The sequence below is a fragment of the Bacillus paranthracis genome, assembly GCF_001883995.1.
GTDB classification, from domain to species: Bacteria; Bacillota; Bacilli; order Bacillales; family Bacillaceae_G; genus Bacillus_A; species Bacillus_A paranthracis.
On sequence record NZ_MACE01000005.1, the window covers coordinates 173,015 to 222,221 of the forward strand.

General features: G+C 35.8%; 58 protein-coding genes, 1 tRNA gene and 4 riboswitches (1 of these 63 only partly in view). Of the genes, 17 read left to right on the forward strand and 42 right to left on the reverse strand.

Going from position 1 to position 49,207, the window contains the following annotated elements:
- Window positions 1–449 carry the end of an MFS transporter gene (locus BAQ46_RS01375; RefSeq protein WP_000503266.1) on the forward strand. It extends 754 nt beyond the left edge of the window, so only the last 449 of its 1,203 coding nucleotides appear in the window; its start codon lies beyond the left edge, outside the window; the stop codon is at window positions 447–449.
- A gap of 330 nt (window positions 450–779) precedes the next feature.
- Window positions 780–2,435: a Na/Pi cotransporter family protein gene (locus BAQ46_RS01380; RefSeq protein WP_000456257.1), complete on the forward strand. Its 1,656-nt coding sequence runs from the start codon at window positions 780–782 to the stop codon at window positions 2,433–2,435.
- Between the two features lie 34 nt (window positions 2,436–2,469).
- Here the strand turns inward: BAQ46_RS01380 and BAQ46_RS01385 are convergent, their stop codons facing one another.
- Window positions 2,470–3,468, reverse strand: a complete 999-nt coding sequence (locus tag BAQ46_RS01385) for a YhdH/YhfP family quinone oxidoreductase (protein ID WP_001016973.1) — start codon at window positions 3,466–3,468, stop codon at window positions 2,470–2,472.
- A gap of 314 nt (window positions 3,469–3,782) precedes the next feature.
- On the opposite strand from BAQ46_RS01385, the gene BAQ46_RS01390 reads away from it, so the two are divergent.
- Together BAQ46_RS01390 and BAQ46_RS01395 are read left to right on the forward strand one after the other, a co-directional pair.
- Window positions 3,783–4,985 carry an LCP family protein gene (locus tag BAQ46_RS01390; RefSeq protein WP_000437431.1) on the forward strand — a complete coding sequence of 401 codons (1,203 nt, stop codon included), beginning with the start codon at window positions 3,783–3,785 and terminating at the stop codon, window positions 4,983–4,985.
- A gap of 148 nt (window positions 4,986–5,133) precedes the next feature.
- Window positions 5,134–5,574, forward strand: coding sequence for a YbjN domain-containing protein (locus tag BAQ46_RS01395; RefSeq protein ID WP_000642365.1), 441 nt, complete (start codon window positions 5,134–5,136; stop codon window positions 5,572–5,574).
- Window positions 5,575–5,607: 33 nt separating this feature from the next.
- On the opposite strand, the gene BAQ46_RS01400 is transcribed toward BAQ46_RS01395, so the two are convergent.
- The 14 genes from BAQ46_RS01400 to BAQ46_RS01465 all read right to left on the reverse strand — a co-directional run bounded on the left by BAQ46_RS01400 (window position 5,608) and on the right by BAQ46_RS01465 (window position 16,117).
- Window positions 5,608–6,372, reverse strand: coding sequence for a sulfite exporter TauE/SafE family protein (locus BAQ46_RS01400; RefSeq protein ID WP_000060727.1), 765 nt, complete (start codon window positions 6,370–6,372; stop codon window positions 5,608–5,610).
- 33 nt (window positions 6,373–6,405) lie between these two features.
- Window positions 6,406–6,885 (reverse strand): DsrE/DsrF/DrsH-like family protein, encoded by a 480-nt coding sequence (locus BAQ46_RS01405; protein ID WP_000437719.1) that lies wholly within the window; start codon window positions 6,883–6,885, stop codon window positions 6,406–6,408.
- Window positions 6,886–6,945: 60 nt separating this feature from the next.
- Window positions 6,946–7,242, reverse strand: coding sequence for a rhodanese-like domain-containing protein (locus BAQ46_RS01410; RefSeq protein WP_000661803.1), 297 nt, complete (start codon window positions 7,240–7,242; stop codon window positions 6,946–6,948).
- 14 nt (window positions 7,243–7,256) lie between these two features.
- A complete protein-coding gene (locus BAQ46_RS01415) occupies window positions 7,257–7,622 on the reverse strand; it encodes a rhodanese-like domain-containing protein (protein ID WP_000382692.1) in 366 nt (121 codons plus the stop codon).
- A gap of 19 nt (window positions 7,623–7,641) precedes the next feature.
- On the reverse strand, window positions 7,642–7,986 hold the full coding sequence (locus BAQ46_RS31510; RefSeq protein WP_071741527.1) for a sulfurtransferase: 345 nt from the start codon (window positions 7,984–7,986) through the stop codon (window positions 7,642–7,644).
- Between the two features lie 66 nt (window positions 7,987–8,052).
- Window positions 8,053–8,280, reverse strand: a complete 228-nt coding sequence (locus tag BAQ46_RS01425; protein WP_071741528.1) for a sulfurtransferase TusA family protein — start codon at window positions 8,278–8,280, stop codon at window positions 8,053–8,055.
- Between the two features lie 24 nt (window positions 8,281–8,304).
- Complete coding sequence (locus BAQ46_RS01430; RefSeq protein WP_071741529.1) at window positions 8,305–8,532, reverse strand: sulfurtransferase TusA family protein; 228 nt, start codon at window positions 8,530–8,532, stop codon at window positions 8,305–8,307.
- A 38-nt stretch (window positions 8,533–8,570) separates the two neighbouring features.
- Window positions 8,571–9,701, reverse strand: a complete 1,131-nt coding sequence (locus tag BAQ46_RS01435) for an MBL fold metallo-hydrolase (protein WP_000114199.1) — start codon at window positions 9,699–9,701, stop codon at window positions 8,571–8,573.
- A gap of 38 nt (window positions 9,702–9,739) precedes the next feature.
- A complete protein-coding gene (locus BAQ46_RS01440) occupies window positions 9,740–10,300 on the reverse strand; it encodes a sulfurtransferase TusA family protein (RefSeq protein WP_000023963.1) in 561 nt (186 codons plus the stop codon).
- An 83-nt stretch (window positions 10,301–10,383) separates the two neighbouring features.
- Window positions 10,384–10,647, reverse strand: coding sequence for a metal-sensitive transcriptional regulator (locus BAQ46_RS01445; RefSeq protein WP_000456206.1), 264 nt, complete (start codon window positions 10,645–10,647; stop codon window positions 10,384–10,386).
- A 185-nt stretch (window positions 10,648–10,832) separates the two neighbouring features.
- Entirely contained in the window at window positions 10,833–12,497 is a 1,665-nt protein-coding gene (gene cdr, locus BAQ46_RS01450; RefSeq protein ID WP_071741530.1) for a CoA-disulfide reductase, read from the reverse strand.
- A gap of 139 nt (window positions 12,498–12,636) precedes the next feature.
- A complete protein-coding gene (locus BAQ46_RS01455) occupies window positions 12,637–13,914 on the reverse strand; it encodes a neutral/alkaline non-lysosomal ceramidase N-terminal domain-containing protein (protein WP_071741531.1) in 1,278 nt (425 codons plus the stop codon).
- Between the two features lie 109 nt (window positions 13,915–14,023).
- Window positions 14,024–15,442: a stage V sporulation protein SpoVR gene (gene spoVR / locus BAQ46_RS01460; RefSeq protein ID WP_001202713.1), complete on the reverse strand. Its 1,419-nt coding sequence runs from the start codon at window positions 15,440–15,442 to the stop codon at window positions 14,024–14,026.
- A 114-nt stretch (window positions 15,443–15,556) separates the two neighbouring features.
- Window positions 15,557–16,117 (reverse strand): nitroreductase family protein, encoded by a 561-nt coding sequence (locus BAQ46_RS01465; protein WP_000214810.1) that lies wholly within the window; start codon window positions 16,115–16,117, stop codon window positions 15,557–15,559.
- Window positions 16,118–16,349: 232 nt separating this feature from the next.
- Here BAQ46_RS01465 and BAQ46_RS01470 point away from each other — a divergent pair, with 232 nt between their 5' ends.
- From BAQ46_RS01470 to BAQ46_RS01510, 9 genes are all read left to right on the forward strand, one after another.
- Window positions 16,350–16,946: a hypothetical protein gene (locus BAQ46_RS01470; RefSeq protein WP_000276992.1), complete on the forward strand. Its 597-nt coding sequence runs from the start codon at window positions 16,350–16,352 to the stop codon at window positions 16,944–16,946.
- Window positions 16,947–17,072: 126 nt separating this feature from the next.
- Window positions 17,073–18,578, forward strand: a complete 1,506-nt coding sequence (gene gerYA / locus BAQ46_RS01475; RefSeq protein WP_000489325.1) for a spore germination protein GerYA — start codon at window positions 17,073–17,075, stop codon at window positions 18,576–18,578.
- Window positions 18,575–19,657, forward strand: coding sequence for a spore germination protein GerYC (gerYC, locus tag BAQ46_RS01480; RefSeq protein WP_071741532.1), 1,083 nt, complete (start codon window positions 18,575–18,577; stop codon window positions 19,655–19,657). Before gerYA ends, gerYC begins: the two co-directional genes overlap by 4 nt.
- Before the next feature lie 12 nt (window positions 19,658–19,669).
- On the forward strand, window positions 19,670–20,779 hold the full coding sequence (locus tag BAQ46_RS01485) for a GerAB/ArcD/ProY family transporter (RefSeq protein ID WP_071741533.1): 1,110 nt from the start codon (window positions 19,670–19,672) through the stop codon (window positions 20,777–20,779).
- A 45-nt stretch (window positions 20,780–20,824) separates the two neighbouring features.
- The gene (locus BAQ46_RS01490; RefSeq protein ID WP_071741534.1) at window positions 20,825–21,337 is read left to right on the forward strand and encodes a PCYCGC domain-containing protein; all 513 of its coding nucleotides are present in this window, start codon (window positions 20,825–20,827) and stop codon (window positions 21,335–21,337) included.
- A gap of 115 nt (window positions 21,338–21,452) precedes the next feature.
- Entirely contained in the window at window positions 21,453–21,701 is a 249-nt protein-coding gene (locus BAQ46_RS01495; protein ID WP_001195458.1) for a YhdB family protein, read from the forward strand.
- Between the two features lie 165 nt (window positions 21,702–21,866).
- Window positions 21,867–22,286, forward strand: coding sequence for a disulfide formation protein C (locus BAQ46_RS01500; RefSeq protein WP_000532258.1), 420 nt, complete (start codon window positions 21,867–21,869; stop codon window positions 22,284–22,286).
- Between the two features lie 12 nt (window positions 22,287–22,298).
- Window positions 22,299–22,718 carry a thioredoxin family protein gene (locus BAQ46_RS01505; RefSeq protein WP_000738457.1) on the forward strand — a complete coding sequence of 140 codons (420 nt, stop codon included), beginning with the start codon at window positions 22,299–22,301 and terminating at the stop codon, window positions 22,716–22,718.
- A 72-nt stretch (window positions 22,719–22,790) separates the two neighbouring features.
- Complete coding sequence (locus BAQ46_RS01510) at window positions 22,791–23,006, forward strand: DUF1540 domain-containing protein (protein ID WP_001115486.1); 216 nt, start codon at window positions 22,791–22,793, stop codon at window positions 23,004–23,006.
- 33 nt (window positions 23,007–23,039) lie between these two features.
- On the opposite strand, the gene BAQ46_RS01515 is transcribed toward BAQ46_RS01510, so the two are convergent.
- From BAQ46_RS01515 to BAQ46_RS01525, 3 genes are all read right to left on the reverse strand, one after another.
- The gene (locus BAQ46_RS01515; protein ID WP_000834195.1) at window positions 23,040–23,291 is read right to left on the reverse strand and encodes a hypothetical protein; all 252 of its coding nucleotides are present in this window, start codon (window positions 23,289–23,291) and stop codon (window positions 23,040–23,042) included.
- A gap of 104 nt (window positions 23,292–23,395) precedes the next feature.
- Window positions 23,396–24,157 carry a L,D-transpeptidase gene (locus BAQ46_RS01520; protein ID WP_000732025.1) on the reverse strand — a complete coding sequence of 254 codons (762 nt, stop codon included), beginning with the start codon at window positions 24,155–24,157 and terminating at the stop codon, window positions 23,396–23,398.
- Window positions 24,158–24,223: 66 nt separating this feature from the next.
- A complete protein-coding gene (locus BAQ46_RS01525; protein WP_001136277.1) occupies window positions 24,224–25,090 on the reverse strand; it encodes an SDR family oxidoreductase in 867 nt (288 codons plus the stop codon).
- A gap of 201 nt (window positions 25,091–25,291) precedes the next feature.
- Between BAQ46_RS01525 and BAQ46_RS01530 the strand changes: the two genes are divergently transcribed.
- Window positions 25,292–26,593: an NCS2 family permease gene (locus tag BAQ46_RS01530; RefSeq protein ID WP_000482726.1), complete on the forward strand. Its 1,302-nt coding sequence runs from the start codon at window positions 25,292–25,294 to the stop codon at window positions 26,591–26,593.
- Between the two features lie 97 nt (window positions 26,594–26,690).
- On the opposite strand, the gene BAQ46_RS01535 is transcribed toward BAQ46_RS01530, so the two are convergent.
- From BAQ46_RS01535 to BAQ46_RS01545, 3 genes are all read right to left on the reverse strand, one after another.
- Window positions 26,691–26,894, reverse strand: coding sequence for a hypothetical protein (locus tag BAQ46_RS01535; RefSeq protein ID WP_000432811.1), 204 nt, complete (start codon window positions 26,892–26,894; stop codon window positions 26,691–26,693).
- 127 nt (window positions 26,895–27,021) lie between these two features.
- Window positions 27,022–27,876 carry a patatin-like phospholipase family protein gene (locus BAQ46_RS01540; protein ID WP_000892678.1) on the reverse strand — a complete coding sequence of 285 codons (855 nt, stop codon included), beginning with the start codon at window positions 27,874–27,876 and terminating at the stop codon, window positions 27,022–27,024.
- Window positions 27,877–28,004: 128 nt separating this feature from the next.
- Complete coding sequence (locus BAQ46_RS01545) at window positions 28,005–28,466, reverse strand: MarR family transcriptional regulator (protein WP_000386827.1); 462 nt, start codon at window positions 28,464–28,466, stop codon at window positions 28,005–28,007.
- A 141-nt stretch (window positions 28,467–28,607) separates the two neighbouring features.
- Between BAQ46_RS01545 and BAQ46_RS01550 the strand changes: the two genes are divergently transcribed.
- A complete protein-coding gene (locus tag BAQ46_RS01550; RefSeq protein WP_000748676.1) occupies window positions 28,608–29,789 on the forward strand; it encodes an MFS transporter in 1,182 nt (393 codons plus the stop codon).
- Between the two features lie 22 nt (window positions 29,790–29,811).
- Here BAQ46_RS01550 and kdpDN read toward each other — a convergent pair whose 3' ends face one another.
- The 18 genes from kdpDN to tenA all read right to left on the reverse strand — a co-directional run bounded on the left by kdpDN (window position 29,812) and on the right by tenA (window position 44,785).
- A complete protein-coding gene (gene kdpDN / locus BAQ46_RS01555; RefSeq protein ID WP_084638292.1) occupies window positions 29,812–30,966 on the reverse strand; it encodes a KdpD-like non-kinase potassium sensor in 1,155 nt (384 codons plus the stop codon).
- A gap of 56 nt (window positions 30,967–31,022) precedes the next feature.
- On the reverse strand, window positions 31,023–31,604 hold the full coding sequence (gene kdpC / locus BAQ46_RS01560; RefSeq protein ID WP_001085545.1) for a K(+)-transporting ATPase subunit C: 582 nt from the start codon (window positions 31,602–31,604) through the stop codon (window positions 31,023–31,025).
- Window positions 31,605–31,620: 16 nt separating this feature from the next.
- Window positions 31,621–33,711, reverse strand: a complete 2,091-nt coding sequence (gene kdpB / locus BAQ46_RS01565; RefSeq protein ID WP_001248035.1) for a potassium-transporting ATPase subunit KdpB — start codon at window positions 33,709–33,711, stop codon at window positions 31,621–31,623.
- A gap of 13 nt (window positions 33,712–33,724) precedes the next feature.
- Window positions 33,725–35,392 (reverse strand): potassium-transporting ATPase subunit KdpA, encoded by a 1,668-nt coding sequence (kdpA, locus tag BAQ46_RS01570; RefSeq protein ID WP_046198885.1) that lies wholly within the window; start codon window positions 35,390–35,392, stop codon window positions 33,725–33,727.
- Between the two features lie 19 nt (window positions 35,393–35,411).
- The gene (gene kdpF / locus BAQ46_RS01575) at window positions 35,412–35,492 is read right to left on the reverse strand and encodes a K(+)-transporting ATPase subunit F (RefSeq protein WP_000972376.1); all 81 of its coding nucleotides are present in this window, start codon (window positions 35,490–35,492) and stop codon (window positions 35,412–35,414) included.
- Window positions 35,489–35,593 (reverse strand): SipW-dependent-type signal peptide-containing protein, encoded by a 105-nt coding sequence (locus BAQ46_RS01580; protein ID WP_000887889.1) that lies wholly within the window; start codon window positions 35,591–35,593, stop codon window positions 35,489–35,491. The genes kdpF and BAQ46_RS01580 overlap by 4 nt, the downstream gene beginning before the upstream one ends.
- A gap of 97 nt (window positions 35,594–35,690) precedes the next feature.
- A riboswitch (cyclic di-AMP (ydaO/yuaA leader) is annotated at window positions 35,691–35,836 on the reverse strand.
- A 260-nt stretch (window positions 35,837–36,096) separates the two neighbouring features.
- The gene (locus BAQ46_RS01585; protein WP_048558010.1) at window positions 36,097–36,327 is read right to left on the reverse strand and encodes a hypothetical protein; all 231 of its coding nucleotides are present in this window, start codon (window positions 36,325–36,327) and stop codon (window positions 36,097–36,099) included.
- A gap of 16 nt (window positions 36,328–36,343) precedes the next feature.
- A complete protein-coding gene (locus BAQ46_RS01590) occupies window positions 36,344–36,730 on the reverse strand; it encodes a hypothetical protein (protein ID WP_000424071.1) in 387 nt (128 codons plus the stop codon).
- 93 nt (window positions 36,731–36,823) lie between these two features.
- Window positions 36,824–36,971, reverse strand: a riboswitch (cyclic di-AMP (ydaO/yuaA leader).
- Window positions 36,972–37,056: 85 nt separating this feature from the next.
- Window positions 37,057–37,869: a bifunctional hydroxymethylpyrimidine kinase/phosphomethylpyrimidine kinase gene (thiD, locus tag BAQ46_RS01595; protein ID WP_000867406.1), complete on the reverse strand. Its 813-nt coding sequence runs from the start codon at window positions 37,867–37,869 to the stop codon at window positions 37,057–37,059.
- 15 nt (window positions 37,870–37,884) lie between these two features.
- Window positions 37,885–38,904, reverse strand: coding sequence for a thiazole biosynthesis adenylyltransferase ThiF (thiF, locus tag BAQ46_RS01600; RefSeq protein ID WP_061536425.1), 1,020 nt, complete (start codon window positions 38,902–38,904; stop codon window positions 37,885–37,887).
- The gene (thiG, locus tag BAQ46_RS01605; protein ID WP_000931995.1) at window positions 38,897–39,667 is read right to left on the reverse strand and encodes a thiazole synthase; all 771 of its coding nucleotides are present in this window, start codon (window positions 39,665–39,667) and stop codon (window positions 38,897–38,899) included. Before thiG ends, thiF begins: the two co-directional genes overlap by 8 nt.
- A gap of 2 nt (window positions 39,668–39,669) precedes the next feature.
- Window positions 39,670–39,873, reverse strand: coding sequence for a sulfur carrier protein ThiS (gene thiS / locus BAQ46_RS01610; protein ID WP_001049505.1), 204 nt, complete (start codon window positions 39,871–39,873; stop codon window positions 39,670–39,672).
- 15 nt (window positions 39,874–39,888) lie between these two features.
- On the reverse strand, window positions 39,889–40,998 hold the full coding sequence (gene thiO / locus BAQ46_RS01615) for a glycine oxidase ThiO (RefSeq protein ID WP_046198889.1): 1,110 nt from the start codon (window positions 40,996–40,998) through the stop codon (window positions 39,889–39,891).
- The gene (gene tenI, locus BAQ46_RS01620) at window positions 40,991–41,611 is read right to left on the reverse strand and encodes a thiazole tautomerase TenI (RefSeq protein ID WP_000787179.1); all 621 of its coding nucleotides are present in this window, start codon (window positions 41,609–41,611) and stop codon (window positions 40,991–40,993) included. Before tenI ends, thiO begins: the two co-directional genes overlap by 8 nt.
- A gap of 10 nt (window positions 41,612–41,621) precedes the next feature.
- On the reverse strand, window positions 41,622–42,623 hold the full coding sequence (locus BAQ46_RS01625) for an ABC transporter substrate-binding protein (protein ID WP_000670443.1): 1,002 nt from the start codon (window positions 42,621–42,623) through the stop codon (window positions 41,622–41,624).
- The gene (locus tag BAQ46_RS01630; RefSeq protein WP_044790963.1) at window positions 42,620–43,372 is read right to left on the reverse strand and encodes an ABC transporter permease; all 753 of its coding nucleotides are present in this window, start codon (window positions 43,370–43,372) and stop codon (window positions 42,620–42,622) included. Before BAQ46_RS01630 ends, BAQ46_RS01625 begins: the two co-directional genes overlap by 4 nt.
- A complete protein-coding gene (locus BAQ46_RS01635; RefSeq protein WP_001256806.1) occupies window positions 43,372–44,121 on the reverse strand; it encodes an ABC transporter ATP-binding protein in 750 nt (249 codons plus the stop codon). The genes BAQ46_RS01630 and BAQ46_RS01635 overlap by 1 nt, the downstream gene beginning before the upstream one ends.
- On the reverse strand, window positions 44,090–44,785 hold the full coding sequence (tenA, locus tag BAQ46_RS01640; RefSeq protein WP_000666826.1) for a thiaminase II: 696 nt from the start codon (window positions 44,783–44,785) through the stop codon (window positions 44,090–44,092). Before tenA ends, BAQ46_RS01635 begins: the two co-directional genes overlap by 32 nt.
- Before the next feature lie 82 nt (window positions 44,786–44,867).
- A riboswitch (TPP riboswitch) is annotated at window positions 44,868–44,970 on the reverse strand.
- Window positions 44,971–45,030: 60 nt separating this feature from the next.
- A riboswitch (TPP riboswitch) is annotated at window positions 45,031–45,143 on the reverse strand.
- 269 nt (window positions 45,144–45,412) lie between these two features.
- Here tenA and BAQ46_RS01645 point away from each other — a divergent pair.
- Together BAQ46_RS01645 and BAQ46_RS01650 are read left to right on the forward strand one after the other, a co-directional pair.
- Window positions 45,413–46,573: an SH3 domain-containing protein gene (locus BAQ46_RS01645; protein ID WP_044790929.1), complete on the forward strand. Its 1,161-nt coding sequence runs from the start codon at window positions 45,413–45,415 to the stop codon at window positions 46,571–46,573.
- Between the two features lie 5 nt (window positions 46,574–46,578).
- A complete protein-coding gene (locus BAQ46_RS01650) occupies window positions 46,579–46,917 on the forward strand; it encodes a hypothetical protein (protein ID WP_001137811.1) in 339 nt (112 codons plus the stop codon).
- Between the two features lie 224 nt (window positions 46,918–47,141).
- Here BAQ46_RS01650 and BAQ46_RS01660 read toward each other — a convergent pair whose 3' ends face one another.
- The 3 genes from BAQ46_RS01660 to BAQ46_RS01670 all read right to left on the reverse strand — a co-directional run bounded on the left by BAQ46_RS01660 (window position 47,142) and on the right by BAQ46_RS01670 (window position 49,207).
- A complete protein-coding gene (locus BAQ46_RS01660; protein ID WP_000648924.1) occupies window positions 47,142–48,293 on the reverse strand; it encodes a DUF3965 domain-containing protein in 1,152 nt (383 codons plus the stop codon).
- Between the two features lie 294 nt (window positions 48,294–48,587).
- Window positions 48,588–49,007, reverse strand: a complete 420-nt coding sequence (locus BAQ46_RS01665; RefSeq protein ID WP_000199015.1) for a CBS domain-containing protein — start codon at window positions 49,005–49,007, stop codon at window positions 48,588–48,590.
- Between the two features lie 130 nt (window positions 49,008–49,137).
- Window positions 49,138–49,207: transfer RNA gene (locus BAQ46_RS01670), tRNA-Glu, on the reverse strand.

Below are 49,207 nucleotides of genomic sequence, written 5' to 3' on the forward strand. Positions count from 1 at the left end.
TATTTAATGCACTTGCAATCGCTGTTACTCGTCCATTTTCCGGAAAGTTATATGATGCAAAAGGTCATTCCTTCGTAATTATTCCAGGAGTTATTATTACGTTTACAGGGATTATTTTATTGTCGTATACAACTACCATTCCAAGCTTAATTATTGCAGCAGCATGCTACGGAAGTGGTTTCGGAGCGATTCAACCTGCACTACAAGCGTGGATGATTGACCGAGTAGCACCGCACCGACGAGGAGTCGCAACAGCTACATTCTTCTCAGCATTTGACCTTGGAATTGGTGCTGGCGCGATTATTTTTGGATTCATTGCACATTTTACAAACTACGCAACTGTATATCGTTATTCCTCTCTATTACTTATTGCTTTCCTATTCATTTACATCACAAGTGTAAGAAGACAAAAGCATGGAAATAAAAACACAGAAAAAGCTGCTGGATAATTCCAGTGGCTTTTTTACGTATTTTTGAGTTTATAAAACTACATGCATTTTCCTACATATTTTTTTACCTTTCATCAAAAAATATACGATGAACTCACAGACGCTTTCCTTCATATACAAATGAAAAACACTATTCTAAAGAGTGTGATTTCTTTACAAAAATACGATTTACAAAAGATAAAAACCAATAAAATACAGCTGTTTCTTTAAAGAATTGTAAACTTTTTATCCCTTTGTAAATTTAGTGTAAATTTTACTGATAAATCGTTTACAGTGGCTCACGGTTCAGTTAATAATTACATCGTACATGAAATTTAAGGAGTGGAATGCGTGGAATACAATGTTCAAGATATGATCTTCCAGTTCATTGGTGGATTAGGTATTTTCTTATTCGGAATTAAATACATGGGCGATGGACTGCAACAAGCTGCTGGAGATCGTCTTCGTGATATTCTAGATCGCTTTACAACAAACCCACTGATGGGTGTACTAGCAGGTATGTTAGTTACCGTATTAATCCAATCAAGTTCAGGAACAACCGCTTTAACAGTCGGACTTGTAAGTGCTGGGTTTATGACATTAAGACAAGCAATCGGTGTTATTATGGGTGCGAACATCGGTACGACAGTTACTGCATTTATTATTGGAATTAAAATCGGAGAATATGCTCTTCCAATTATGGCAGTTGGAGCTATCTTACTATTCTTCTTTAAAAATAAAAAAGTACATTCTTTAGGTCAAGTTATATTCGGTTTTGGTATGTTATTCTTCGGTTTAGAACTAATGAGCACAGGTATGAAGCCTCTTCGCTCTTTAGAATCATTCCAAGAATTAACGGTTAGCATGAGTGATAATCCAATTTTAGGTATTGTTGTTGGTACAGTCTTCACTTTAATTGTACAAAGCTCAAGTGCAACAATCGGTATTTTACAAGAACTATTCGGTCAAGGTGCAATCGATTTACAAGCTGCCCTTCCTGTATTGTTTGGTGATAACATCGGTACAACAATTACAGCTGTATTAGCAGCAATCGGTACTTCAATTGCTGCAAGACGCGCAGCATTAGTTCACGTTATCTTTAATATTGTCGGTACAATCATCTTTACAATTTTATTAATACCTTTTACAAATTTAATTCAATACTTCCAAACGTCATTAAACTTAAATCCAGAGATGACAATTGCATTTGCACACGGAACATTTAACGTAACGAATACAATTATTCAGTTCCCATTCATCGCTGTATTAGCATGGATTGTAACGAAAATTATTCGCGGGGAAGATGCTGCTATTGATTTCAAACCGCAACATTTAAATCCAATCTTTATTGAACAATCTCCAGCTATTGCTTTAACTGAAGCACAAAAAGAGATTATTCGTATGGCTGAGTTTTCATTACATGGATTAAAAGAAGCAAACCAATTTTTAAACACACAAGATAAAAAACACGCTGACATGGCTACTCAATTAGAAGGAGCTATTAACAACTTAGATAAAAAAATTACCGAGTATTTAGTTTTACTATCAGAAAAGCCGCTTTCACCTACAGATTCTGAAAAACATTCCGTTTTAGCAGGTGTCGTTGGCGATATTGAACGTGTCGGTGATCATGTAGAAAACCTTGTAGAACTTGTTGATTTCCAAATTTCAAACCGTGTTTCCCTATCAAACGAAGCACTAGCTGAATTAAATGAAATGCTTGAGTTAACGATTTCAACATTACAAGACGCAGTTGAAGCTTTAACAAACTTCGATACTGAACTAGCTCAAACAGTTATTGCAAAAGAACGTAAAATCGATCAAATGGAACGTGTTCTTCGTAAACGTCACGTATTACGTCTGAATGAACGTAGCTGTTCAGGTGATGCAAGTATCATCTTCGTTGATATGGTAAGTAACTTAGAGCGCATTGGCGATCACGCTGTAAATATCGCTGATGGTGTTTTAGGTGAACAAGGTAAAGTCCATTTAAAACAATCATTATAATAGGAAAGAGACGCTAACATGAGCGTCTCTTTTTTCATTTCATATTTACAACCGTTCTACCTTTTAACTTTCCTTGCAATATAAGTGTAAACTTCTCATCTAATTCTTCTAATGTACATTCTTCTGTATAAGATAGTAACTCTTTGTTTTCCCATTCATTTGCTAGGAGCGTCCATACATCTCTTCTCACATCTACTGGGCACTGTACAGAATCTACTCCTAACAGGCTTATGCCTCGCAAAATAAACGGATATACCGTTGTTTGTAATTCATGGCCTGCCACATTACCGCATGTCGTTACGCACCCGCCATACTTTACCGTTTTTAAAGCTGTTTCTAACATATGTCCACCTACAGTATCGATAACCCCGGCGTATATTCCTTTAAGCATTGGTCTTCCTGATTCATCATTCAATTCTGCGCGATGAATCACCTTTTTCGCTCCTAGACGTAGTAGCATCTGTTCCTCTTCCATTTTTCCTGTCGCTCCTACTACGCTAAACCCTAACTTACTTAAAATACTAACAGCTACACTTCCTACGCCACCTGTAGCACCCGTTACTAGTACATCTCCCATACTTGGCGTTATACCTGCTCTAATAAGCTTATATACTGATAAAGCAGCTGTAAAACCTGCTGTCCCGTACATCATACTTTCCTTTAATGACATTCCCTCTGGTAAAGGGACAATCCAAGATGCTGGCACGCGAATATATTCTCCGAAACCACCAGAAGTATTCATCCCTAAATCATATCCCGTTACAATGACTTGATCTCCCGCCTTAATGGTAGCATCTTTACTACTCACAACCACTCCTGCTGCATCAATTCCTGGCGTATGAGGATATGTTCTCGTAACACCTTTATTACCAGTGGCTGAAAGAGCGTCTTTATAATTTAGTGAAGAATAATGAACCTGTATGAATACGTCCCCTTCAGGTAAACTACTTACTTCTCTCTCGACAACGTTTCTTACAAACTGCTTATTTTCTGTTTCGTTCACAACGATTGCTCGGAATGATGTATGATTCATTATGTTCTCTCCTTTATCCGTCAAATTCTTCTTTATTATATAGAAGAAACAAGTAGACCTATTCATTTCTTCTTGGCTATATTTCAACAAATCTTACTTCTCTATTACTTTCTCACAATACATATTTTCATTTCTACTAAAAAACCTTATACTTATTCTACATCTGAAAAATAAAATATAGAATATCTGACTTTTTATAAATAAATTGAATTTTTACGAAATGTAAATGATTTGTAATGTTTTTTTTCGCTAAATTTCATTATAATAAGTGGATATGAGTGTCGTATTTCAATCCAAATGAAGGAGTACAGGAAATGGAGCAAAACCCATCTTTGCAAGAAAATACACGCAGTAACCCGAAAAAAAATAAGAAAAAAATAAAAGTTATTATAAGCGCTATACTATTCGTTTTATTAATAGGCGGCGGTTATACTTGGTTTTTAGTAAATAAAGCATCTTCTGCTGTTCGAAATGCCGCACATGATTTAGCGCGCGGTGATAAATCTGATTTACGTGATAGAGCTGTAAAACCTATTACAAACAATGTCTCTGTCTTAGTAATGGGTGTTGATGAAAGCGATGTCCGAGGAAAAGAATATGGTGAAGCTATTAGAACAGATGCGCTGTTGCTTGCAACGTTTAATAAAGATAGCAAAACTGTAAAACTATTAAGTATCCCACGTGACACATATACTTATATTCCAATAGAAAAGAAAAAAGATAAAATTACACACGCTCATGCATTCGGTTCTGCTAAAAATGGAAAAAATGGTGGACCACAAGCAAGCATTGATGCAGTTGAAAAATTAATGAATGTTCCTGTCGATTATTTTGTGAAATTTAACTTTAAATCATTTATAAAAATCGTCGATGACTTGGGCGGTATTGAAGTTGATGTACCAGTTGAATTTACTGAGCAAGATAGCAATGATAATGCAGAGGCAATTCACCTAGAAAAAGGTGTTCAAAAGTTAAATGGCGAAGAAGCTCTTGCTCTTGCTAGGACAAGACACATCGATAGTGATGCAATGCGTGGACAACGTCAACAACTCGTTATCGAGGCTATTTTAAAGAAACTAACAAGTGTTGGTTCTGTAACAAAAGTTGGCAACATCATTGATGATATTAACGGACAATTCGTTACAAACTTAACATTTGATGATATGCTTTCATTCTATAAGTACGGATCGGATTCAGAAATCGAGAAATTACAAATTCAAGGTGACGACTGCTATATGGAAAAAGGGGACGATACATGTAGCAAATCCGCTGGTGGCGGCCGAACGTATTACTACAATCCAGATAAAAAAGAATTAGCAAAGGTTACAAACGATCTTCGTACTCATCTTGGATTACCTGCATATACAAAAACAGACTCTGATTCGAAAAAAACAAGTACAGAGAAAACAAAAGAATCTAAGTCTGAAAATACAAGTGAACGCGAATCAAGTAACAATGAAATGAAAAATAAAAATAGCAATGAAGATACAGAAACATCGTCTAACGACAATGAATAATAAAGAAGCAGTTCTCTATGGAGGTAGAGTACTGCTTCTTTTTATTCCGTCACAATTAAAAATCAGAACTTTCTAACTATCTTTTTTAATATTTTTAAATTATAATAAATAGTAGCAATCTATTCCAATTATCAGGGGGCTCATACATATGAAAGCTGCAGTAAAACATAACATCTCAGATTTTAAAGACTACTTAAAGTCAAACGATATATACATGGAAGAAAATATAGATGAAAATGATGGTTCTGTTCATTTTTCAGTAGGATTAGAGACAGAAGCTGGCGCAAAAATTCAACTTATCGCTGCTTTCCAAAACGAACATCCTACTGTAGATATATACTGCTTCAATGTTGCTCACGTACCTAATGAAGCAGCAACAAATGATGTTTTACATACCATTAATGAATTAAATACATCTTATCGATTTGCAAAATTCACATTAAACAAGCAAAATGCAATTGATATTTCAACATCTCTTGCATTCTCAGAGCCAAACTTTAATCCAGCACTTGTCTTTGAACATACGAGAATGCTATATAAATTAGCAAATGACGAATATAAAAACTTAATGAAAGTGATTTGGGCATAAATAAAAGGATGGGCTGCAAGCAGCGCCATCCTTTTATTTCAATATCATATCAATCCACATCTTAATAGCTGTACCTACAATCAAAATCGATAACATATATTGCAGTGCTTTTTGATTGATCTTTTTCCCTACTCGCGCTCCAAGCGGCGCTGCAAAGATACTTGCAATCGCAATAATAAGAGCTGGAATTACAACTACTTGTCCAGTTATTACTTTTCCAGTTGTAATCCCTACTGAAGAAATAAACGTAATAGCGATAGATGTTGCTATCGTTGTACGTATCGGCAATTTTAAAATAACTAGCATAATCGGAACTAAAAGGAACGAGCCTCCAGCACCTATAATGCCTGATGCTCCGCCTACAATAAAGGCCAACAAGCTTGCTAACCATTTATTATATTTCACTTCATCACCATTATTTCGTTTCGGTACGAACATCATAATAGCAGCAATTGTTGCTAACGCTGCATAAACAACATTGACCGTATGTTCCTCCAATGCATTAGCACCAAAACTACCTATGAAACTTCCTATTAATATACTAGCTCCCATATACACAACGAGCGTTTTATCCATATCATTACTTTTCCGATAAGCCCATGCCCCTGCAAAAGTTGCAAAGAATACTTGCACCGCTGTAATACCACTCACTTCATGTGCAGTATAGCCAGTAAATCCTAGCAATACCGGAATGTATAAGATCATCGGATAATTAATAATCGCACCGCCAATTCCAACCATTCCTGATATAAACGATCCTATAAACCCAATTATAAAAAGTAATACGACTAAACTCACCTTATATCCCCCGCCTTCTAAAAAGAAGGTGATTTAAATGAATAAGTTTACATTCCCATCCGAAGCATCTGCTAAATAAGCTCCTACTCCTGCAAACTCTACCCCTTCCATAATCTCTTCCTCTTTTAACCCTAATAAATCTACTGTCATTTGACAAGCTACAAGTTTAATCCCCTGTTCTTTCGCCAAATCAATTAAATCTGGTAACGGCATCGCATTATGTTTTTTCATAATACCTTTAATCATCTTTGGTCCCATACCAGCAAAATTCATTTTAGATAATCCCATCTTATCAGCGCCGCGTGGCATCATCTTTCCAAACATTTTTTCTATGAAAGTTTTCTTTACCTCTACATGTTCATCTTTCCTTAAAGCATTTAATCCCCAGAAAGTATGAAAAATAGTTACCTCTTGATCATACGCCGCTGCACCATTTGCAATAATATAAGCAGCCATCGCTTTATCATAATCTCCGCTAAATAAAACGATTGTTGTTTTCTTCTGTTGTTCCATGTTGTTTTCCCTCCAATTACCTATAGGGGTATTTTTATTTTTATAAAAAATTGTTTCGCCCTATTCTACTTTACCTTCCCACGCTAACATACCACCTACCATATTGATTGCTTGAAAACCGTAGCTCTCTAAAAATTGAACAGCTCGTGCACTTCTTCCGCCAGAACGACAAACGATAATATACTCTTTCTTTTTATCCAACTCATGCATACGAAACTCCAATAATCCTAGTGGAATGTTACACGCTTCTGGAATTTTCCCTTCAGCTACTTCTTCTACTTCACGTACATCTACGATATTTACTGCTTCTTTACGTACCAATTTTTCTTCTAATTCTTTTGCTGTCATTTCTTTCATTTTACATTTCCTCCTCACAAACCATTCATACCGCCTGAAACATTGATAACGTGCTGAAATCCTAATTTTTTTAATACTTTTGCAGCCTGCTTACTTCTCATTCCACTTTGACAAAGAACAATAACTTCTTTCTGTTTATCTAATTGTTGCGCCTTATTAGCTAGTTCATTTAATGGGATATTCCGAAACCCTTTAATATTGTTCCCTCTATACTCACCAGCTGTTCGCACATCAATAAATTGTTTATTATTTTGTCCCATCATACGTTTTAATTCTTTTCCTGAAATGTTTTTTACTCCTCTAGCTGGTAAGAATCGAGAAATAATAAACCACGATACAAGTACAATTAAGATTATATTCAATATTGTCTTCACATCCATAAAGCTATTCAAACTCCTTCTATACTTTTTTCCTATCCAAATACATACTATAACTTTGAATATGGAACCCCTTCTTTCTTAAAAAGCGTATACTTAAATTCCGATCCACTTTATTATGAACAATAAGATGCAAAGGCTTATTTGGTATTTCATGATAATACCGTTTTAAATACGCATATGGTATACACATAATTCTAGAATTGTTATCACTGTTGCTCTCTGTATAATTTCGTACATCTACAATAACACTTTCAGTTTTCCTTACTTGTTCTAACGAAATATATGCAACATTTAAAACGGGAATGTAACGTTTTACTAAACTTCCCAGCACCAATACTATTAGGGGTATAACTATATAGAACATATATGATTATCCTCTTTACTTTCAATAATAAGCAGATGATTTGCTCCTCCGCCTATTATTGAAATGCTATGCTTTCTTGATCCAGAACTTTAATTCACCATCTTCTTCCGTGTGTTTTAACACTTCATGACCGCCTGTTTGTGACCATGCTGGAATATCTTTAATCGCACCTTTATCTGTTGTGTGTACTTCTAATACTTCTCCTGATTGTAATGCTTCCATTGCCTTCTTTGTTTTTACAATTGGCATTGGACACGCTAATCCTTTTACATCTAATACTTGCTTGGCATTCATTTCATATACCTCCTGTTTTTATCATTAAGCCTTCTTAATCCAGAACTTTAATTCGCCGTCTTCTTCTGTATGCTTTAACACTTCATGACCACTTGTTTGTGACCATGCTGGAATATCTTTAATCGCACCTTTATCTGTTACGTGTACTTCTAACACTTCTCCTGATTGTAATGCTTCCATTGCCTTCTTTGTTTTTACAATTGGCATTGGACACGCTAATCCTTTTACATCTAATACTTGCTTGGCATTCATTTCATATACCTCCTGTGTTTATTTCATTTGAAACCGAATTAATTATGAACAGCACAACGGTTTGGACCAATCTCCATTTCACGCTCTTCGTCTTCATTTGGATTTAATTGTCCCATATTTGTTTGACGAATTTCTTGATATGCATTCGGTTGAGGTGGTAAATTCTCTGTTACAACTTTACGGAACTCTCCCTCATCCTCAATATTTAAACCTGCATTATGCTCAAATAAATCTTTTAATTTTGCACTAACAATACCACTTTCGTCCATTTCACTTATTTTTGAATAATGAGCCGGTAACACAATTAAACTTTGAGATAGTTCTTTATATCGGCTATACAAAGTATTACGTAAATCACTTACCCAATCTTCAGCTTTCCCAGCAAGATCTGGACGCCCGATTGAATCTACAAATAAAATATCGCCTGATAATAAATAGGAATCATCTACAATAAATGACGTACTTCCAATCGTATGCCCTGGTGAGTATAATGCGTCAATTTCAATTTTAGTACCCCCCACCGTAATAACAGATCCTTCAACAAGCGGTTCGTATGAGAAAACAACTTCCTCCGCATCTTTTGGCGGTAACCAATACGTACCACCTACTTTTTCCGCTAACTTACGTCCTCCAGAAATATGGTCTGCATGTAAATGTGTATCCATTACATTCGTAATCGTAACAGCATGCTCTTTCGCAAATTCTTCATACGCTTCAACTGTTCTTACTGCATCAATAACTGCTGCTTCACCGTTTGAAACGACCATATAAGATAAACAGCCTTTTCCAAGACGGTTAAACTGATACATACTTCCGCCATTTTTTAAATCTCCAACTTTTACAGGCTTTACATATTCACTCCATGCCTTCATACCACCAGCTAAATAATAAATATTTTCTAATCCAGCCTCTGTTAATTGCTCTGCCACAAATATAGAAGACCCTTCTTTTGCGCATACTACTAAAACATCTTTATCTTTAGGTAATTCACTTACAATATGATCTACACCATCTAACAAATCAAAATACGGTTTATTTATAGATGAGATTTGTTTCCCTTCAATTTTCCAATCTTCATAATCCGTCTCATTACGAACATCTAAAATAAACAACTCTCCGAATAAAACTTTCTCTGCAACATCTTTTGCTTGTAATGATTTAACACTCATCTTTTTACCCCCTATGGTATATTTACATTTAAAAAAATTTAATTCTTTATATTCCCTTGCCACTCTAACATACCTGGAATGACATTTTTCACATTTTCATAACCTTTCTCTTTCAACATATGGCAAGCTACATCACTACGGTTACCAGTTCGGCAAACAACATAAATTTGTTTCGTCTGATCTAAAACTGCACTGTCTAACTCTCCTAACGGCACCGAAATGGCCGATGGAATATGACCAAAAGCAAATTCCGCTGCTTCTCGAACATCTAATACAATACACTCTTCATCGCTTAATAATATCTCTTCCAACTCCGTATTCGTAATTGTATGAGGATACTTTGCTACTTCGTTCACTTCATGCTCATGTGCTTTCCTAATGTAATGCATCAAAACATCGCCCTCTTGTTTCGTCCCGATATATTGATGCCCTACTTTATTTGCCCAGCTTTGTATATCTACTGTAGATCCTTTATCTGTTGCCTTAATTTCAATCACTTGTCCTGATGCCAATCCTTCTATCGCCTTCTTCGTTTTCACAATCGGCATCGGACAAGCTAACCCTTTACAATCTAAACTCATATCCACTTTTATACTCATAGTGATTCCTCCATAACTTATATATACCTGTAGGGGTATATTGAAATGTTTTTGAAAATCTGTCAACACTTACGTTTGACAGATTATCGGCTTTTTACAAGTAATTGAACAGCTTCTTTAATTAACTCTTCATTTGAACCATTACCACTTTCAAACTGTTCACGCAAGCATTGCTCTAAATTCGTTCCAACAACAAGTCCAATTGTACGATCAAGTGCAGAACGAGATGCCGTTAACTGTGTAATAACCTCTCGGCAATCTTTTCCTTCTTCCATCATACGAAGCACACCACGAACTTGCCCTTCAATACGTTTTAATCTATTTTTCATGTCTTGATTATATTCCATTGTATAATCACCTCATTACCATTATGTCACCATTTATAGCTTATGACAATATATTATACCCTGTAGGGTATTTTGTAAACCCCTATTTTAAACTTTTACCTTATACATTCACAAAATACAAAGCGAAACCTTCATCTATAGGCTTTCATCTTCCACCAAATTTTGAAGTGGAAGATGAAAAAATATCAATATACAATACGTTCTGGTAATACTGTTCCATACAATTTAAAACCACCATCTACATTCTTTACCTTATATCCTTTTTCCATTAACATGCGCGCTGCAACATATCCTCTCATACCGAGTTGACACGTAATATATATATCTTTATCCACTGGCACTTCATTCAAACGATCACGTAATTCATCTAACGGAATATTAACAGAGCCTTTAATCATTCCTTGTTTTAATTCATTAGGCTCTCGAACATCAATAAGATATCCACCATTTTCAACAATACGATCTATTTCATGCCATTGTACTGTGTCCACAAAACCATCTACTATATTACTTGCTGCATACCCTACCATGTTTACAGGGTCTTTTGCAGAAGAATATGGCGGGGCATATGATAATTCTAAATCTGGCAAATCAAGTACAGTTAAATTTGCTTTTATTGCCGTTGCGATAACATCCATACGCTTATCTACACCGTCACGTCCTAGAGCCTGTGCTCCGTAAATTTTCCCACTATCTTTATTAAAAATTAATTTTATTAGCACTGGCGTAGCATTCGGGTAGTATCCCGCATGCGAATTTGCCTGTACATGCACTACCTCATAGGGTATATTTAATCGTTTTAATATTTTCTCATTTACTCCAGTCGAAGCAACTGTTAAATCAAAAACTTTAGCTACAGAAGTTCCGAGTGTACCTTTATATACAGAATCTGTATGACCATGAATAATATCTGCTAACATACGACCTTGACGATTAGCTGGCCACGCTAAAGGAATCATCGTTTCTATTTCTGTAACAAAATCTTTCACTTCTATCGCATCACCAATTGCATATATATGTGGGTCAGACGTTTGAAATTTCTCATTTACTTTTATCGTCCCTCTAACTCCTAATGCTAATCCTGCATCCTTCGCTAAACTACTCTCTGGTTGTACACCAATTGCTAAAATAATCATATCTGTTTTTATAACTGAGCCACTTTTTAAACGTACAACAGTCCCGTTCTCTTCTAATGCATCTACACCATCTTCAAAAACAAGCTCAACATTGTGCTTGTTCAAATGCTCATGCACATATGCCGCCATTTCATAATCGATTGGTGGCATCACTTGATTTGCCATCTCTACAAGAGTAACATCAATTCCACGTTCTCTTAAATTTTCAACCATCTCCACACCAATAAATCCGCCACCAATAACCGTCGCATGACGTGGTTTCTGCTCATCAACGTATGCTTTAATACGATCTGTATCCGGTACATTTCGTAACGTAAACAGTGCCTTCGCTTCTTCAATCCCTGGAATAGATGGAACAATTGGTTTTGCCCCTGGTGAAAGAATTAACACATCATATTTCTCGTTATATGTTTCATTTGTCGTTACATTCTTTATCGTAATTGTTTTCTCTTCTTTATTAATCTGTACTACTTCACTCAATACACGTATATCTAAATTAAAACGCTTCGACATTCTTTCAACAGTTTGTACTAATAATTTTTGTCTTTCTGTAATGACACCGCCAATATAATATGGCAATCCACAGTTTGCGAATGAAATGTATTCACCGCGTTCAACCATAATAATTTCATCTTCCTCACTTAAACGACGAAGCCTTGCAGCTACTGAGGCCCCGCCAGCAACTCCGCCTACTACAACTATTTTTCTGGACATATTTTAAACCTCCATAGTATTTAATTTTCTCAAACCCCACACAAAACCTATACCTGTATGGGTATATAATAAATTATAAAAAAGTTAATTTCAATCAATATGTCTTTCTTTCACAAATTTGAAACAAATAAAAAAGAACTTAGATATCTCCAAGTTCTTTTACGTATAGTTCTATAACTTTCTGTACGATTACATCTGCTGTATTTTCCTCCGGCGGCATCAATAAATTTGTAACCGGCCCATACACAACAGGACTTAATTCCACTTCATAACCACCATATGAAATTTCTTCCTTTGTCGGCAAGTAACCAATATATCCGTTCATATATCCACCAAAGAAAGCCAATTCATTTTGAAGATTCTCTTTCACTTCTAATGCCGTTTCCGAAAAAGGTTCCATCGGTATACCTGAAAACATACCATCATTCACTTGAAACAGTTGCACTTCTAAATCAATAGTTAAATGCCGAATACCTTGCTTATATTTCTCTAAAACGATAGTAAGCCATTCATCCGTGTTCACACCCCACTGCTTCTCAGCTAATTGAGCCATGCTTCGTATTTCATCAATTTCAGGGATATCCTGCAGTTTCATTTGCACCGTACTCGAAACTGTTCTTAAATTTACAATTGGGCTGTATGTAACTGTTGGCAACATCGTTAATACATGTCCACTAAGTGTGTAAGCCATTTTCTTTAATGCTTCCCTTGAACCGCGATATTTCGCATTTACATTACCAGCAGCTCCTTGCACAATCATAACAGGACAGTTTACGATCCTCTCAAGAACCTCCCTCGTCATTCCAGGATAATCCGCTGATAATACATCGCTATCACCTTTTAAAACATTCGGATGCGCAGTACAAAATACTACAATACCAGATAGCTCCTTCGTTTCAGCATTTCTTATTGCTAACATCCCAATTCTTTTATCTACAACGCCCTCTATATTTGTTCCCATCTTCGCTCTTCCATCAGATGTTCTCTCTCTTCGGTTGACCCCAATATCACCTGTCGTAACACCCCAGCCAACTTCACATCGCTTCAAGTTGTTATTCGCAGTAACAGCACCTTGCACCACATTATTTACTAAAATCGTTTTATACGACCTTACTAAAGGTTGCTCACCAACAGTTTCTGGACCAGAATGTGTATGTGTATAAACAACTGTTATTCGCTCAAATGGAACATGAAGCCTACTTGCTACTCGCTCACGAATCATATTCGTATCTTCTACTAACATTCCAATATTATCAATACTTATAAACACAGTTTTCATTTCATCTTTTTCAAATACAAAAACCGTCCCATAAATACGCTCTTCAACATTATTTATTCCTGTCTCTCTATGGTATCCAACAAAATCAATGCCAACAGGCGGCGTAATATCCACCTTGCATACCCCTATTTTGCTCATTTGAATCACTCCATTTCTCTATGTAACTCCCTTTTTTCAAGAATAGCATATTTGACCTTGTTCCAAATAAAAAAAGAACGAACATAGCATCCTATGTCCGTTCTTCCCCTCACACATACTTCCGATGCACCATCTTCCCATCATAAGAAAACACAACACCCTTACTCTCCACAATCGACTCCATATGCACCGTTCTTCCCCACAGCTGATGAAGATATGGTAATACCTTTTCTAAGTATTTTAAATCGAGCTCGATTCCTTCGTAACTATGCTTAATATACAATTCTCCGTTCTTTAAGTAGTCCCCGTCTTCTACTACTAAGTACGGGAAACCGCCATTTGTTCGCATATTTACGAGTTGATCACGTACATGTTCCCACTCTTTATCTATTACTTTATATTCTTTTCCTTGGCGCTGGAATAAGTACATATCTTCTCGCATAACAAGATCTTTATTTAAATAGTTTCTTAGGAACGATACATCCCATTCGATTTCGCGTACTTCAAAGATTTTGTCTCGACCAGATCCTGGTTTTACGCCGCGTCGTTTCATTTCTTCAGTAGGGTTATTGTAGCGCTCCTCTATATCTTCAAACATTTTAATACCGAGGTAGTATGGATTAATGCTTGTTTTTGATGGCTGAACGACGCCCGCATTTAATTTCGCAAATTCAATTGCTTCATCAGATGTTAAATCCATTTCGCGAAGTATGCGTTGATGCCAGAAGGATGCCCAGCCTTCGTTCATGATCTTCGTTTCAAGCTGCGGCCAGAAATATAGCATTTCCTCACGCATCATCGTTAATATGTCCCGCTGCCAATCTTCTAGCTCACGGCTATATTCTTCAATAAAGAGGAGTAAGTCTTTCTCTGGTTGTGGTGGGATTTTCTTCTTTTTACGAACATTGGAGCGTTCCCTCTTTTTATTGCGATCATCTAAATTCCATAAATCATCGTATTGCGATACCTTTTTCTTTTCTACTTCTTCCTCTTCTAAATCATCAATACTCCACGCAAGTTTTGGACGCATAAGCGACGGATCAATATGCTCTTGAATGGCAAGTACGGCATCTAAAAATGTTTCTACCTCTTCTTTTCCGTACTTATGCTCATATGCTTTCACCCGTTCAGCTGTCGCTGACATACTTTCTACCATATCTCGCTTCGTATTTGAAAAACGAATATTATTTTTAAAGAAGTCACAGTGCGCTAACACGTGCGCTACGATTAATTTATTTTGAATTAACGAGTTCGTATCTAATAAAAAGGCATAACATGGATCAGAGTTAATAACGAGTTCGTATATTTTACTAAGACCTAAATCATATTGTAATTTCATTCTGAAAAACTGTTTCCCAAAACTCCAATGTGAAAACCGCGTCGGCATCCCATATGCACCAAATGTATAAATAATTTCCGCTGGACATATTTCATAACGCATCGGATAAAAATCAAGCCCAAATCCAGTCGCAATTTCCGTAATTTCCGCAATTGCATATTGCAGTGCTTTATCGTCACTTGCTCTCATTATTTTCCCTCCTTACACTTTCCCTTAAGAAAGTGTATGATTGAGAACAAGCTTTCATGAGGATTGATTGCATAATAAAAAGACACCCTCATAAAAACGAGAATGTCTCATCTATTAACCTTCAATAATCTCCATCTTCTCCGTAATCGGTGTACGAGCTTTTCCTTCTGGTGCTTTATCGAAATAGCCAAGGTGAAGAATTCCAACGATGCGTTGACCTCTAGTTAAACCAAGTCCTTCTATAAATAATGGATTGTAGTTTAATCCACCTGATTTCCAAACACAACCTAAACCGCGTTCCCAAGCAAGAAGTTGGAAGTTTTGCATAAATGCACATGTTGCAGCGTAATCTTCGTCACGTTGAATTTGACGTGGATCTTCATTTATGTAAACAACAATTTGTGCTGGCGTGCTTAAGAAACGATCCGATAAAATTTTACCGCGTTTCGCTCTTTCTTCTTCTGTGAAAGAGTTTAATACTGCGTCTACTAATTTCTGACGACCTTCTCCAATGTATAATTTACAATTCCATGGTTCACGATGTTTATGATTCGGTGCCCACGTTGCGTCGTTTAATAGTTCAATTAATAACTCTTTGTCTACTGCTTTATCTGTAAATGTACGAACAGAACGTCTTTCTTTAATCACATTTGCGATGGAAGTATATGTAGTCATATTTTTCTCTCCCTTATTTTTATCTATATGTATACGTTTATTGTTGATATTGATTTTCAATTTCGATTATGCCTTAGTTTTTTACTATTAATCAATGTTTTATGTTGGAAAACTTCCAAAAACTTCAGTTCATACTGTGAATAAAAAAACTTGATTTGTTCACAAGTATTTCACATTTTATGGAAATGATATGTGTACAGTTTTTCACATTATCCATCTAGGAGGAGTTTACATGTACAAAAAAATCGCAGTAAGTATGACTATGGCAGCATTATTATTCGGTGCAACCGTCTTCCCCACTTTCGCTGCTACGCCAAAAGAAGTCACATTGCATCATCATAAACCAATTTCAGAAGAAGAAATGCAGTCGCTCGAAAAACTCGGCTATAACAAACATGAAATTTGGAAAGCTGCCCACATTGCAAAAATGAGTAAAAAAGAAATTAAAGACGTTTTAGCTTACTATAAGCAAAATAATTCTTGGGAGAAAACAGCAGAGCATTTCGGGGTAGACCCAAGTAAGTTAAAAAAGCATCATATGAATAAAGAAACGAAAAAGGCACTACTGCAACAATTAGCAAATATGCAAAAATCTACACCAGACGGGCTAAAACAAAAAATGAAAGAATATAATATCGGATTACGTCAGCTCACGGTATTAACAATCATCTCTCAAAAAAGTAATACTCCCCTTGATGATGTGCTAAAAATGAAAAAAGACGGAATGGATATGAAACAAATTGCCGAAAAATTAAATGTAAAAAAAGAAGATATACGAGCAGAAATGATTAAATTAGTAAAGTCTATTAAGGAAAAGAAAACAAATTAATATGCCAAAAAGGAAGAGTTTTTCAATACTCTTCCTTTTCTTTATGAACTTTCAATTTTTAAGTATAAATTCCCGCCTTTCCCAAAAACTAACACAAGTAAATGATATATGTTAGGGGGTGGGAAAATGTTTCGTTTATCATCTAAAAAGAAAAAACAAACCTTCTGTTCTATTCCAGATTTTATCCATACGATGAAAAAATCAAGCGACTTTTCTTCTTATAACATTATAGAAGATGGGACATTATGTTTGTTTTATTATAAATCTACAGTAGAATCACTTATTATTAAGCGATTCATTTTAGCACCTATAAAAAATAAATTAGAGGAGATTCAACATATTGATGACATCTTAAATGTCGTATCTATTGAAGACATCCTCATCAATCCGTCCATTGATGATATTCGTGAGAAATTATTAGGTGGATACGTATTATTACAACTAAAAAAAGGTTCAGGGCAAGCAGCGTATGCACTTCTACGCGCCGAGAGTACCGTTTTAGGAACTCGTTTAGTAAATGACACGGAAAATGAATATAGTGTTATTGGCCCTAAAGTTGGTTTTGTTGAAAATGTTGATATAAATATACATTTATTACGCCGAAATATCGTAACCGAGCAATTAATCTTCAAAGAAGTTAGCGTTGGTTCTATGTCAAAAACCAAAATCGTAGTTGCTTACATCGAAGGCATTACAAATGAACAGCATATTAACACCGCAACGCAACGTCTACAAGATATTGATTTTGATTACCCTTTTGATGCAACTATGATTGAACAATTCATTAGTGATAATAGTAACTCTCCATTCCCTGTTTTACTACCTACAGAGCGTTTAGATCGTTCTGTTTATGCATTACTAAACGGAGGAATTGTCATTTTAACAGACGGTTCACCATATGCATTAGCTGGACCAGCAACATTACTCGATTTTTTCGTCTCTCCAGAAGACTATTATTTACCATGGATGGCAGGGTCATTTCTTAGATTAGTTCGCTTTTTTGGAGCGGCATTCTCTCTATTTTCATCAGCTATTTATACAGCTGTATTAACGTATCACTATCAAATGATTCCAGCAGATTTACTCGGCCCTATTATTTATTCCAGAGCCAACGTACCATTTCCACCTGTTTTGGAGGCACTTTTTTTAGAAATCACAATCGAATTACTGCGCGAAGCTGGGGCGCGTTTACCGACTAAAGTTGGTCAAACGATTGGTATTGTTGGTGGTATTGTAATTGGGCAAGCATCAGTTGAGGCTGCTTTAACGAGCACCATCTTACTAATTGCTGTTGCGCTGTCTGCACTAGCTTCTTTTACAACACCGACAGTAAAAATGTCTTCTACTATCCGGATATTACGCTTCCCTCTTATTATTTTAGCCGGAGCATTTGGAGGTGTAGGTCTTATCGTCGGATTTGTATTCATATTGGCTCATTTAATTCGCTTAAAATCACTTGGATCACCTTATTTATTACCTTTATACCCATTTCGCGGTTTAGGTACAGCTGAAGGACTCCTTCGTCTTCCATTTAGTCAAACTGCGGGACGAGCTTCTTTTTTAAGGCCCAAAAAGAAATGGCGCTATGATCCAAACAAAGCGAAAGAAAAACGTGACGGTGAGGAAAAATGAAAAATATTTTTTTATGCTTTTTCATTATCATTTTAATTTTCCAATCTGGTTGTACAGAAGCTCATATAGTTGATACACAGCGAATGATTCACGTAGGTGGATTCGATATAACAAAAAACAAAAAATTTCGCGGAACAATTTTATATCCGGATTACACAAAAGGCGTACAATCTAAACCAGAAACTCAATCCACTCATGCAGGTACAATTGAAACAATCTCTTCCCTTTTAAACGCAAAATCACCACATACAATCGCTGTGGGGCAAATGCGTGTTGTCCTATTCGGAAAAGCATTTGGTGAACATGGACTTGGAGATGTTATTAACAACTTACAACGTGATCCTAACATTGGCCGTGATGTACAACTAGCACTTGTGGATGGTTCAACAGAAGAATTACTTAAACATGTGAAAACAAATGGATCGCTATATCTATCTGAATTACTGGAACAAAATATAAAAAACGAGACAATCCCTCGGACAGCTTTAAATATTTTTTTATATAACTTCTATTCATCTGGATGCGATGCATTTCTTCCTTACATTCAAGTATCAGAAGACAAATCTGCTTCCATTAAAGGGCTCGCTTTTTTAAAAAAGGATAAAGTGGCTATGTATACAGACAGGAAAAGGTCTTTTTTATTTAAATTACTCATTAATCCAACGAAAAATGGGCGTTACGAAGTTCCAATACGTCAAGGTAAACATAAAGGAGTAATTGCTACTCAAAACTTATCTGGAAATAGTGAGTGCTCTCTTTCGCCAAACGGTGATATTCCGAAAGTTAACATACACTTAAAGTTAAATGGACTCGTAAAAAATGCTCCCAGATGGCTGGATTTATCAAAGAGTAAAAATGTAACTTACGTAAAAAGACATATAGAAAAAATGCTTGAAAAGGATTTAAACGAATTAATAAAACAATTCCAAGAAAATAAAATCGATCCAATAGGAATACGTGAAGAAATTCGTAGTCATTCAAGAAAATGGAGCATGAAACAAATTCAAGATATGTATCCTAACGTAGACATTGCTGTTCATGTGAAAATTAATGTCGTACAATCTGGTATCGGAGAATAGTGAGGTGCTATCATGGCTGGACAAGATAAAACACATACTGTTTCCCCTTATTTCACATTCCTTCTATTACACTCCCTTCAAATTGGAGTAGGAGTGTTAGGATACCAAAGGATTATTGCGCAATTTGCCGGTTATGATGCTTGGATTTCTCTTATTATCGCTGGTATTGCAACTCATATCGTTTTATTTTGTATGCTTAAAATGTTAGAAAAAGATAATGATTTAATGAATATTCATACGACATGTTTCGGAAAATGGATTGGGAAAATTTTTTCCGTATGCTTTGCCGCATACCTTTTATTATTTTGTCTTACTGTTCTTCGTACGTATATTGAAGTTATTCAAGTTTGGGTCTTTCCTACAATTAAACCGTGGAAATTAACTTTCCTATTTTTACTTGTAGCCTATTACATAATTAGAGGCGGCTTTCGTTCTGTAACTGGAATTTGTTTTTGGGGCGTTATTATACCGATTTTCGTCCTGTTATTCTTAGTTTTTCCAATGAAATATGCGCATGTCCGTAACATTTTCCCAATTCTAAATCATTCACCTTTAGAAATTCTAACTGCAACCAAAGCATCTGCATTAGAATTTCTTGGATTTGAAGCAATCCTTGTTTTTTATCCATTTATTAAAAAAGGAAAATCGTTAAACAAATGGGCACATGGTGGTATTATTTTTACAACAATTCTATACGTAATACTAGCCATCGTTTCCCTTATGTACTATAGCCCAGGGCAACTACATCATACCATTTGGCCAACATTAACGATGCTAAAAATCATTAAAGTTCCTTTTATCCAAAGGTTTGAGTACATTATTATTTTCCTATGGTATCTTATTATTTTACCTAATCTTTGTTTAACCATTTGGTCTTCTTGTTGCATTAGTAAAAAATCTTTTCACATACCATTTAAAATTACATTGCCACTTTTTATCTCAGTCATATTTATTTCATCCTTATTTTTCACAAACCGTGAAAGTATCAACACATTAAATACAGTACTATCTCAAGCTGGCTTATATATTGTATACGCTTATATCCCAATTTTATTTCTATTCCATTCAGTGCGATGGCATTTCAAAAATCGGTCAAAAAAATCTTCACCCGACACACCGTAATCTCTGATACAATTTGATTAATACATTTGTAAAGGGGACAAGCGAATGAAAAAGTATGTATTTTCTTTACTTGCAGTACTGAGTTTAATTCTTGCTGGATGCGGAAGTACTAGTACAAATGACCAAAAATCTTCTGAATCAAAAAAAGAAGAACATGACCACGCATCGCACACTCAGCAAGCTGACATTCAAGAGAAAACAAAAGGAGTCGACACACTTCCTACCTTCCTAGACAAGCTTGATCCACAAATGAAAGATATCTACACTGTCGCTGGACAAAATGCAGAACTATTAGATTGGATTCCATGTTACTGCGGTTGCGGTGAAAGTGTAGGACATAAAAATAATAAAAATTGTTTTATTCGTGAAATTAAAAAGAATGGTGAAGTTGTTTGGAATTCTCATGCAACGACTTGCGTCAATTGCCTAGAAATCGCAGTTGAATCTGCTTCGATGAAACAAAAAGGAAAATCAACGCTTGAAATTCGTAACTATATCGATAATAAATACAAAGAAGGCTATGGCAAACCAACACCTACGCCAATGCCAAAAGCTTAAAAAACGAGGACATACCTCGTTTTTTCATTCACTTTTTTTCTTAACAAATTCTTTCAAGTGTATTTCTCCTTACTTATCACACACTATATATAACTCTCGGTAAGGAGGGTACACAGTGCAAACATATAACGACTATGATAAAGCTCTCTATTACACGTATTGCTGTAATTGGGATAAATTACTCGTTCTCATGGTTCAAACGAACGATCAATTATTTTCTAAGCGTATTGAGCATTTTTTACACGCTTATCAATACAGTAAAGAACTGCCAGAAGTTGATAAACAGTTGCAGCTCCTATTTCAATATATTGACCACGCATCCCAAAAGTCACATATAGAAGAAGTAGAGCAAATTCAAATGTAAACTATAGCGCTATTCTCTTCTGGAGAATAGCGCTTTTTTAAAATGTTCATATCAATAAAAGTTTCCCCGTATAAAACTTTTATTGATAAACATATTTTTTCTTTCTTTTCTGTACCACTTCATACTATAATTTAGTATGTAACTATTATAAGAGAGGTATAAAATATGGGACGAGAAAAAAAGCAAGAATATGCTTTATTTACCGCGTGGGGAGCTTCGTTTATTGCTACACTAGGAAGTCTATACTTTTCCGAAATCATGAAATTTGAGCCTTGTGTCCTTTGTTGGTATCAACGCATTTTCATGTATCCATTCGTTTTATGGCTCGGTATCGCTGTAGTAAAAAAAGATTATCGCATCGCAAGTTATTCTTTACCGATCGCAAGTATTGGTGCTTGTATTTCTTTATATCACTATGCAATTCAAAAAGTCGCAGCATTTTCGGCTGCAGGGGCAGCTTGCGGCCGTGTACCATGTACGGGAGAATACATAAACTGGTTCGGCTTTGTGACAATCCCGTTTTTAGCACTTATCGGCTTTATTACAATCGCTGTTTGTAGCTTTATTGTCATCAAAAACAAATAAGGAGATGAAAGAATGAAAAAAATGCTTATATTTGGCGGTATTATTATCGTCTTATTTGCGGCAATCTTTGCTGTAACTCAAATGGAAAAGAAAAACGCATCGACAGATGAAAAAGGTTACTACTCAAATAAAATTTCTCTTGAAGATCTCAATAAAAATATAGAAGATAAAAAAGAACAAACGATTTACTTTTATCAAACCTCTTGCGTTCATTGTCAAAAGGTCTCTCCTATTGTTGTACCTTTAGCGAAAGATTTAAATGTTGATATGAAAGTAATTGATATTGAAAATTTAAACGAGCCTTGGGATAAGTACGATATTAAAGGAACGCCAACGATTATTCATTTTAAAGATGGTAAAGAAGTAAGCCGTATTAGCGGAGAACAATCAAAAGAAAAGTTTAAAGAATGGTTTGAACAAACGAAAAAATAACGAGAAAAGGAAACTCCTTCTACACATGAAATGGACGTAAAATTCCAAACTAATGTATAAGGAGGGGGTTTTATGCCAGAAGTAAGATGCTCTGTTTCCAATTGTTCATTTTGGGGACAAGGTAACTTTTGTCAAGCAAGTGCGATTATCGTTCAGCCAGATGCGGATGAAACTGGTCAAACTGAAAATGAATCGTATACAAGTGCAGTTTTAACGAACGAGACGCTAGAAAGTTCTGTAGCAACAAGTGTAGAGACTTGTTGTCATACATTTAAGCCAAAATATTAAACATAAAAAGCATACGACTAATCGTATGCTTTTTTACATTCCCCTCCAAAAATCATGCATAATAAAAAAGTACAAAATAACGAGAACGGCTGTCCCGCATAACGTAATACGCCGATATATACTTTTCTCCCCTTCCCTTGCCTTAACAAATGCCCAAATAAATCCGAAGAACAATATTAAATCAACGTATGGAACATAAAACGAAAAGACGAGAAAAGCATACAAATACACGATAAATAAACAGGTCGTTACTAAGAAAACTTTAAACGCAAATTCACTTTTCATAATGTAACCGCCCCCTATCTGTACTGTATTATATTCAGCAAAGTACAATAGTTGCAGTTAAACTGGAAGTAGAAATAAGCTACCGTCTATAATACGGTAGCCTATTACGGAACATTATATTTTCGTTTATATATATTACTTAAAATCGAAGAAGGAATTTGCTCATAACGAATTTTTTCTCCTGTTTCATCCACAATATACAAATTGTTTCCTATATAATATATTCCATCTTTTCGTTTTGAGTACACTGCATATCTTTCGTTTGGCAATACCATTTTCACTTTCGTTAGCTGTCCATTCGGTTCTTGCCAATATATATCCACGCGATCTACTAACGTAAGCATACCAATTTGCTCTTCTTCTACTTTACGACCATTCCAGCTCACAACACGATAACCAAGCTTATTCGCTTCATATTCCGGGCTCGTATGAAACCGAGAAATGATTACTTTCGTCTGTAATTGAACTCGGTCATATAACCACTGTATATCCCTGTCATGCATACGAATACAGCCATTTGATTCCCTACTTCCAATTGTCCATTCCCGATTTGTCCCATGAATCGCATATTCATTTTTATCTAGTCCAAGCCATCTCGTACCAAGAGGGTTATTTGGTGCACCACCAGCTATTTTTTTTCGATGGTATTCTTTATTTTTATATTTAGTTATAATACAAAAATTACCTTCAGGCGTAGGTGTACGATCTCTTCCAGTTGTTACGGGGAATGTTTTTGTATAATTTCCATTTTCAAAAAAAGACAACTGGTTTGTCGTAAGATTCACTAATATTAAATGATCTGTACTAGCAAAAGCACTAACCGGTAGAATGAAAAATAATAGTATGACGAAACATAGCTTTTTCATCTATACCCCCCCTAGCGCTCACTATAATAAGTGGAATTAACTTTACTTTGCTCTTATAAATGAAAACTATCCATTTACAATAACGCCCCCATTTACATGTATCATTTGCCCGGTAATATAGGATGAATCACCAGACGCTAAATATACATATGCTGGCGCTAATTCATATGGTTGTCCAGGTCTTTGCATTGGAACATTGCTTCCAAACTGTGATACTTTTTTCTCATCAAAGCTCGATGGAATAAGTGGTGTCCAAATTGGTCCTGGCGCAACACCATTTACACGAATCCCTTTTTGCACTAATGACTGAGAAAGTGATCTTGTGAAAGCAACGATTGCCCCTTTCGTTGCAGAATAATCAATTAACGTTTCATTTCCTTCGTATGCAACGATAGACGCGGTATTTATAATGACATCCCCTTGCTTTAAATGAGAAAGTGCGGCTTTCGCAACGTGAAAATAAGAAAAAATATTAATACGAAAAGTCTTTTCTAGCTGTTCTGCTGTAATATACTCTAGTCCTTGCTGCGGATATTGCTGTGCGACATTATTTACTAAAATATTCAAACTACCTAGCTGCCGGACAGTCTCTTGTACAATATCTTTACAATGCTGTTCATCACTTAAATCACCTGGCAACAATACGCACTTTACGCCTTCTTTCTCAACATATTGTTTCGTCTCATTTGCATCCCCCTCCTCATCTAAATACGCAATCGCAATATTTGCTCCCTCTTTCGCAAAAGCGATAGAAACAGCTCGTCCAATTCCGCTATCTCCACCTGTAATTAATACATTCTTTCCTTTTAACTTTTCGCTTCCTTTATAATTTGGATCTTCAAACTGCGGTAGAGGATTCATTAATGATTCAATGCCAGGCTGTTTATTTTGATGTTGCGCCGGCATTGTTACAAAGTTTTTTTGCTGCGGCATAATTTCTTTCAACTCCTTTTTCTTATAATGTGCATAATAAAAACTGAAATTCGCACATCATATTACGATTAATATTCGAATTTAAGACACAAAATATGAATTGTTGTAAACTTTTTATGCAAAACTATTGCAAAATAGATAAAAAACGAATATTATATATAACTGTTGTGAAAATTATTCGTAAACAGAAAGGATGTTTATATGTTTAACCTTTCAAAACATAAAACTTCTATTAAAACTGAAATTATGGCAGGTATTATTACCTTCTTAACAATGGCATATATCATTGTCGTAAACCCAGTTATCCTTGGGGATGCAGGTGTTCCATTTGAACAAGCATTTACAGCAACCATTATCGCTGCTGTTGTCGGAACATTATTTATGGCGATCTTTACAAACTTACCAATCGCAATTGCACCAGGTATGGGATTAAATGCTTACTTCTCTTACTCTGTTGTAAAGGCTCATGAAGGCATGACTTTCGCAATTGCATTCTCTGCTGTATTCGTAGCAGGTATGATTTTAATTTTGTTATCATTCACATCTTTCCGTACAAAATTAATGGAAGCAATTCCTGAAAACTTAAAACATGCAATTACTGCTGGTATCGGTCTTTTCATCGCCTTTATCGGTTTACGTTTAACAGGTATCGTTACAAAAAATGAAGCAAACTTAGTTGGACTTGGTGATCTTCACTCTGCTCCAGTACTACTAGCATTAGCTGGACTTGGAATTACGATTGTTCTTATGTCTTTAAATGTAAATGGTGCGCTATTTATCGGGATGCTATTAACTGGTATTATCGCTTTCTTCACGGGACAATTATCATTCTCAAACGGTGTTACATCAATGCCTGGATTACCAGAAGGAATTATCGTTTCAAATCCAATTACTGCTGTATCTGACGTAATTAACTACGGATTATACGGCGTTGTATTCTCATTCTTCCTTGTTACATTATTCGATACAACAGGTACATTACTTGGCGTTGCTCAACAAGGTGGATTTATGAAAGATGGAAAGCTTCCAAAAGCTGGACGAGCTCTTCTATCTGACTCATTCTCAGCAACAATCGGTTCTATGTTCGGAACAACACCATCAACAGCTTACATTGAATCTTCTGCTGGCGTTGCAGCTGGTGGTCGTACTGGTTTAACAACTGTTACAGTAGCTGTTCTATTCGCTCTAGCAGCATTCTTCGGACCATTAGTAAGTGCCGTTTCTGGTGTATCAGCTATTACTGCACCCTCATTAATTATCGTTGGTAGTCTTATGATGGGTTCAGTTCGCCACATCGATTGGGACGCATTTGATGAAGCATTCCCAGCATTCTTAGTAATCTTAAGCATGCCACTTACATCAAGTATCGCAACAGGTATTGCACTTGGATTTATTTCATATCCACTTATGAAAGTGGCAAAAGGTAAATTCCGTGCTGTTCACCCACTTGTATATGTATTTGGAATTTTGTTTGCTTATCAATTGATATTCTTACCACATTAAAAAAGTAGAGCATCGGATTTCGATGCTCTACTTTTCTTTTATAACAATCATTCAAACTATAACGGTCCCTCCAAAATATGAAGGAGCTTATAATCTTTTAATATTTCTCTTCTACCTGTAATTCTTTACTATACTTTTGAATGAAAACTGACGAAACAACCATTACCATTCCTACACTAAATCCAATAAGCTGATCCAGTAGCATTTCATCATGAATGAACCAGCGCAGTAAAAATACCCCACCAAAAATAAGCATCATAATAAATCCAGTATGTCTAAGCCCTTTATATACATTTTCCATATGTATCACCTCTCTACATACTTTTATCCATATTATACCATAATCTAAAAACGTGTATAACCAACATTCGGTATCGAAACCAATAATAAAAAAGACTGCAGAGAATCCCATCTCCACAGCCTAATTATTATTTTTGCAAGAACGCTTTTAAATCTGCAAACTGTCTCTTTGCATCTTCATAGCCTTGCTCATATAGATTTTGTAGTTTTGCTGTATCTTTTTCCATACGATCTACTTGAAGCGGTACTTCTGGACGAATAACAAATAAATTACCCGCTTGTTCTTCTTTTTCAATGTAGTGAAGTGTTTCATTATACACTTCATAGCGATTTAGCATCGTGTTAACAAGATTCGGATATTTTTTATAAGCTTTCGCAGCAATCCACCCAAATCTTGATTTTTTCTTTGCGTAACCGTGATTTCTTGTTAAAATTACGACTGATTTTTTAAATCCATCTTCCTGTGCTTTACGAACTGGAATTGGATCTGAAATCCCGCCATCTAATAATTGCTTACCACGATAATTTACTACTGGTGCAATGAAAGGTAATGAACTAGAAGCTTGTAATAAATTTAGTGCATCGTCATTCGTTCCCTCTTTTTCAAAATAAACAGACTGTCCTGTTTCACAATCCGTCGTTCCTACAAGGAAACGCTCTGGGCTATTAAAGTATGTTTCAAAATCAAACGGCACATGCTTTTCTGGAATTTCATGAAAAATAAAATCCATATCAAATAGCTGACGTTTTCTCCATAAGTTTTTATACGATAAATATTTCGGATGTGATGCATAATCAATATTTACTGTTTTATTTCTATTTCTTTGTCTGGAAAGATACGACGCTGCATGACAAGCACCAGCTGATACACCGATTACATATGGAAAATATAAATCTTGTTCCATAAAGTATTCCAATATCCCGCCCGTATATACACCACGCATACCGCCGCCTTCTAATACTAACCCTGTATTTTCAAGCATGTTACTCTCTCCTCTATATATATTGACTCTTTAATTATTCACTATGTTAAGTATCTGTTTCTATTATATATGAGTTCTTTCAGAAATTATATTTAAAAGACTTGAGAAAACGGAATTTTTTCTTCCAATTATATTTCCAAATGATCAGAGACATCCTTTATAAACCTTTGAATAAAATCTTGTTCTTCTTTCGTATATCTATCTAAGAGTAACAGCCACTTTTCTTCAGCTTGTTTATGCAATTTATCATGAGCTTTATATATTTCATTTCCGCTTTCCGTTAAGCGAAAGAAAATTTCTTTTTGATTGTCTAACATTTGCATCTTCTCAACGAATTTCTTTTGGAACAACTTTGTACAAACTTTAGAAATTGCACCCTTCGTCATTCCCATTTCTATCGTAATTGCCGTTACATTCATCAGACCATTTTTCCCGATACACTCGATTACATGTAACTCAGATAAAGACATACCACTTACACCTGTCTCACGAAGAAACTTCTCATTTTGTCCTTTCAAATGTTCTTCTCTTTTATGCAAAAGTGTACGAATGTCCGAAAGTATTTCCATTTGTTTCGTTACATAATCCAATCCGTTCGCCCCCTAAGTTTCCAAAGAAACAATTTAACTATATACCATTTTAAAATCATTTTTTCATATTTACAAGTGAGAAAAACATGTTAAAATAAATTTAGTTTCCAAGGAAACCAAAAAAAGAAGGAGGTTAACATAATGAAAAAATCCAAACTACATTTCATTTTATATGTTGTCTGTATTAGTGCCTTACTTGGTTCCTTCGCTCAAAATATTTACACACCTATCTTGCCCATGATTCAAGGTTCTTTTCATACTTCTCTTTATCTTGTAAATGTAACAGTTTCACTTTTCACGTTCATTCTTGCAATTATGCAGCTCGTATATGGACCTTTCATTGATACAAAAGGGAGAAAATCTGTCCTTATCCCTAGTTTAGTCATTAGTACAATTGGTTCAATCGGATGTGCTTTTTCGGCAAACATTTATTTATTTCTCTTTTTCAGAGCTGTTCAAGCTATAGGAATAGCGGCTATACCTGTAGTTTCAGCAACGATTATCGGCGATTTATTTGAAGGAAAAGAACGCGGAGAAGCGATGAGCCTATACCAAATGTTACTTGCCCTCGCACCTGCGATTGGTCCTCTCATTGGTGGTTATCTCGGCAGTATAAATGGCCACTTATCCGTATTTCTATTTTTATCTATACTTGGCATTCTTTTATTAATGATAAACCTTTCACTACTTCCAGAAACAAAACCTACTGTAATGAAGCAACCGCAAGCAAAAAAGAATTACTGGTTTATCTTAAAAAATAAAACTGGATTTTCTATTACTCTTATTGGCTTCATTCAATTTTGTATTTACTTTTGCTTTCTCGTTTTTTTACCGAGTATTTTAACAAATTCATTTCATTTAACTGTAAAGGAAATTGGTCTTATGTTTGTACCAATGTCTCTTTCTATCATGCTGGGAAGTTTTTGCTACAAGTTTTTGCAAAAACGCCTCACAACAAAGCAAACTTTATTTATTACGAGTTTCTTCAATATTATATGTGTCGTTTTATTCTCTTTCACATATAGCATTAATATCCCATTCATCATTATCGTTACATCTTTGTACGGTTTTAGTATGGGACTTTCTATGCCAACTCACACTACTTTGTTAACGGAAGAATTCGTACAAGAACGCGCAACAGCTATCGGTATGTACAACTTCATCCGCTATCTTGGTATGGGCACAGGCCCACTTATAGGTGGATTTCTTTTATTTAACCAAAATTACTTTTGGATTTTCTTCCTAGGCGCAATTATATTTTTACTTGTAATCTTATATGCAATGAAAATGCTACGCTTCCCTGCCACACAAAAAGCAAAATAGAGACCTACAGATGGTCTCTATTTTAAACTCTTTGATCCGCAACAATATGAATATCAATATGTTTCGTCTGTCTCATAATTTCATTTACAATAGAACCTTTTCGAATTTCTTCCCACCGCGTTCTCGCTGATTGCCCAAGTAAAATTTGTGTTACTTGCAATCTTTTCGCGACTTCAATAATAACATCCGCTGGCTTTCTTCCTTTTGCTTCTTCTAATACAAAACTTGCATCAAATTGATTCGTGAGCGCCTTCCACTCTTCAATTGTTTGTTTTTTACTAGCTGAAAGAGAGTCTATATTTTCTCTTTCAACATTGAATACATACAATTCAGCGTTTAAGCGATCAGCCATGCGCCAGCCCCGTCTTATTAATTTCTCTGCAGTTGAACTGTACTGTACACAAACGAGAATTTTTTCTTTCACTCCGATTGGTTCTATCACTGTTTGACTAATCTTTTCGTCCATATCGTCAGCGACTTCCCGAAGTGATAATTCTCTTAGTGCTCCTAAATTATTAAGCGTAAAGAAATTTTGTAAGCTTTGCTGAATTTTTTCTTCTTTATATATCTTTCCATCTATTAACCTCTTCCGAAGTACTTCCGGCGTTGCATCAACTAGCTGAATTTCATTTGCTTTTTGTAAAATAAAATCTGGAATTCGTTCTCTTACTTTTACATTTGTAATTTGAGCTACAATGTCATGAACGCTTTCTAAATGTTGAATATTAAACGCTGACAATACGGATATACCAGCCTCTAACAATTCTTGTACATCCATATAACGCTTCTTATTTTTAGAGCTGGGAATATTACTATGTGCAAGTTCATCCACTACAACGACTTGCGGCGCACGTTTTATAATGCCTTCCACATCAAGCTCATAAAATATTTTTCCTTTATACTGTATTTCTTTCAAAGGAACTTTTTCTAAATCAGCAATTGCTTCTTCCGTCTCTTTTCTCCCGTGCGTTTCAATTAAACCAATTACAATATCCGTACCGTCCTTTTTCATCTCTCTAGCATCATAGAGCATTTTATAACTTTTCCCTACTCCTGGAGCAGCCCCTACATATAGCTTTAACTTCCCACGATTTTGCTGACGAATATATTCTAAATATTCCTCTGGCGTTCGCCTTTGAAACGTCGGTTTATAGTCATCTGCATACAAAACACACACAACCTTTCTTTCGAAACAACACTACCTCAATCCGTTAGATTGAGGTAGCACTGTTACTATTTCAGTAGTTTCTGTAATTCTAAATTTAACTTTAAGACATTTACGCGGGTCTCTCCAAATAAACCAAGTGCCGCACCTTCTGTTTGATCTTTAATCAATTGCTCTAGCGTTTCTTTCGGAATTTTCGTTAATTTCGAGATACGCTCTACCTGTACGGAAGCTGCCTTCGGACTAATATCAGGATCAAGCCCTGAACCTGAATTTGTCACTAAATCGATTGGTACTTCTGTAACTGGAACGCTCGGATTTTGTTTCTTCCACTCTTCAATACTTTTCTCTACTCGTTTCTCTAAATCTGGATTAGACGGTGCATAGTTATTTGAACCAGACGCTTCTGCTTTATATTCAATACTAGAAACACGCCCATGAAAATAACGTGGATCTGTGAAATTTTGACCGATTAATTTAGAACCAATCACTTCATTTTTATCATTATATATTAGACTTCCATCCGCATTATCCTTCATTACTGCTTGTGCAATACCAGTAATAATAAGCGGATATACAAGTCCACACAACACTAAAAATGTAAAAGTAATCCGGATGATTGGTGATAGTATACTTTGTTTCTTCGCCATCTCTTTCCCCTCTTCCTTATATGAACAAGCCGACAATCATATCAATTACTTTAATTCCAATGAACGGTACAATCACTCCACCAAGCCCATAAATAAGTAGGTTTCGGCCCAGTAGTGCATTCGAACTCATCGGTTTATATGCGATACCTTTCATCGCCAATGGAATGAGTAATGGAATAATAACTGCATTAAATAGTAATGCTGATAAAATCGCTGACAGTGGTGATGTTAGTTTCATAATGTTCAATGCTTCCATTTGCGGAATCGCAAGTGTAAACATTGCTGGAATGATTGCAAAATATTTTGCGATATCATTTGCAATACTAAATGTCGTTAACGCACCGCGTGTCATTAACAATTGCTTACCGATTCCTACTACCTCAATAATCTTCGTTGGATTCGAATCTAAATCAATCATATTCGCTGCTTCTTTCGCAGCTGTCGTACCACTATTCATCGCCAATCCAACGTCAGCCTGCGCTAATGCCGGTGCATCATTTGTACCATCACCTGTCATTGCTACAAGTTTCCCTTTATCCTGCTCTGCTTTAATAACTGCAATTTTATCTTCTGGTTTGCACTCAGCAACAAACTCATCTACTCCTGCTTCTTTTGCAATGGTTGCTGCTGTTAATGGGTTATCCCCTGTACACATAACCGTTTTAATCCCCATTTGACGTAACTGTTCAAAACGTTCACGCATACCAGGTTTTACTGTATCTTTTAAATAGATTAAACCGTAAATACGATTATTCACTGCAACTACAAGTGGTGTTCCGCCCTCTTTTGAAATGAAATCTGCTTTTTGATTTACATCTTTCGGAATTGTTCCACCTTGTGACTGAACCCATTCAATCACGCTACCGACAGCACCTTTTCTCACTTTCGTTCCGTCCTGTAAATCAACACCACTCATTCTCGTTTCTGCTTTAAATGGAACAAACTCACCTTGTTCCGCAAGTTCTCTATTATATGATATAGATTTCGCTTGCACATACTCGATAACAGATCGACCTTCTGGTGTTTCATCTAAAACTGAGCTAATCGCAGCCCACTTTCCAACTTGCTCAATCGTTTCATTTCCTACAGGTAATAATGTATGAGCCATTCTGTTCCCGAAAGTAATCGTACCCGTTTTATCTAAAATAATTGTATTAATATCGCCAGCAGCTTCTACTGCTTTACCCGACATTGCTAACACATTAAACTTTGTCACACGGTCCATCCCGGCAATACCAATCGCTGATAATAATCCACCAATTGTCGTTGGAATTAAACAAACTAACAATGCTACAAGTACAGCTGTATCAATTTGAAATCCTAAATAATTTGTGAAAATCGGCAGCGTCACAACAACGATTAAGAAAATAAGCGTTAAACTCGTTAATACTGTATTTAAAGCAATTTCATTCGGTGTTTTTTGACGAGCAGCCCCTTCTACTAAAGAGATCATTTTATCAATAAATGATTCACCAGGATTACTCGTAATGATAATCGTAATCTCATCACTTACAACCATCGTACCGCCTGTTACGGAACAAAAATCACCGCCAGCTTCTTTTATTACAGGAGCTGATTCCCCTGTAATCGCAGATTCATCAACAGATGCTAATCCTTTTATGACTTCCCCATCACTTGGAATCATTTCTCCTTGTTTTACAATAACAACATCACCTTTTCTTAGATCCGTTGCTGAAACTTGAACAATGTTCCCATTTTCTTTTACAACATTGGCAAACACATCTTTCTTCGACTGTTTTAAAGAATCGGCTTGCGCTTTCCCCCGTCCTTCCGCTAATGCTTCTGCAAAATTAGCAAATAAAACTGTAAATAAGAGAATGAAAGAAACTGTTATATTAAACCATCCTGGTACACTACTAGAATGACTTGGAAGAAACGATAAAATGAACGTAATGATAAATCCAATTTCTACAACAAACATAATCGGATTCTTTATCATGACTTTTGGATTCAATTTCGCAAAGGATTGTTTCATCGCATTTGTTACGATATCACGATCCATCGTTTTCGCTTGTCTAACTTCATCTTCTACAACATGCATTTGTGACTCATTTACTCTTTTTTCTTTTACTACTACCGGTCTCATCATTTACCCTCCATTACTTCAATGTAAGAAATTCTGCAATTGGACCGAGTACCAACATTGGGAAGAATGTTAATGCACCGACAATTACAATTGTTCCGATGAAAATGCCGCCAAATAAACTATTATCCGTACGGAACGTTCCGACTGTTTCTGGCACAACCGTCTTCTCTTTCAATGAAGCTGCAACAGCTAGCATCGTAATTAAACTGAAATAGCGTCCTAAAAACATAACTAAACCAGTTGTAATATTCCAAAACGGTGTATTATCTGCTAACCCTTCAAATCCAGATCCGTTATTCGCAGCTGATGACGTATACTCATAAACAACTTGTGTTAAACCGTGGAAGCCCGAGTTAGAAATCGCTTCTGTTCCTAAATGTGTAGAAAGAGCTAATGCCGAAAATCCTAAAATGAGCAATGGATGAAATAGTATCGTTACCGCAATTAATTTCATTTCCTTACCTTCAATTTTCTTACCTAAAAACTCTGGTGTCCGTCCAACCATTAATCCAGATATAAAAACTGCGATGATCGCATACATAATAATGTTCACAAAGCCTGCTCCAACGCCGCCGTATACTGTATTTAACATCATATTTACGAGCGGAACTAGACCGCCAATTGGTGTTAACGTATCATGCATCGTATTCACCGCTCCAGTTTCAGCAGCTGTCGTTACTGTTGCGTATAGTGAAGAAAATACGGTTCCGAACCTTACTTCTTTTCCTTCTGTACTTCCTTGTACATGTTCAATACCCATTTCATTTAGTGCTGGATTCCCGTTTAGTTCAGATGTCGTAATTGTTATAAACCCTAGTAAAAACACCATGAATAGTGAAACGAAAAGGATGCGACCTTGTTTTTTATTTCCTACCATTCGTCCGTACGTAAATGGAAGTGCTGTTGGCAATAACATCATAAGCATCATTTGCAAAATATTACTCATTTGCCCTGGATTTTCGAAAGGATGCGTAGAGTTGGCTCCGAAAAATCCACCGCCGTTATTTCCAAGTTCCTTAATGGACACGAATGATGCAACTGGCCCGCGTAAAATACTTTGTTTCGCGCCATCAATCGTTTGCGCCGTAACTGCCCCGTCTAACGTTTGTGGTACACCAAGTGCGACAAAGACTAGTGCCGCCATAAATGCGATAGGAAGAAACACTCTCGTTAATGCTCTCGTAAAATCAACGAAAAAGTTACCGAGTTCTTTTCCAGCAAGCCCTCTTATAAATGCCATAACGAGCGCTAACGTCGTTGCCGGTGCTGCAAACATTAAGAATGTAATTCCGATTAATTGTGATAAATAAGATAAACCATTTTCACCGCTATAATGCTGTAAGTTCGTATCAGCCATAAAACTAATTGCTGTATTAAAAGCGAGCGTAGGCTCCATTCCTTCAATGTGTGCTGGATTTAATGGCAATACTCCTTGTAGTCTGAAAATGAAATATACGACAACAATCATAAATCCATTTAATAAAACTAATGATAATGCGTACTGTTTCCACGTTTGATTATATTCTTTTACACCCGTAATTTTAAAAATAAGTTTTTCAAAAGGCCCGAATACTTTATCTAGCTTTTTACTCCCTTGAAAGGCTTTCTCTAAATAAATTCCCGTTGGCTTTGCCACAAGAATAAACAATAGCATTGTAATAACGACTGCAACCCAGATCATAATGAATGACTCCCCCTAATTAAAACTTTTCCGGATTTAATAATGCATACACTAAGTACACCGTAATTGCTGCAACAATAATCGATAAGGCAATCATCATGATTGCTTCCCTTCTTTCACAACTTTATCTGACCAACTTGCAAGACTTGCCATCGATGCAACTAACACAACAAAAATTCCGATCATTACAACATCTAACATAGCTACCCCTCGCTTATCTGTAAAAATTTACCATTTAAATATTAAAAAAGAACACTGAGCTCTACTCAGTGTTCAAAAAATGAACAACAAAAAGTAAACCTCCTCTCTAAACGCTTACGAGGTTAGCTGTCGGATTCGGGCCTAAAGAGTAGCCCTACTTTCAAAACTGAAAGATTCACCCCAAGTGACGATGCACAAAATTGGTTCCCCCGCTCCATTTCTGGAACTCAGCGATTTTAGGTTTTTTTGGAAATTTTATGAATGATTTATGAGAGTAAATATACTCCTCTATATTTCACTTGTAAAGAGCTAAATTACTGAAAATAAGAAAATATCTATCTATTTAAACGCTTACATTGAGTGTTATTAATATTTTTTCATCTGTTTTCTCGTCTTTTCTTACTTTTTCATAGAAATGATCTTTTAAATACGAAATAAAAAGAGCGAATGACATGAAGTGCATCGCTTATTGCACTTAGCATTCGCTCTTTTTTATTCACTATTTATTCTCCTCGTAAAAAAGTACGTAAATTTCTCCCGCGAATATAAACTTGTGACAATTCTGCATGTAGTTGCTCATATTCGATCACATCTGTTTTTAAGTATAAAGCGTCTTTCGATGGCAATATGATATAAGGCCTTGGAAAAATAGGATCGAGCACCACCAATTCTTGAACTCGCTCTATCGATACCGCCCAACGATTCGCTATATCTCCTAGTAACAACACCTTCATCTTCTTCTCCCCCGCCCTATTCAAAAAATAAAAAAGAAATATTATCACAATTCGTAAACACGACAAATGTAGCTCCAATTGTTTCATAGAGCCTCGCTGGGTATCGTTTATTCCTTGTAACAACAGTAATAGGTGCTTGAAAAGAAAAGCGAATGTGTTCTGTAAAGAAGCTAATAATTGGAAGCTCATCCCCTAGTAAAATCACCTTCTTAATACACTCACAAACACTAGCAAAATCCTGCTCCTTACTACAGCTATACGTCCAATCAAACCCACAATTCCTCACTTCAGCCGCTATCTCTTCATTTGCGGTAAAAATAATTAACTCATGTTGAAACGCTACTAAATCTATTAAACTATTTACCTTGCTTTCTTCTCCAACACAAATAAGTGTTAGTTCCATGTACCTCATCCTCCTTAGCATAAAAGAACTCAAACATAGATTGATATTCCCCTATACTAATCAGATCGATGAAGTGATGTATCCATCATGGCACCGTCCTCTCTCAAGACGCTTACGAAGTTAGCTGTCGGATTCGGACTTTGAGAGTAGCCCTACTTTCAAAATTGAAAGATTCACCCCTAGTGACACTGCACAAATTGGTTCCTCCGCTCCATATAATTGGACTCAGCGTATTACAAAAAATATATTCTGGCTGATATATTACTCTTGTATCTAGAAAAAGTAAACAGAAAAAAAAGCCAGTTATACAACTGACTTTTGTCTACTTATACATGTGCTTTATTCAATTTATATGCAAAATGATTCGTCGGTCCATGACCACTTCCAATATGTAGCGGCTCTTCAATTGCTATACTAATAAATTGTTTTGCTTCTTGAACTGCCTCTTCAATTGAGTATCCTTTCGCAAGTCCAGCTGTAACCGCTGAAGCAAATGTACACCCGCTTCCATGCGTTTGCTTTGAAGGAATTCGTTCACTTCTAAATTCAATAAACTTTTCTCCATCAAAAAGTAAATCAATTACTTCATTACCTTGATATTCTGCATGTCCGCCCTTCATAAGTACATATTTCGCCCCTAATTCATGCAATACTTTTGCAGCCTCTTTACTATCTTCAACGTTATGAATTTCTAGCCCCGTTAACACTTCTGCCTCAGGAACATTCGGCGTTACAACTGTTGCTACTGGCAATAAATATTCTTTTAACGCTTGTACTGCTTCTTGCTGTAATAATGATGCACCGCCCTTAGCAATCATAACAGGATCTAGTACAATATTATTCCAGCCAAATTTATTAATATGTTCTGCTACAATTTGAATAATTTCGCTGCTAAATAACATTCCTAATTTCACAGCATCTGGTGTTAAATCCGTACCAATTGAATTCAACTGTTCCGTAATACCTTCTAACGAAACTGGATATACCCCTTGAACGCCAAGCGTGTTTTGAGCAGTAATTGCCGTAATAGCCGTCATCCCATACACACCAAGCTCTTGGAATGTTTTTAAATCTGCTTGAATGCCGGCACCGCCACCGCTATCAGATCCTGCAATTGTTAAAGCTTTATTTACTTTCATCCCACTCATCCTTTTCTATCCAAAATAACGATGATAAACTGTTTTTGCTTCACTTATATCTTTCGTTCCATGTACAAGTACACGACCATCTTTAAAAGCAACTAATCTCTTTTCTTCCACAGAAAATGATAATAAATATGGATTTACATTTAAATCATTTACACGATCATGCAGCAGCTCTTTGTATCGTTCAAAATCCATTTCCTCTTTATGAGGTGGTCTAATTTGAACTGTATTTCTCCCGCATAAAACTGCTGTTTTCGATGTATTTTCTTTGTTTAAATAAGGATATAATGCATTCTCTCCGCACGAAGGGCAATTATGTTTACGAAGCTTTTGCACATTCATACATGAATATTCATTCTTCCATACATCAAACGATACAAGTCCATCTCGAAGTGATTCGTAATCTTCCACTAACAGTTTAAGAGCTTCCGTTACTTGATGAGAAACGACGAGAGATACAGCAGGTGATATAATCCCCGCTGTATCACATGTCGCTCCGCCAAGCGGAATCGATTGTAATAAACAAGATAAACATGGCGTTTTACTAGGAAGGATTGTGTAAGAAAGACCGTAACTTCCTACACATGCTCCGTAAATCCATGGAATAGCATATTTTTGTGCTATATCATTCACAATGAAACGCGTTTCGAAATTATCAGTTGCATCAATCATTACATCAACGTTTGTAACGAGTTCTTCTAACTCCTCAGCTGTTACATCTTGAACGAGCGCTTCTACTCTTACTTCACTATTAATCTCTTCTAGACGATTCTTTGCTGCTACAGCTTTCGGAAGATTATTTTTCACATCACTCTCTGCATACAATTGCTGCCTTTGTAAATTACTCCAATCGACATAATCCCGGTCAACAATCGTTACTGTACCAACACCAGCTCTTACAAACATTTCTGCATTTGCACTACCTAGTGCGCCTGCACCGATAATAAGCACATGCTTTTCCCTTATCTTTTGCTGTCCTTCTTCTCCAATTGGAGAAAATAGTTCTTGGCGAGAATATCGATTATTCAACTACGCTCATTCCTTCTAAAGGACTACTTGCCGTTGCACAACGTTTACGTGCAATACGACCTGCTTCAAAGCCTAAACGGCCTGCCTCAATACTTAATTTCATTGCTTGTGCCATTTTAATAGGATCTTTTGCTCCTGATACAGCTGTATTTAATAACACACCATCTGCTCCTAATTCCATCGCAAATGCCGCATCAGCCGGGCTACCGATACCAGCATCAACGATAACTGGTACTGTCGCTTGTTCAATAATAAAACTTAAATTTAATGGATTTACAATACCAAGCCCTGAACCGATTGGTGATGCTCCTGGCATAATCGCATGCACGCCAAGTTCTTGTAATTTACGTGCTAATACAACATCATCAGATGTGTACGGAAGTACGATAAATCCTTCTTCTAGTAACATTTCAGATGCCTTTAACGTCTCTACCGGATCAGGTAATAACGTTCTATCATCACCAATAACTTCTACCTTTATCATGTCGCAAAGCCCTGAAGCTTTTGCTAATTTTGCAATACGAACAGCTTCTTCAGCATTTTTTGCTCCGGCTGTATTCGGTAATAACGTATATTTTTTCACATCAAGTTTCTCTAATAAATTAGGTTGCTTTGCATCAAATATATCCATACGACGTACTGCGAACGTTAAAACTTCTGCCTCAGATACATCAATTGCCTTTTGCTGCACATCAAAATCAGGGAATTTTCCTGTTCCTAATAAAAGTCTAGAATGAAATGAAAATGGTCCAATGTTTAACATAATCAACCGCCTCCTACGAAAGTTACAATCTCAATTTGGTCTCCATCAAAAACAGATGTATCTGTATGATCATCTTTTTGTAAAATATCTTTATTACGCTCTACTACAACAATTCTGTTATCTAACTCTAAATGTGTAAGTAGCTCAGCTACTGTTTTCACACTCTCTGGCACTTCAATTTGATTACCATTAATTTTTAAATTCAAACTTCCATCCCCTTTCTAAACTGTTTTAGAAAGCAATAAATCTAGCAAGTGATTCTCCTGCTTTCCTTCTATTAAATCAGCCATATATTGACCAGAAACAGGACTTAATAAAATGCCGTTTCGATAATGGCCTGTGCAAGCATATAAACCTTTTATTTCTTCATGCTCTCCCATATAAGGAGCCTCATGATTCGACTGTGGTCTTAATCCGGCCCATGCGCTTTCCCATTCCGCTTCTTTTAATGCTGGCAATATTGTATACGCGCGCTCTAATATAGAAGTAATACTCTCTGGTTGCACAGTTTTATTGAATGTACGGGGCTTCATCGTTGCTCCAATTACGTAACGTCCGCCGCGCTTTGGTGCAATGTAAAACCTTTCTTGGAAAATAGGCGCCTTTAAAAGTGGTTTTCTACTTCTGACCGCTACTACTTCTCCTTTAACTGGATATGTACCCCATTCGCGGTGAAAATAACCTAGTAACTTCGTGCTCCATGAGCCACCCGCAATAACAACTTTTTCGCAAGTGATCATACCTTCGCTTGTCACAATTCCAGTCACTTTATTATTTTCAATACGGATATCAAATACTTCTGTTTGCTCATATATATCAGCACCCGAAAATGATGCGGAATGTGCGAATGCTTTCGTAAGCTCTGGTGCAATAACATGACCATCTTTCGGATAATATACAGCCCCTATAATTGACTCAGATAGATACGGCTCTTTCTCTCGCAAACGATCTCCCGCTAGGAAATAAGAATCTTCACCGGTTTTCTGCTGCCAATCCATAATGTGAAGAATTCTTTCCTTCTCATCTTCATTTTGAGCAATGCGATAAATGCCTTTCTCTTCATACCCAATATCGATGCCTGTTTTTTCGCGTAAAACTTCTGCAAGTTGTGGAAATATAGCACGGCTTTCTCTCGCAAGTTCAAATAGCGGGTCATATTCATCCCATTCTGCCTGCACCCCAAGTAAACCAGCGGCTGCTTTCGAGGCTTCAGATGCAATCTGTTGCTTCTCTACAATCGCTACTTTATGGCCTCTTTCTGCTAGAAAATGTGCAACTGAACTACCAATTACACCACCGCCAATTATCGCTACATCATACTTCTTACACATGTTTTTCCGCCCACTTTCTTATTGATTCCTTATAAGATTTCGCTTTGCTATACGGGTTACTACTACTTATAATCCCAGACATAACAGCAATACCACTGACGCCGTTAGTAAGAACATCTCCAGTGTTTTCCGGAGTGATTCCTCCAATTGCTGTAATCGGTATGGATAAACACTTTGCAATGTCTGAAATTTCTTCAAGCCCTCTCGCTGGCACACCTTTTTTACAATCTGTCGGAAATACATGACCATAGACGAGTGAATCCGCGCCATTCTTAAATGCATCAATCGCCTCTTCTAAAGAATGCACAGAATAACCGACATGCAAATAAGAAAACTTTTCTTTCACTGACCTTACATCAGCGCTTCGATATCCTAGCTGCACGCGCGGAATATTTAATAAAATAGCAATATCAATTCGATCATTTATCACTATTTTCGATGCTGGAAAGCCCTTCTTCAAAAGACTTTCCACACCTTCATACAATTCCTTCGTACTTTTCTCACGCTCACGAATATGCAAATAATCAATTTCACTTTCAATTTGCATCGCTACATTCACTAACTCTTCGAATGACATGTGACCATTTGAGATTACATGAAGCTCATTTTTCATATTCATTCGCCTACTTTAAAATATTTTCGAATAACTCATCGGCCGGAACGATTTCTTTCGTCATTCCTTTATCTTTCAACCATTTATTTTGTTTCTCCCATGACTCTTTTGAATCTGATAAAAATGGCTCATCTTTCGTTTCCATCTTCTCTAATAAAATTTTCATACTTTCCTTTTCAACTTCTGGCACAAGTGGGAAGTTTTCTTTTTCTTGATGATTTAATAAAATATTCAATGCTTCATCTGGGTTTTTCTTCATAAAATCATAGCCTTTTTTCGTACCACGCAAGAAAGCTTGCAAAGCTTCTTTATCTTTTTTCAATGTTTTATCACCTGTTACAAATACGAGCTCATGATAATTCGGTACACCATAATCTGCTGGATTAAAGTATGCTGGTTCATGACCTTCATGACGCATAACAGGTACTTCGTGGTTAATATATGCTCCTGTTACCGCATCCACTTTTTTCGTAATTAATGCTGGTACTAAATCAAAACCAACATCGACTACTTTCACTGTATCTGGATTACCACCAGCTTCTTTTACCATCGTTTTTAAATACATCTCACTTAAAGGTGTTCCAGAATACCCAACTGTTTTACCCTCTAAATCTTTTGGCGATTGAATGCCTGCAGACTTCAGCGATACAACATGATTTAATGGTGAACGTACGACGGCTCCAATTGATTTCACTGGAATTTGTTCATTTGCTTTTGCCATGACAACATCTGGCTGATAATATAAGCCAACTGTTACTTTTCCTGCAGCTGCTAACGTTAATGGGTCAGTCGGATTAGAAGGGAATTTAATATTTACCTTTACTCCTTCTTCTTTAAAGTAACCTTTTTCAATTGCCGCATAAATAAAGCTATGTACCGCATTTGGGTACCAATCAAGCATGACCGTTATTTCTTTCTCTTTTTTATTCTTATCTGATGCTGAATTACTCGAACATCCAGCAATCATTGCAACTAATAATGTAAGCACAAAGATGCGTTTTAAAAATTTCATGAATGCTTCCTCCAACTAATGAATTTCTTTTCTAATACCGAAATAAGTACGACGAAGAAAATAGCTAATAATGATAACAATACAATGGGTGCAAATACACCTGCCCCGTCTAATTGCGTCATCATTCTCTTACTGAAATATCCTAGCCCCGCTTGTGCACCGAGCCATTCACCAATTGCCGCCCCAATTACACTAAGCGGTACTGCAATTTTTAAAGCTGAGAAAAAATAAGGAAGAGCAGACGGCAATTTTAATTTAAGAAAAACATCTTTTTTCGTTGCCCCATACGTAACTAAAAGCTCTTCCCATTCTTTTTTCGTACTGCGCAGTCCATCATACGTATTAACCGCAATTGGGAAAAACGTAATTAAAACCGTAACAACAACCTTACTCCAGATCGTATATCCAAACCATAAAACGAAAAGCGGAGCAAGCGCTGTAATAGGAATCGTTTGTGAGGCAACTAATAATGGATAAAATGCTCTCTCCATCCAATTACTCGCATTCATTAACATCGCTAGCCCTACCCCAAGTACGATAGAAATAGCCACCCCTATTAAAACGACATATAATGTTGCTGGCAAATGAACCGTAAATAATATGTCTTTTAGTTTCCATATCTTCATTACAATTGCAGACGGTGACGGTAAAATGTACATTTCATCTACAATTCTTGCGCCTACTTCCCAAAGAGCAAGTAAAATACTAGAAAGTGTAAGAGCAGGTAATAGCTCCTTCAACCGGTTCATCATACGAGTACCTGCCTTTGCAACATACTAAGAAGCTCATCTTTCAGCGCTAATACTTCCGGTTTATATAAATCTTTTCTTGTCCGATTATGATCAAGCGGTACAATCCTCTCGGTTAAAGTAGTTATCGGTTGCTGCTCTACCACTAAAATTCGATTAGAAAGAAACAATGCTTCTTCCACATCATGAGTGATAAATAAAATTGTTTTTTCCCACTCTTTCCATTGTTCAAACAACCATTCCTGCAAAGATGCCTTCGTTAAAGCATCCAACGCGCTAAACGGTTCATCTAAGAGCAATATCTCTCCGCCTGTTAATAAAGTTCGAATGAAAGATACGCGTTGCCTCATACCACCAGATAAATCTTTCGGATATTTTGTCTCATATCCTTGTAAACCAAATTTGTGTAACAGTTCCTTTGCCTTTATTTGTGCTTCTTTCTTCTGTACACCTTGGCACTCTAGCGGCAGGGCCGCATTCTCAATAATCGTTCTCCATGGCAGGAGCATATCTTTTTGGGGCATATACCCTACAGGATGGCTCTTTGTTTCTGTTAGTTCTATCTGTCCCGTACTCGCTTCTTCTAAACCTGTAATAAGGCGAAATAAAGTACTTTTCCCGCATCCACTCGGTCCGATAATGCTTACAAACTCTTTATCTTGTATAGAAGCATTTAATTCATTAATGATTGGCTTCTCATCATAATGAAAAGAAACATTATGAAACTGTAGTATGTTCTTGCTCCTCAAATCCCCACATCTCCTTACGGTAGGACATATCCCAGAATAAATATTCAAATCGACTGGAATATAGGAAAATCTCCTCTAATCGATCTAGCTCTTTTTCAGACTTTCCAACTGCCATTTCATTTAATAAATCTATTAACCAAATACAAAGATTACCGTATTCTTCCGAACTATATCCTTGAATCCACTCACCAAAGAACTCATGATCTCTTGCTCCAGGAATATCATTTAAACGCTTTCCAATCTCCCAGTAGCTCCACATACATGGAAGAAGTGCTGCTATTAATTCCGCAAGTGTGCCATTTTGAGATACAGACATCATGTAATTTGTATAAGCTAAATTTTTAGCAGATGGCTTTGCAGACTCTATCTCCTCTATAGAAATTCCAAGTCTTTTTGCATACTGTTTATGAATTGTCATTTCTCCATTTAATATCCCATCAATTTGTTCAGCAAATTTCCCCATAACTTGTGGATTTGTTGCCTTTACAACACCGATCGCATATAACTTTGCATAATCTAACAAGTATAAATAATCTTGAATAATATAATACTGAAACTTATCTTTTTCTAACGTACCATCCCCCATACCTACAACAAATGGATGATTATGACTCATCTCCCAAACTGGTTGTACAGTTTCTAATAATCTATCGCAAAATTTCATTTCTCTATCCCCTTTCAATTTATATATCTAAATAAAAAACCACTTCTAAATAAGAAGTGGTTACAGCAAATAAAATTATAATTTATTCGTTGCTCCACTTCCCTTCGCTAGTATTATCTAGATCAGGTCTGTAAGGGTTAAGGATTATTCCTCTCTCAGCACAACAAGCACCCCTAGTGGTTTCAATATGAAATTTTCAAATAAAAAAGCCCCGTTTCTATACGCAAAGAAACGGGGACTCATTATTAGTGTCCGAATTGCTTCCCTACGCTAGCATAATCTAGATCAGGTAATAAAAAGGATCAAAGACTTAAGGTCTTACTCTCAGCTGGCAACACCAGCTCTCCTAGCAAACTATAAAATTATCACTGTCAGTATAACACCGTAATAAGACATCATCAACTGTTTTAATTTTCTCAATTGTCAACAAAATAACAAAACCATATAACACTTATATTCTATCTTAGAAATTATTATCCTAATAAATTGGATAAAAAGGAATCATTATCCTCAAAAAATTTATTTTTATATTGATTTCATATTACATTTATGTGAATACACCCACTATATTATATCTTTATACTATAATAAAATTACAACTATACAACTAGAGGAGGTCTCTATTATATGAATATGAAAGCTACTGCTTTAACAGCAACTACTGTCGCAATTGCTTCTTTACTTCCTTCTATGGGAGAAACAAATGTACAAACAGCCAACGCTGAACAATTATCTAATGTGAAAACTGGATATGTCAAAGTCGATCAAGTAGCCTTACATACAAAAGATAACGCAAATAGCTCATCAATTGATACAATTCGCTTTAATACGAAAGTGAATATACTTGAAACAACTAATGGCTGGTATAAAGTATCTGTTAATAATAAAGTAGGTTACGTACAAAAAGATTCTATTCTACTAAAAAACAAACTTCAATCTAATAATCAATATATCGTCAATGCCAATGCATTAAACGTTCGTTCTGAACCTAATTTAGAATCTTCAATTTTAGATGTATTACCAAATGGGAAATTCGTTACTATTCAAGAAGAACAAGGTGAATGGTATAAAATTTTACATAATGGCAAAACAGGTTACGTACAAAAGGCATTCGTATCTAATGGTTCACAGCCTTTAGTAAAAGGCATCACAGTTCAAAATAATACGAAATACACAGTTGCAACACCTAAACTTAATGTGCGTAGCAACGCTAGTACAAGTAGCGCACTACTTGGTTCATTACAAAATGGTACACAATTACAAGTAGTGGAAACTGTAGGAACTTGGTATAAAATTCGTTTTGGCACAGGATACGGATATGTGGCAAAGCATTATGTAGTGCAAAATCAAACGCAATCACAAGCTCAAACGGCTCAACCTACTTCCATTCCAGCCGTTTTCAAATTCCCTACTCAAGGAAAAATTAGCTCAACATTTGATATGCGCTGGGAACAAATGCATTATGGTATAGATATCGCAGCTCAGGGTAATGTCTCTATCCAGGCTGCTGCGGCAGGTAAAGTCGTGAAATCATATTATTCAGCTAGCTATGGCAATGTTGTGTTCATCGCCCATCAAATAAACGGGAAATTATATACAACAGTCTATGCTCACATGAAAGATCGCACTGTACAAGCTGGTGATCAAGTACAAGCTGGACAATTAGTAGGTCATATGGGAAACACAGGTCATTCATACGGGCAACATCTTCATTTTGAATTACACAATGGAGAATGGAATTTTGAAAAAACAAATGCAGTAAACCCACTGCCATATTTAGTTAGGTAAATTGTATGCCACGCAATATCAATATACCTCTCTTAATTGAATACTTAGCCTTTTTAGGCTTAATCTGTTGCTTAGTAATTTATAATACAAATACTGTATTTTTATCTATTATCATTGCTTTTGTTGCTTTAGAAATTATGATGGAAGCTTTTCAAGTTCAACTAAAACAAAAAATTGCCCATATTTATAATGCCATTTTTCTATTAAGTGCTTTAATAACAAATATTATTAGTAATGGTTTTTATTTATCTACCGTGTTTCCCGTATTTTTTATGGCTGTTTTATTATTCATAGCTAGATACATTCATGTCCCTAATAACAAAAAACACGAACAAGAAGCTTAGAAAGAGGAGACACTGTGTACCAATCTTTCAAAGATAATCCGATAAAATATATATTGAATTTATACAAAAAAACAAATACTTTTTTTGGTATACAAGGAAGCTATACGGCACAATTTCTCCTTTATGGAATGTTATTTCTCGTCTTAATTACATTCTCCTTGCTTTACTAATAAAAAAAGGATCTCACAATTGAGATCCTTTTTAATTTATATAGAAAGTGCTCTTTATCCACAAGCATATTTTTCATAAATAAAGCTAAGATTATATTTTTTCTCTAAGCTCATTCTTTGTTCATCATCACACCAATAGAACAGAATATCATGAATCGTTGCATAACGCTTATTTTTAAGAAACAGTTTAAAGAAAGATGGTAAACAGTCATGTAATTGTATAAATATATAATTGCGTAATATTTCTTCTTTATATTTAATGCCCTTACAAATATACAATAATTCTTCACAATAATATGCATGTTGTGGAACTTGGATCATTTCAAAAAATGGCACATATGATAATAACTTTCCAATAAAATGATCATATCGATCCATTATCCCTATCGTCATATGCTCCATCATATCTTTCATTACATATAAATAATCATCTACATGAGTAGTCTTGAGTGGGTCTAATCGATCTGAAATTTGAGAAAGTACAGCCCTTTGGCAAGCTAACACCGCTTGACTAGGTCCATAATATGATAGAAAGTCTGTACACTTACGATACTTTCGTAATAAATCATATGTATATAAGTCATAAACAAAAGTATTACAATACATCGCTAAACTCATCATATCACTATTTAATTGCTCTTTTGATAGTGACTTAGCTCTCTTACACATATAAAAAAATGTAAATTCTAATACTTCTTTATGGGATAATAAATGTTTACAGTCTGTTATACATTTCTCATTAAATTTAACTCTATCCCAAATTTCTACATCTCCATCAGTTAATTCACCAATACGATATTTAATTATTAAATAGTTTAAAGCAACCGCCTGCGTCAAAAGATCCCACGTTTCATATTCCAATGAAGTATGAACAAACTCAGCTAGCCCTTGAGTTACCATAAAAGTATTCGCTTCTTCATACCAACCAATTTCTTGGCATAAGCGAAGAATACGTACTAAAGTTGGAATTTCGTCTTTATGAAATTGCGGTAAATTCTTTGCTTTATTCATTCCATATACGATAAATGCCGCTAAATTTTCTTCTTTATAAAATTCTTTTTCTTTCCACACTAATATAGTTCGTTCTTTCCCTTCACCTTTTGGATGACAAGGTACAAGCAAAGAAAATAATTCAGCGAAATTATTTGGTTCTATATATGTATCTGTAACCAAATTCCAATTTGGATCGCGCTGTACAGCCTTCATATAATTCCCCTTCCCTTTTATCTACATAGGAAATATTAATCCATTATCACATCATTAACAATAAATATTGTTATATTCGAAATCAATCATAATACTTATATCTATCAGTATATCATTTTTTCTCTTATTTATAATTAGGAATGACAAATTTAAATAAACTGTCGAAATTACTAACTGTATACTTATTATATAATGGCTCAGATACATCATGCTAACATATTAGCTTAACCCTATATACTAGAATAATGTATCTGATTTTTATACGTAACGTATTACACTAATTAAAGTCTCACTTCATTCCGTATGCTCTGATATTTCACTTAAAGCAAATCCCGCTTGATCATCTGCCGATTCTTTTATAGCTAAATCTCCTAGTGCTAACATCCCAACGAGTTGACCACTCTCAACTACTGGCAATCGTCTAATTTGATACTGTGCCATTAACTCTGTAGCCTTTTCAATAGGATCATCTGGAGAAACTGAAACAATGTTTTTTGTCATTACATTTGTAATTTTATTAGATCCAGGATGTTTTTCAGCAATCCCTCGAACAACTAAATCTCGGTCCGTAACAAGACCAACAACTTGTTCATTTTCAACAACCGGGATCAATCCAATCGATTCTTCTTTCATCTTTACAGCAGCTTCATATACATTGTCTAACGGTGTACACTGTACAATATGAGTGCTCATCAAGTCTCTCACTCGTGTCATTTGTATCTCCTCCTTTTTATACATACCATAGCTTTTCCTAAATCCCTTTATTTATTTCAGGAAAATCAGTTGATAAAGGAGAATGAATGCACAATAAAAAAGAGTCAGCATATTGCTGACTCTTTTTTTATGACCCGTACGGGATTCGAACCCGTGTTACCGCCGTGAAAGGGCGGTGTCTTAACCACTTGACCAACGGG

Coding starts and splice junctions, on each gene's coding strand:
- BAQ46_RS01385 (WP_001016973.1), bottom strand. CDS start 3,468: ATGAATCATACATCATTCCGAGCAATCGTTGTGAACGAAACAGAAAAT.
- BAQ46_RS01390 (WP_000437431.1), top strand. CDS start 3,783: ATGGAGCAAAACCCATCTTTGCAAGAAAATACACGCAGTAACCCGAAA.
- BAQ46_RS01395 (WP_000642365.1), top strand. CDS start 5,134: ATGAAAGCTGCAGTAAAACATAACATCTCAGATTTTAAAGACTACTTA.
- BAQ46_RS01405 (WP_000437719.1), bottom strand. CDS start 6,885: ATGGAACAACAGAAGAAAACAACAATCGTTTTATTTAGCGGAGATTAT.
- BAQ46_RS01410 (WP_000661803.1), bottom strand. CDS start 7,242: ATGAAAGAAATGACAGCAAAAGAATTAGAAGAAAAATTGGTACGTAAA.
- BAQ46_RS01415 (WP_000382692.1), bottom strand. CDS start 7,622: ATGGATGTGAAGACAATATTGAATATAATCTTAATTGTACTTGTATCG.
- BAQ46_RS31510 (WP_071741527.1), bottom strand. CDS start 7,986: ATGTTCTATATAGTTATACCCCTAATAGTATTGGTGCTGGGAAGTTTA.
- BAQ46_RS01425 (WP_071741528.1), bottom strand. CDS start 8,280: ATGAATGCCAAGCAAGTATTAGATGTAAAAGGATTAGCGTGTCCAATG.
- BAQ46_RS01430 (WP_071741529.1), bottom strand. CDS start 8,532: ATGAATGCCAAGCAAGTATTAGATGTAAAAGGATTAGCGTGTCCAATG.
- BAQ46_RS01435 (WP_000114199.1), bottom strand. CDS start 9,701: ATGAGTGTTAAATCATTACAAGCAAAAGATGTTGCAGAGAAAGTTTTA.
- BAQ46_RS01440 (WP_000023963.1), bottom strand. CDS start 10,300: ATGAGTATAAAAGTGGATATGAGTTTAGATTGTAAAGGGTTAGCTTGT.
- BAQ46_RS01445 (WP_000456206.1), bottom strand. CDS start 10,647: ATGGAATATAATCAAGACATGAAAAATAGATTAAAACGTATTGAAGGG.
- cdr (WP_071741530.1), bottom strand. CDS start 12,497: ATGTCCAGAAAAATAGTTGTAGTAGGCGGAGTTGCTGGCGGGGCCTCA.
- BAQ46_RS01455 (WP_071741531.1), bottom strand. CDS start 13,914: ATGAGCAAAATAGGGGTATGCAAGGTGGATATTACGCCGCCTGTTGGC.
- spoVR (WP_001202713.1), bottom strand. CDS start 15,442: ATGAGAGCAAGTGACGATAAAGCACTGCAATATGCAATTGCGGAAATT.
- BAQ46_RS01465 (WP_000214810.1), bottom strand. CDS start 16,117: ATGACTACATATACTTCCATCGCAAATGTGATTAAAGAAAGACGTTCT.
- BAQ46_RS01470 (WP_000276992.1), top strand. CDS start 16,350: ATGTACAAAAAAATCGCAGTAAGTATGACTATGGCAGCATTATTATTC.
- gerYA (WP_000489325.1), top strand. CDS start 17,073: ATGTTTCGTTTATCATCTAAAAAGAAAAAACAAACCTTCTGTTCTATT.
- gerYC (WP_071741532.1), top strand. CDS start 18,575: ATGAAAAATATTTTTTTATGCTTTTTCATTATCATTTTAATTTTCCAA.
- BAQ46_RS01485 (WP_071741533.1), top strand. CDS start 19,670: ATGGCTGGACAAGATAAAACACATACTGTTTCCCCTTATTTCACATTC.
- BAQ46_RS01490 (WP_071741534.1), top strand. CDS start 20,825: ATGAAAAAGTATGTATTTTCTTTACTTGCAGTACTGAGTTTAATTCTT.
- BAQ46_RS01500 (WP_000532258.1), top strand. CDS start 21,867: ATGGGACGAGAAAAAAAGCAAGAATATGCTTTATTTACCGCGTGGGGA.
- BAQ46_RS01505 (WP_000738457.1), top strand. CDS start 22,299: ATGAAAAAAATGCTTATATTTGGCGGTATTATTATCGTCTTATTTGCG.
- BAQ46_RS01510 (WP_001115486.1), top strand. CDS start 22,791: ATGCCAGAAGTAAGATGCTCTGTTTCCAATTGTTCATTTTGGGGACAA.
- BAQ46_RS01515 (WP_000834195.1), bottom strand. CDS start 23,291: ATGAAAAGTGAATTTGCGTTTAAAGTTTTCTTAGTAACGACCTGTTTA.
- BAQ46_RS01520 (WP_000732025.1), bottom strand. CDS start 24,157: ATGAAAAAGCTATGTTTCGTCATACTATTATTTTTCATTCTACCGGTT.
- BAQ46_RS01525 (WP_001136277.1), bottom strand. CDS start 25,090: ATGCCGCAGCAAAAAAACTTTGTAACAATGCCGGCGCAACATCAAAAT.
- BAQ46_RS01530 (WP_000482726.1), top strand. CDS start 25,292: ATGTTTAACCTTTCAAAACATAAAACTTCTATTAAAACTGAAATTATG.
- BAQ46_RS01535 (WP_000432811.1), bottom strand. CDS start 26,894: ATGGAAAATGTATATAAAGGGCTTAGACATACTGGATTTATTATGATG.
- BAQ46_RS01540 (WP_000892678.1), bottom strand. CDS start 27,876: ATGCTTGAAAATACAGGGTTAGTATTAGAAGGCGGCGGTATGCGTGGT.
- BAQ46_RS01550 (WP_000748676.1), top strand. CDS start 28,608: ATGAAAAAATCCAAACTACATTTCATTTTATATGTTGTCTGTATTAGT.
- kdpC (WP_001085545.1), bottom strand. CDS start 31,604: ATGGCGAAGAAACAAAGTATACTATCACCAATCATCCGGATTACTTTT.
- kdpB (WP_001248035.1), bottom strand. CDS start 33,711: ATGAGACCGGTAGTAGTAAAAGAAAAAAGAGTAAATGAGTCACAAATG.
- kdpA (WP_046198885.1), bottom strand. CDS start 35,392: ATGATCTGGGTTGCAGTCGTTATTACAATGCTATTGTTTATTCTTGTG.
- kdpF (WP_000972376.1), bottom strand. CDS start 35,492: ATGATGATTGCCTTATCGATTATTGTTGCAGCAATTACGGTGTACTTA.
- BAQ46_RS01580 (WP_000887889.1), bottom strand. CDS start 35,593: ATGTTAGATGTTGTAATGATCGGAATTTTTGTTGTGTTAGTTGCATCG.
- BAQ46_RS01585 (WP_048558010.1), bottom strand. CDS start 36,327: ATGAAGGTGTTGTTACTAGGAGATATAGCGAATCGTTGGGCGGTATCG.
- BAQ46_RS01590 (WP_000424071.1), bottom strand. CDS start 36,730: ATGGAACTAACACTTATTTGTGTTGGAGAAGAAAGCAAGGTAAATAGT.
- thiD (WP_000867406.1), bottom strand. CDS start 37,869: ATGAAAGTAAATAAAGCTTTAACAATTGCAGGATCTGATAGCGGTGGC.
- thiG (WP_000931995.1), bottom strand. CDS start 39,667: ATGTTAAACATTGGACCATTTTCATTTCATTCTAGACTTTTATTAGGA.
- thiO (WP_046198889.1), bottom strand. CDS start 40,998: ATGTGTAAGAAGTATGATGTAGCGATAATTGGCGGTGGTGTAATTGGT.
- tenI (WP_000787179.1), bottom strand. CDS start 41,611: ATGAAAAATGAGCTTCATGTAATCTCAAATGGTCACATGTCATTCGAA.
- BAQ46_RS01625 (WP_000670443.1), bottom strand. CDS start 42,623: ATGAAATTTTTAAAACGCATCTTTGTGCTTACATTATTAGTTGCAATG.
- BAQ46_RS01630 (WP_044790963.1), bottom strand. CDS start 43,372: ATGAACCGGTTGAAGGAGCTATTACCTGCTCTTACACTTTCTAGTATT.
- tenA (WP_000666826.1), bottom strand. CDS start 44,785: ATGAAATTTTGCGATAGATTATTAGAAACTGTACAACCAGTTTGGGAG.
- BAQ46_RS01645 (WP_044790929.1), top strand. CDS start 45,413: ATGAATATGAAAGCTACTGCTTTAACAGCAACTACTGTCGCAATTGCT.
- BAQ46_RS01650 (WP_001137811.1), top strand. CDS start 46,579: ATGCCACGCAATATCAATATACCTCTCTTAATTGAATACTTAGCCTTT.
- BAQ46_RS01660 (WP_000648924.1), bottom strand. CDS start 48,293: ATGAAGGCTGTACAGCGCGATCCAAATTGGAATTTGGTTACAGATACA.
- BAQ46_RS01665 (WP_000199015.1), bottom strand. CDS start 49,007: ATGACACGAGTGAGAGACTTGATGAGCACTCATATTGTACAGTGTACA.